Below are 57,671 nucleotides of genomic sequence, written 5' to 3' on the forward strand. Positions count from 1 at the left end.
ATGGGCGGCAGCAGTAAACCCGCGGCAAGCAGGCCCGCCACCGTTGCGGCGCGCCTAGGTGCCCAGCGTGTAAGTACCGCCAACAGCATCCGAAAGCCGCCCACCATCAGCAAAACCATGGGTGGGTACACAAAATACAGGTGGCGCCATCCGTCGTAAATGACAGAATGAAAGATTATTACAGAAATAATCGGCCCGAAAAGCCATGCCGTTATCAGCAAATCGAAACGCGCTGCCGGTGGTACGGCCCAGCGCCGGATGCAATGCCAAGCGCCACATACGGCTTGTAGCAACCCCAGCAACGCCAAGGCCACAAACGGCAGGGGCGTGGTTACTGCAATCCACACCGGGGCGTAGTGCCAAGGCAGCTGCCGCGCCGAAATCAGCTCGCCTAGGTAAAAGTTGTGCAACGTGGAGCGGTAGCGGCTAAACGAGCGAAAGGCCGCCATAAAATTGGCGAACGGTGCCTCCCAAAGAAATGGCCAGCCCACCACCGTAAAAGCAGCCATGAGCGGAAAGTAAGCTACCAACGCCACCAAAAGCGCGCGCCGGCGAGTGGGCTCTTGCCAAGCTTCGAGCAGCCCGAAACCTAGGGTTAGGGCCGGTAGCAGCACGCCCATGGTGCGCACATCGATGGCAAAGGCCGTAGCGGCCGCGTGCAAAAGCACACGTACTGCGGTAGGCCGTTGCAGCAGGCGCCACAACGTGAGGATGCTCAGGGTAAATACCGAGGCGAACACGACATCCTTGTAGTTGATAAACGCTTCGGCGAAAAAGCGGGGTGTGAGTACCAGCAACGAGGCCGCCAGCAGGCCGGCCCGCCAATCGGCAAAGCGTGCGCGCGCCAAGCCGTAGAGCCCTGCCGCGCCGGCTACGAAGAACAGGAAGTTGACTAGGTGGCGCAGCAGGTAAATGGCGCGTTGGTCGTGCGCTCCAAGCAGGCGCTCCAAGGGCAGCAAGAGCAGCTGATAAGCCACTCCGTGGTCGGCATCGGGCGCATCAGTCAAGGCGGGTATCACGCGGTAATTAGGCTCTTGCCGCGCCAACGCACCTAGGCCCAGCCGCTCGGCCACGTACTTGGCGTTGATAATGCCGTTGATGCGCTCCGTCGATTCATCCCACCCAATGCCGTAGTCGGGGTGCAACACCAGGCCTAACGCCAGCAGCGCTCCAAAAAACAACGGCACTACCCAGCGACGCGCCGAGTCGGATGAAAAATCGAGCATAGCAACCACTTAAACTGCCGCAACAGGGCCGCGCAAAGGTAGCTTAGCCGGGTGCAGTGTTACTTTGTGTTTTTCCTGCCTGTTATGCTGCGTCGTTTGCCCCGTGCCTTTTGGGTGGTTGCCCTGATGCTGTTTGCCCTACGCCTGGGGCTGCTGTGGCACAACAACCCGGGGCTTGAGCTGAACTGGGACGAAGTGCGCAACGCCCGCATTGCCGATAACTGGTTGCAGGGCAAAGGGTACGTCAGTTTCGATCAGGTACGGCAGCAACTGCGCCCCGACGCTTTTCATGCCACCTTTCCGGTGTGGGTGTACGCTGCATGGGCCTGGGTAGGGTTGCCGCGGTATTATTTGGTTGCGCTCCTGATGCTGCCCATGGCTGCGGGCGGCGTGGTTACGTGGCTGTACGCCCAGCGCATTTTGCGCTGGTACCAATTGCCACCGCGCTGGGCGTGGCTTGGCGGCGGAGCGCTAGCCTTGTACCCCTCGGTGCTGTGGTACGTGGGCGCCTGGTTTTGGTACGAAAACCTGTGTTTGCCGGCCTTGGTGTGGGTTACTCACCAACTGCTGCGCCTGCAGGCCGGCCGGCCGTTGCCAGCTGCCAAAGCATTGTTGCTGGCGTTGGTAGTAGTGGTTTCGTGTTTGCTGCGCGGTTATTTGCTGGCCTTGTATGGGCTGATGTTTGCCTGGGTGCTGTGGCGCGGCTACCGGGCCGGGCCGGCCCTGCTGCGCCGCGTGTGGCGCCCGGCGCTGCTCACGCTCGTGCTAACAGTAGGGCTGCACCTGCCCATCCTCGTAAAAAACCAACGGCTTTTCGGCGCATACATACTTAGCACCCAAGCCGGCTTCGAGTTGCTACAGGGCCACAACTCCGCTACCGAAGGCAAATTCATGTTCAACTGGGACGAAGCCGATAAGCCGTTTGGTCGGTGGGTGCAGCAATCCATTCCCAACCTGCTTGCCCTTGATCAATACCAGGAAAGCCAGGCACGAGCCCGGTTGGCCCGCCAATGGGTAGCGGCGCACCCCGCCCACGAGTTGCGGCTGTTGGGGCGCAAGCTGTTGGTATTTTTCAGCCCCGAAAACTTTGTGGCCGATGCTTACCGCACCGCTGCTAACCCCATAACCGCCGCGGTACACCTAGGCTTTCTGCTGAGCTTGTTGCTCACGGCCGTGGGCTGGCGCGGGCTGCGCTTTCGGGCGGCCGATGTTTTGTTGCTTACGCCGTTTGCCGTGGTGCTGCTGCTGAGCCTGGTGTTTTTTGTGGGCTACCGCTGGCGTTTGTTTGCCGAGCCGGCATTTGTGCTATTTCCGCTTATCACAATCTGGCGGCTCGGGCAGGCCCCTGCGGCAAAACAACCACCGAGCACCTAGGCGGCAATGGCGTGAGCGTGCCGCCAAATTTTGCATCGTTGCCGCCAACTCAACTGCTAGCCTACGCCTGCGTATGCTAGCCAAATTGTAACCATCCCCATGGCGCAACTGCTATTCCAGGCCGCAACCATCGAAATTCAGTTTGATCCGCTAAACGATTGGTTGTATGTGAATTGGCTGGGCAACCAAACCGAGGAGTCGGTACGCGCGGGTGCAACCAAAATTCTGGAGTACGTGCAGCAGGAGCGCACCCGCAAAGTGCTCAACGACAATTCCTACGTAACCGGAATGTGGGGCGGGGCTGCTGAATGGATTGGCCAAGAGCTAATGCCAGCCCTAAGCGCTGCCGGACTGGAGTACGCCGCTTGGGTGTATTCGCCGGATATCTACAGCCGTTTATCCACCGATAGCTCGTTGCAGCACGTAACGGGTGGCGTAATCGTGTTGCCCTTCGACGACGTGGCAACGGCTGGCAGCTGGTTGCGGCAAATGTAGCCGCCCACGCCAAAAGCAAATCAGCCACTCAGTTTTGCAACTAAGTGGCTGTTTACCAGTGGTGGGAGATGACGGGTTCGAACCGCCGACCCTCTGCTTGTAAGGCAGATGCTCTGAACCAGCTGAGCTAATCTCCCTTCGACTACCGGGCTTGTGTCCCGATTGCGAGTGCAAATATGGGGGGTGTTTTCGGAAACCGCAACAGTTTGCCGACATTTCGACCAAGAAAATTCTGCTTAAAAGCGCCTTTTAAGCGCAAGAAGCTAATAATCAAGCTTAAAATTTTTGGGGTGCGGGCGCTAAAATGGTTCGGGTACGGGTTGCTGAGCGTGCTGCTGGTCGGAATGGGGCTGGCTGCAACTTTGTGGCTGGGCGAAGAGCGCATCATCAACTTGTTTGTGGCGGCTGCCAATAAGCACCTGCGCACCCCGGTGCAGGTGCAAAAACTGGAGCTGTCGTGGCGCGAAGACTTTCCGCGGGTAAGTATTCTGCTCACCAACGTGCGGGTTGGGGGCTCGTTGCCGCTCGATACCGTTGCGCTGGCTCGCGTGCAGCGCCTCCACTGCTCGTTTAACGCCTGGGATGTGCTGGGCGGCCGTTACCGCATCCGCACCCTAACCGTGGAGCAAGGCGCCGTGCAGGTGCGCCTCGATCGGGAGGGCCGCCCCAACTACCTTATACTGCGGCCCGACACCGCTGCCCCTGCAGACAACGAGCCCGTGCGCTTCGACTTTGAGCGCGTGCGGGTGCGCAACGTGGCCGTAAGCTACGCCGACTCCTCGGTGCGGCAGCGCTACCGCCTGCAAGCCCATAATTTGACGGCCGCGTTACTAATTGCCGGCGACACCGTGCAGGTGCGCGCCACCGGGCCGATGCGCGTGGAGGGCCTGCGCGTGGGCACCGATACGTACTTCCGGCAGCGCGAAATTACTGTACGCACGGCCTTGGCAATTAACCGCGCTACGCGGCAAGTGCGCATTCAGCCCTCGGAGGTGCAAATTGGGCCGGCCACTTACACCGTGGCGGGCAATGTGGGCTGGCGCGGCCCCACGCAGTTGGCCTTACAGCTCGGCGGCAAAAACACCGATGTGCAAAGCTTGCTGGCGTTGTTGCCGCCTAGGTTTAGCAAGCCCTTGGCCGCATACCGCAGCGAGGGCGCGGTGTATTTTGGCGGCAGCGTGCGGGGCGAGTGGTCGGGCAAGCGCTACCCGCAGGTAGATGTTCGCTTTGGATGCCGCGACGCCTCGTTTGTACATCCCGAAACCCGGCAGCGCGTTGAGCACGTGTTTCTGGCGGGTTCGTTTCGCAACGGGCCGCAAGCCTCGGCGCGCGCGGCCGTGCTCGAGTTGCGCAACGTGCGGGGCCGCCTGGGGGGCAAGCCCTTCAGTGGCAGCCTCAGCTACCGCAACTTGCAAGACCCGTATGTGCGCCTTAGCCTGCAAGCCGAGCTGGAGGTGGCCGATGCGCTGCGCTTTTATCCGGTGGCAGCCTTGCAACAAGCCAGTGGCCAACTGCGCGTGCGGGCGCAACTGGCCGGCAACCTGCGCGCTTTTCGGCAAAACCCGGCCCGGGCAGCAGGCGAAGCCTCGGGCGAGCTGCAGCTGCGCAACGTGCGCCTGCGCCTACGCAACCCAAACCTGGGCTTAACCCAAATTAACGGTAGCTTTCTGCTGCGCCGCAACGATGTGGCCGTGAGTGATTTTACCGGGCGGGCGGGTAGTTCCGATTTCCGCCTGAATGGCTTATTCCGGAACGCGTTGGGGTGGCTTTTGCTGCCGCGGCAGCCATTACGGGTAGAGGCCGACGTGGCCGCAGGCCTGCTCAACCTCGACGAGCTTCTGCAAACCGGTTCCTTGCCAACTGCAGCGGGTGCGGCACCTAGGGTGACGCCCCGCGGCGGTAGCTACGCCCTGAAGCTGCCCGCCAACATCGACCTCGACCTGAACGCCACCGTGCAGCAACTGCGCTTCCGGCGCTTTCGGGCGCGGGCGCTAAGCGGCGCGGTGCGCCTGCACGAGCAAATGCTTACCTCGCCCGGCATTGCCCTAACCGCTGCGGCCGGGCGCCTGCAGCTGCGCGGAACCCTCGACGCCCGCCAGCCCGCGCTGCTGAAAGTAAGCGCCGTAGCCGCGTGCCAGCAGGTGCAGCTCGATAGTTTGCTTTACGTCTTCGAAGATTTCGGCCAAAACTTCATCACCAGCCGCCACCTGCGCGGGCAGCTCAGCGGCACAGCCGAAGCCGATATGTATTTCGGACCGCAGCTGCAGCCGCTCACTAACAAGCTGGAAGCCGAAGTACGGGCCACGGTGCGGCACGGCGAGCTGAACAATTTTGCGCCGGCGCAGCAGCTGAGCATGTTGGCCAGCCGCGAACAGCTGCGCCGCCTACGCTTCGACGAACTTACAAATACCATCTACATCCAAAGCCGGACGGTGTACGTGCCCGAAATGGAAATCCGCTCGAACGTACGGCGTGCCTCGCTTATTCGCGTTACGGGCACGCACACCTTCGATCAGCAGATGGATTACCACTTGAGCGTTCCGCTGCTGCCGGGCCTGCGCCGCCCTGCCCTCGACGGCGCCCTGGCCAAAGGCCCCAACCTGCTGCTGCATGTGTGGGGCAACGAAGACAAGTTTCGGGTGGCCTACGACCGCGAAAGGGCCGTGGCGCAGCGCCAAGAGGCGGGCCCACCGGCGCCGGCAGGCGCCTCCTCGGGGCCGGCGGGCGCCGGCAGCACGGGCGCAGCAACGCCCGCTGCACCGGCGGCGCCTGGCCTGCGTGGCCGCCAACCGGCGCCTGCCGCGCCCCACCAAAAAAAGCCTGCTGCCCCGCAGCCTGGCGAGTACTTCGAGCTCTGACCTAGGGCCAGCCCGTCAACATTTCAGCTAAGCATGCGTTTAGAGGCAACACCCACGCCCGGTGTGCTGCGCCAGCAGCCGCGGCGCGGTGGGCGCTTGTTTCCCACACCCAAAACCCCTAGCGTATGCAACCCGAAGAAGTATTTAACCAGTATTCCGAGCAAGAAAAAACCGCTTACCTCAGCGTAATAGCCAGCTTGGCCACCGCCGACCGCCAAGCTACCCAGCACGAGGCCGAGTTTCTGCAACAGATGGCGCAGGTGGCCGGCCTCTCGGCCCAGGGCACGCAGTACGTGCTCCACGCCGCGCAGGACTCCACCAACGAAAGCATCAAAGGCAACCTCGATGCGATGCGCAACAGCAACCTGCGCTACTCGCTGGTAACCGATCTGGTAAGCTTTGCCCGCGCCGACGGCGCTTACTCCAACGAAGAAGAAGCCATGGTAAACAAGATGGCTTCGTACCTAGGGCTGAACCAGCAGCAGGTAAGCACCATCGAAAACGTGGTAACGCAAACCCAGCAAGCACAAGCCCAAAATCCGCAGCAAGCCCCGCAGGGCCTCATGGATTCGCTCGGCGATAAGCTGCGCTCGGTGGGCATTCCGCCCCAAGCGGCGCTTACCGGCCTGCTCGCGGTAGCCGCGCCCATGGTGCTTTCGCGCGTGATGGGCGGCAACCGCGGCGGTATGGGCGGTGGCATGATGGGCGGCGGTGGCGGCACCCTGGGCGGCTTGCTGGGCGGAGCCGCAGCCTCGATGGGCGGCGCCGGTACCATGGGTGGCTTGCTAGGTGGCCTGATGAACAGCGGCGGCCTGGGCGGTATGCTGGGCGGAGCAACTGGTGGCTACGGCTCGCGCCCGGCCGGCTACGGCGTGCCCGGCGGCGGCTTGGGCGGCCTGATGTCGGTACTGGGTGGCCTGGGCGGCGGTGCCCACATGGGCCCGCGCAGCACCGGCGGCGGCGGCCTAGGTGGCCTGATGGGTGGCGGCATGGGCAGCCTGCTCGGCGGCTTGTTGGGCGGCCGCTAGGCGCGCGCCAATTATTAAAACAGAAGCGGACCGGGGCAGCTACCCCGGTCCGCTTCTGTTTTAATAATGGTTTAGATAATCGAGCCGTCTGAGGCTTGGCCGGTGCCGGAGGTAATGCCGGGGTCGGTTACCATGCGCACCACGGTGGTGTTGGTGGCAAATACGCCCTCGTGCGCTTCCACAATTTCCAGGATGCGGTAATTCACGGCTTCTTTTACCGTGAGGTATTCGTCGTATGTAGCAACCTGCACAAAGTACTGCACCGATAAGTCGCGGCCGGCTTGGGTGAGGGCAGCCAGCTTGATCTGTACTTCTTCGGGCAAAATTTGTGGGTGCTCGTGCAAAAAGATGCGCAGATCGGCGGCAATGCCCAGCAGTTGCTCGCGGGTGGTTTCGTGGCCGAAGTTGAGCGTGAAATTTACCCGGCGGGCCGTGCGCAGCGAGAGGTTATCGAGCGGCTTGTCGATCATCGATTTGTTGGGCACCGTTACGTAGCTCTTTTCGGCGGTGCGCAGGCGCGTGCTCCGGAAGCCCACCTTCTCCACCGTGCCCGTAATGCCGCCCACCGTTACTAGGTCGCCTACCTGAAAAGGCCGGTCGAGGAAGATAGTGAACGAGGCAATAAGGTTTTCGAGGCTCTCCTTGGCTGCAAAGGCCACCGCCAAGCCGCCGATACCTAGGCCGCCGATTAAGGCCGTTACGTTCACGTTGAATACCTGGCCCAGCATCACTAAAAAGGCAAAAATCAGAATCATCACCTTCGCAAAGTCCTTGGCGAAAGGAATGAATTGCGCGTCGAGGCGGGTGTTGGTGGAGGTGAGTAGCTCGGCTCGGCGGCGGTACACCAGCTCGGCAAAATCGACGAGGCGCAGCACCACCCACGCCAGCGCCGATATCACCCCGATTTGGTACACGGCAAAGGCCAGGCGCTTGGGCCAAGGCTCGGAGCGGTCCAAATCGTGCGTGAACGAGGCCGGGTAATCGAGCACGTTGAAGGCCAGAAACAACGTGAACAGAAACAGCACCACCGAGAGCGGCTGAATCAGGAAATCGTTCAGCTCCTTTTCCGAAACGCCCGCCGTGTGGCGTTTGATGATGCGGAAGAAAATGCCCGAAACAATGCGCGACAACAAGCGCCGCAGGCCAAAGCCTACCAGCAGAATGGCCCCGCACAGCAGGTACTGGCCTACGGTATTGCCCAAAAACTGCTGATCCAGAAATTGTTTGGTGTTCATGGCAGAACAGGGGTGAAAGAAACAGCGCCGCCGCACCTTTGGCAGGCGAGGCGGCGCCGGCAAAAAGCGCGGCCGTAGCTGCCGCTTATACGAGTTGGCGCAGCGCTAGCTCGAACGACGTACGCGCCACTTGGTTGGTGTGGCCTTGCGAGTGCGTGCGCTCTAGGGCCCGCAAAATGGTGCGCGAAATGTCGCCGAAAATGGCTTGGTCGGTGATTTCGGCGTTGGTTTCCATGAGGTAGGCAAATACCCGCGCCATGCCGCAGTTGGCAATAAAATCGGGCACTACGGCCGTGTGGGCATCGGCAAATTCGCCGGTTGGGCCGAAGAAGATTTCCGGGTCGGCGAAGGGCACGTTGGCTCCGCAGCTGATTACCTCGAGCCCGCCCGCCAGCAGTTGCTCCACTTGCTCGCGCGTAACAAGGCGCGAGGCCGCTGCCGGCACGAATATCTCAGCCCCCGACGACCAAATTTGCTTGTTTATTTCCTCGAACGGAAGCAGGTTGTCGGCCGAAAGCGCGTTGCCTTGGCGGTTGAGCAGCAAAGCCCGGATTTCCTCGAACGAGAAGCCCTCGGGGCGCAGCAAACCACCGGCCCGGTCGATGATGCCGGTGATAATGGCACCTTGCTGTGCCAGGTAGTAAGCGGCGGCAGCTCCTACGTTGCCCCAGCCCTGAATAATAGCGCGTTTGCCCGCTACCTCTTGCTCGGGCCATAGGCGGTAGTAGTGGCGTACGGCCTCGGCCACGCCGTAGCCGGTAATCAGGTCGGCCACGGTGTAGCGGCGGGCGCGGTCGGGCGTAAACTGCTCGTCCTCTACTACTTTAATTACGCCTTGGCGCAGTTGGCCTACTTTCTGAATCTTTTGCGGCTCGCTGGCGCGGTAGTGACCCGTAACCACGCCCTCCTGCGGGTGCCACAGGCCGTAGTCTTCGGTAATCGGAATTACCTCGTGGATTTCGTCCACGTTCAGGTCGCCGCCGGTGCCGTAGTAGTTTTTCAGCAGCGGAATAACGGCGCGGTACCAGCGCTCCAGTACGCCGCGCTTGCGCGGGTCCTGCGGATCGAAGTTGATGCCCGATTTGGCGCCGCCAATGGCCGGCCCCGATACGGTGAACTTCACCTCCATTGTTTTGGCCAGGCTCTCTACCTCGCGCTTGTCAAGGCCCTTGCGCATGCGGGTGCCGCCGCCGGCCGCGCCGCCGCGCAGCGAGTTAATTACCACCCAGCCTTCGGCCTCGGTTTCGGAGTCTTTCCACTCAAATACGATTTCGGGGCGTTTGTTCTCGAAGGTGGCGAGTAAGTCGCGCATAATCAGCGGGTAGGAGGTTGGGTGGGAGAAAGCGGTATGCCAACAGGCCAATAGCACTGGGTGCCCTGGCCGGTGCCCAAAGGTACAGCGACCTAGGCATTGGGCCGAAAAATACCTGAGCCGTAAACTCCCCTTGAAAGGCAGCATTCGCGGAAACGGCCAAAAATTTCGGCTGCGGGGCGCTTGTATAGGAACTTTAGACTATAGGAAGCACGTATTACGCGTACTGCACACCCAGAGTAATATTTCCACCTTGCAAGCCTCCATGAAACCACTGCTTTCGCGCGTAGAATCCAAGAAAGTGGATAAGGCTGCCGCGATGCTCAAAGTGCTGGCTCACCCCAAGCGTTTGGCCATCGTTGATTTGCTCGGCAAAGAAGATAAAATGACCGTGACGGAAATCTACCGCACGCTCGGATTACCCCAAGCCATAGCTTCTCAGCACCTTATTACACTCAAAGACCGCGGCATCTTATCGTCGTTCAAGGTCGGTACCAAAATCTACTACTCCCTGTCTATCCCCAAACTGCTCGACGTGATTGACACGCTCGAGGGGTGCTGCGATACGATGTAAAAGGGATTACCACCCAAGCCTAGCTTTACCAAAAGCTCGAAGGCCCTGCTTCTAACCACGAAGCGGGGCCTTCGAGCTTTTGGGTAATTGTGCCCGAACGCCGTACCGAGCTTGTCGGGGAATTTTGCGTGCTGACGCCCAATAGTATTGTCATCCTGAGCCTAAGCGAAGGACCTTATCACGCCAGAGTCTCACGAAACCCCTCCGGAGCAACGCCCCCTGCCTCGCTCTATGCGCGACATAGAAGAGAGAAAGGGTGGTTAGTATCCGGCGTCAGCACGCGAGATGTCTCGACTTCGCTCGACATGACAACGAACCTAGGTCGCCAGGCTCCTTCTTTTCCGGAGGAGAGGGAGCCTGGCGTGATAAGGTCCTTCGCTTAGGCTCAAGATGACAGGCAATATCATCCGGTAAGACGCCTAAACGACAGCGCCCCCGCGGGGAGCGGGGGCGCTACATCGAATAGGTGGCAAGTGCAGTGGTAAGGCGAGCTAGGCAGTGGCCTGTTGGCGTTCCAGGTCGAAGAGGTCGTTGAGCACGTCAATCATCTGGTCGGCGTCGTCGCGCTTGCAGGCGGCTTTCAGCTGCAGTACATGCTGCTTCAGAATCTTCTGCATCAGCGACTTGGTAACGTCGTCAAGGCGCTTCGCTTCTTCGGCCGATACCTTCTTCTGGTAGCGGTCCAGTTCCTCCTGACGCAGTTGCTCGAGCGCGCCTTTGATTTTCTGGATTACCGGTGATACCATCATCTCGCGGCTCCACTCGTCGAGGCCGGCAATGCTCTCGCCGATGATGGCGCGCACGTGCGGCACGGCCGCGAGGCGGCGCTCCAGCGCTTCGGAAGCGCGGCCCTGAATGGCGTCGATGTTGTAGAGCAGAATGCCGGGTACTTCCTCTACCTCGGGCTCGATGCTGCGCGGCACCGACAAATCGATGAAGAACTTGTAGCTGAGTACCTCGAGGCGGCTCACCATCTCGGCCGTAAAGTACGGCGTGTCGCGGGCGATGGAAGAAATAACCACGTCGGCGTCCTGCAGCGCCTCGGCCAAGTTTTCGAAGTCGATAACCTTCAGGCCTTCGCACTCTTCGGCCAGCAGCTCGGCTTTGGAGCGGGTGCGGTTGCAGATGGTGACATCGGCAAACGACTTGTTATTGGTGAGGTGGCGGCACACATCGGCACCAATTTCACCTAGGCCAACCACCAGCACGCGGGGGCTGGCAAAATCGGTGGTGAGTTCCTCCACCAGCTCCACGGCGGCGTAGGAGGTAGAGGCAGCCCCGTCGCGGAACGAGGTTTCCTGCTGCACGCGCTTGTTGGTGAAAAACACCGAGTGCATGATGCGGTGCAGGAAGGGCCCGGCCGCATCGGCATCGGCCGACCACTGGTAGGCCATCTTCACCTGGTTGGCGATTTGTAGGTCGCCAACTACTTGCGCGTCGAGGCCCATCGCTACCTCAAAAAGGTGCTGCGCGGCCTTGTCGGCGGTGTTGTAGAGGTTGAAGTACTCGTAGTAAGCCACCATGTCGGCCACGCCCTTCAAGTTGCCCAGCGCCTCAATAATGGCGGGGCTTTGGTCGCGGTCGGAGGCGTAATAGATTTCGGTACGGTTGCAGGTGCTCAGCACGAGCAGATCGGACAAGCCGAGCTCCTGATGAAGCGTGTCGAGAAAGCGACGGCAGGCCGGTTCATCCAACGCAATCAGCTCGCGAATCGCGAGCGGGGCGGTTTTATAGGATAGCCCTACGGCCTTAAACGGGTGGGTCATAGCTGGTGCTACGGGCGACGTAGAAGTGGAATGCAAAATTACGGCGCAATTCGCTAGGGAAAAACACCGAAAAATGTAAAGCGGTTCGGGCAGAGGCTGAAGTAGGCTTATTTAACGTTAAAGCGGCTTTGGCGCTCGGCGAGTTGATAAAAATCAACTTTTTGGGGCCGCCGAAACGCCTTGCCAACAACACGTTAAACGTACTACCGAAGCGCGCGTTGGTCAATCGCCTAATCATGTGATGAGCCAGAGCTTGTTGAAAAAATACCGGCGTCACCCCGGCACCGTGCACCCCTCGCGGGCCCTAGGTGTTCGGCGAGGCCCCGCTGCATTGCAGGCCAACCCGGCATCGGTAGGCCTAGGTGCTGCGTACTTTCGCAACCATGCAAGCGTTGCCGGTAGCTAACCGGTTAGCGGTTGCTGTTGTTTGTTTTTGCCTGTGCTTCCCATCTACGACCAAAAATCCCGGATTAAGCTGCTCATCGTGGTAATGGCGCTGGTAATCGGTGCCGTTACGGTGGTGTATACCAATTTGCTGGTGCGCCGCCTCTCGGAGCGCGAGCAGCAGCAAATCGACTTGTATGCCAAGGCCTTGCGCTTTGTCATCAACTCCGAGTCCGACGACACGAACATTCAGTTTGCCTCCACCGAAATCATTGAGGCCAACAAAACCATTCCGGTAATCTGGGCCGATGCCGAGGGCACGGTGCTCGATTACCGCAACCTCGATGTGCCGGCCCGCCTCAACGAAGCCGAACGCGAGCGGCTGCTGCACCGCGAAATCGACGAAATGCGTAGCCAGCACCCGCCCATTGTAGTGGAGCTGGGCGCCGGGTTGCGTAACTACATTTATTACAAAGATTCAGTGATTCTAAGCCAGTTGCGCACATATCCGCTGGTGCAGCTGGCCGTTATTGCCTCATTGGCGGTAGTGGCGTACTTCGCCTTCAGCTACTCGCGCCGGGCCGAGCAAAACCGCGTGTGGGTGGGCTTGGCCAAGGAAACCGCGCACCAGCTGGGCACCCCGCTCAGCAGCCTGATGGCCTGGCAGAGCTACATGAAGGATTCGCCTAGGTTCGAGGGCGAGCCGGTGGTGGAGGAGCTGGCCAAGGACATCCGTCGGCTCGAAATTATCACGGAGCGCTTCTCCAACATCGGCTCGGTGCCGGTGCTCAAGGACGAGGACATTTACCAAGTGGCCGAGCGCGCCGTGGATTACCTCAAGGTGCGGGTATCGCGCAAGGTGGTTTTCAAAGTTGAAAGCTTGCTGCCGCCCGGCGCTACGGCCCGCGTGAACGTGCCGCTGCTGGAGTGGGTAATCGAGAACGTGTGTAAAAACGCCGTCGATGCCATGGATGGCCGCGGCTCCATTACGCTGGTGCTGCGCCACGGCGGCCGCAACCACAAGCAAATTGCCCTCGACATTACCGACACCGGCAAAGGCATCCCTAAGAGCAAGTTCGAAACAGTGTTTTTGCCGGGCTACACCACCAAAAAGCGCGGTTGGGGCCTAGGGCTGGCCTTGGCCAAGCGCATCATCGAGAACTACCACAAAGGCCGGTTGTACGTGCGTTGGTCGGAGGTGGGCAAGGGTACTACCTTCCGGGTGCTGCTGAATGCCTAGGCGTGCTAAAGCCCGCGCTACACCGCGAGGCATTGCGCTACTGCGCAGCGCCTTCGGCAGCCGCTGCGGCAGCGCCACCAGGGCGGCGTGGCTCTTTGCGGTTGGTAATTTCTACGTAGCTGTTGCCGCTTACGGGCTTGCCGTGGTGCGTGCCAGTTACGCGGCACATGCCTTCCCAGTAGGGCAGCTTAATGCCGGCAATCAGCTTTAGCACCAGCTCTTGGTCGTTCATTACGGGCTCCACGAGCAAGTCGTAGCCTTTGCTGGGCACGCGCACGCGCCACTTGGCTGGGTAGCGCAAGCCGGTTTTGGGGCTTTTCCACCACGCCAGGGTTTCCAGCTGAAAGTCCTTCTCGCCCAGGTGCGTGTTTTCGTTGGCAGTGGAGTTGTGCGAGCCGCCTCCTAGGTACTGGCCGGTGTTTTTGTTGTACACGGTGTACAGCATCAGCTCCTCGCGCGGCTCGTCGAGCTGAATGCTAAACCAGTCCCAGCCAATGTCTTTGCGCGTAACGGAGCCGCAGTTCCACTGCCGGTCGTACCACAGCTCCCCGGCCACGGGGCGGGCCTGGCCATCTAGGGTAAGCGTGCCGCGGGTGCTGAGGCGCGGGTAGCTGTAATAGCCGGCGGTGGCAATGTTGCCGTAGTTTTCGTAGCCGGTGCCGCCGTGCAGCAGCAAGGGCTTGGCGGGCACGGTGGTCAGGTTCAGCCCGAAGCCGGGTTGGCTTACCATGTTGGCCTGCAACTGGTACTTGCCCTCTTGGCCGCGCAGCGCCCAGGTTTGGTTTTTCTTCTGCAGGCGCAGGTTCAGGGGCAGGGTAGCGGGCAGCTCATCGGCCAGGCCGCTCCACTTATAATCGTACCGGAAGCTTTTTTGCTGCGGGTCCGTCAGGGCCACGTTCACCATCAGGTGGTCCTTCTTGCCGGTGGGGTTGAAGTGGAAGAACACGTACTCCAGCCCGTAGGTGTGGCCCGAAAGCGAATCGCGCAGATGACCTGTGAAGTACCACCACTCCAGCGAGTTGCGCGGGTGCACGGCTTCTTCCTGCGGCAGTTTGGCCTGCTGGTTGAACACATCGTGCTTGGTGGTGGGCTTGAGCGAACAGGCGGGGCTGAGCAGTGTCAGCAGCAAGGCGGCCGGGAGCAGCTTATTCATCATGGCCTTGGCATAAGCTGCTGACATGCCGAAAGGTTTCAGCTGAGCTGCACCTGCCTGCAGCGGCTGGCCCCGCGGGCTGCTCTTTATTGCTGGGCCGAGCGCAGATGGCGGACTTCTTCGGGGCATAGCAAGTTCAGGGTGATGGGCCCTGGGGCAAACAAATTCTTGCCCGCCGACACTTTGGTGTAGGGTGGCAGGTTTACGCTCACCTCGTCGTGCCCCACGCGCAAGGCTTTGTCAAGCGGAATATTCAGGTGAAAACGACCGTCGGGTTGGGTGTACACGGTGAGGCGCAGGCGCTTGAAACGCACCGGAATGCGGGCGGGCCGTGGGCCCCGGTAGCCGCTTACGTAGCCCCAGCAATACACCGAGTCGGGGCTTGTTAAGTGCGCCTCAGTTGGAGCTGCAGCGCCGGAATGCGTGTAATCAAGCGGTAATAAGTGAGGGGATGATACAGCAAGTATGGAGAGAAATACGAAGTAGGTAAATGGATTTTCAATAAGCATACAATAAGGTTTGCGGATAGATGATGCTTGTTTCAAAAGCAAAGAAAGTAGCCAAAACAACGCTGAGTAGCAGCACAGCAGCATCGCGAAGCCTTGGATGCGTGCAGCCCCGGCGCATTATTTTCTATCTTTTGCCCCTTATTTCACCCAATTCGCCTTGTCAGCTCCTCTACCTCCCACGCGCTCGGCCGGTTTGTTCCGCCGCAAAGCGCTTTCCGACCTGCTGGCCAACCCTCCGGCCGACGAAGACCTGCACGGCTCGCACCCCGGCGAGCATGGCCTGGCGCGCCACCTCACCGTGCGCGACCTCACTTCCCTAGGTATCGCCGCCGTAATCGGGGCGGGCATCTTCAGTACCATAGGCAACGCCTCCTACGACGGCGGCCCGGCGGTTTCGTTGTTGTTCGTGTTCACGGCTATTGCCTGCGCGTTTTCGGCCTTGTGCTACGCGCAGTTTGCGGCTACCATACCGGTGTCGGGCTCGGCCTATACCTACGCCTACGCTTCGTTTGGCGAACTGGCCGCCTGGATTATTGGCTGGGCGCTCATCATGGAGTACGCCGTGGGCAACATCGTGGTGGCCATTAGCTGGTCCGATTACTTTACGGGTTTGCTGAGCGGCGTGGGTGTTGAGCTGCCGCTGTGGCTGACGATGGGTACGCAAAGCGCCTACAAGGGCTACCACGCGGTGCTCGAGTTGATGCAGGCCGGCAAACCGCTAACCGATGCTGCTCCCGATCAGCTAGAGGCTTACAAGGCCTGGGCCGCAGCCCCCGAGCTATTCGGAGGCCTGCGCTTTGTGGTCGATTTGCCGGCGTTCCTCATTACGGTGCTCATTACCAGCTTGGTGTACGTGGGCATTAAGGAGTCGAAAAACGCCTCGAACCTGCTGGTGCTGCTGAAGCTGGCGGTGGTGTTCGTAGTAATTGTGGTGGGCGTGTTCTACATCAAGCCCGCCAACTGGAGCCCATTTGCGCCCAACGGCATTGGCGGCGTGCTGAAGGGCGTGTCGGCGGTGTTCTTCGCCTACATCGGCTTCGACGCCATTAGCACCACGGCCGAGGAGTGCAAAAATCCGCAGCGCGATTTGCCGCGAGCCATGATTTACGCCCTGGTAATCTGCACGGTGCTCTACGTGATCATCACGCTGGTACTGACCGGTATGGTGAACTACAAAGAGCTGGCCGTGGGCGATCCGCTGGCGTACGTGTTCAACAAAGTAGGCGTGGAGTGGCTCGGCGGCATTGTGGCCGTGTCGGCCATTTTTGCCATGGCCTCGGTGTTGTTGGTATTCCAAATTGGCCAGCCACGCATCTGGATGACTATGTCGCGCGACGGGCTGCTGCCGCCGGTGTTTGCCCGCGTGCACCCCAAGTTTCGCACGCCCTCGTTTAGCACCATCGTAACGGGCTTGTTTGTGGGCGTGCCGGCCTTGTTGTTGAACATGGACTTGGTTATCGACCTGACCTCCATCGGCACGCTGTTCGCCTTCGCGCTGGTGTGCGGCGGCATCCTGGTTATCGACCCCAAGGGCCAAAGCAACGCGCGCTTCAAGGTGCCTTACATCAACGGCCGCTACCTCGTGCCGCTGATTTTGCTGGCTGCCGGCGCGCTGGTATTGGTGTACAACCGCGTGAACATCGACGACTTCCTGCGCAAAGTGAGCTTCGCCGAAGGCTACGAGGGCTTCCGCCACCAGATTCCGATGCTCGTGTTTCTGCTCGCCAGCCTGCTGATAGCCGTGGTATCGTTCCGCAAGCAGCTGTCGTTGCTGCCGGTGCTCGGCCTGCTCACCAACCTGTACCTGATGACGCAGCTGGGCATCAGCAACTGGGTGCTGTTTGGCGGCTGGCTGGTTATCGGCCTGGCCATTTACTTCAACTACGGCATCAAGCACAGCAAGCTCAACCGCGCGGCAACTGCCGCTGCCTAGGTGCTGCTGCCTCCTGCCGCCAGAAACCCCGGTTGCCACCTAGGCGGCCGGGGTTTTTGCTTGCTTGCCCGCCGCCCGGCGGGCGCTAACTTGCATAATTGGCTGCCGAGCAGCGCGGCCACCTAGGGCCTGCCACTTCGGCTATTCTACCGCATGAATTCTTCGTCTGACCCAAGTCCGCTGGAGCGCGAACGGCTGCTGGCACTGCTGAGCTTTGTTCGCGAAAGCGTACGGCTGAAAACCACGCCCGCCGCCGATGTTACCCGCCAATCGGCTTTTTGCGCCTTGGAGGCCCAATTGGCTGACTTGCCCGGCGTGACGCTCAACGTGGCCCCTGACTACGCCGACGAAGAATTGTGGCTGCGCGTGGAGCGCCTCCAGGAAACGCCCGCGCCGGCCATTGCCGATGCCGTGCTGGCCACCCTCACCGAACTCACCAACGACCCCGGCCAAGCCCCGCGGCTCCGCACCCAATTGCCCGCCCAAACGCTGGTGCGCCTAGGTCTGTTGCGCGAAGGCACCGAGCAAGAGCCCAGCTACAATCCGCTGGCGCCGGTACCGCTGGCCGAGCTGCCCCAGGCCGCCGCATACGCAGCCGCGCTGGCGCAGTATCAGCAGCAAGCGTGGCAGCCCTGGGCCCTGCACGAAACCCGCCGCCGCCGCACCATCGGGTGGTATTCGCGGCTGTACGCCCTGAAGCAGCAACTCGATGGCGGCCTAGCTGATGCCCCCTTGGAGTTGGTGTGGGGCGTGGGCGTAGGCGCGTGGCAGCTGCCCGCTGTGGAGGTGCGCCACCCCGTGCTCACGCGCCTCGTTGAGCTGACGCTGAACCCGCAAACCATGGCCCTGGAGGTGCGCCCCCGCGAGCTAACCACCCGCCTGGAGGCCGATGTGTACGCCGCGCACGAGGTACCCGGCGTGGCCGCGCTAGAGCAAGGCAGCCGCACGCTGCTGGCCGAAGCGCCCTACTTGTCACCTTTCGAGGCCGCTACCTTCGAGCCGGTGCTGCGGCTGGCCGCGGCTTTGCTCGATGCCCAGGGCCGCTACCTACCCGACGAGCCCCGCACCGTGCCCGCTGCCGCGCCGCAGCTTCAGCTAACCGACACGTGGGTGCTGTTTGCGCGGCCCCGCAGCACCAACACGTTTCTGCAAGACTTAGAGCGCCTGCATACCCGCATCCAGGCGCTTAGAGGCGCGTTGCCCGCCGCCGTGGCTGCGTTGGTGCGCGAGCCAGCCAGCTACCACGCCAACCAGCCGCTACCCGCTTTTCGGGGCCTTTCGATGGTGGGTAACCCCGCCGAGGCCAATGGTGCCGCGCCGCAGGAGCTGTACTTCCCGCTGCCTTTCAATGATGAGCAAGTGCGCATTGTGCAGTTGCTGGAGCACGCCCCCAGCGTGGTGGTGCAGGGCCCGCCCGGCACCGGCAAAACCCACACCATTGCCAACGTTATTTGCCACTACCTCGCGTTGGGCAAACGGGTGCTGGTTACCTCCATGCGCGACCCTGCGCTGGGCGTGCTGCGCGACAAGCTGCCCGCTTCGGTACGCCCATTGGCTATTAGCCTGCTGACGAGCGAGCGGGAGGGCCTGCGCCAGTTCGAGCACGCCGTGCAGCACATTGCCGAGCAAGTGCAGCGCCTCGACCGCGCCGCCGCGCAGCGCACCATTGCCCAGCTAACCGAGCAGCTCGATGGCTACCACGCCCGCCTGGCCCGCACCGACGGCCGCCTTGCCGAGTGGGGCCGGCAAAACCTCGAGGCCGTGATGCTGGACGAGGGGCGCCTCGAGCCCCGCGAAGCCGCCCGCGAAGTAGCCGAAGCCGAAGCCTTGGCCGAGTGGCTGCCCGATGCCCTAACGCCAGCGCCGACGCACAGCCCGCAGTTCGACGAGGCCGCCGTGGCCCGCCTGCGGGCCGCCCGCCTGGCGCTGGCGGCCGATTTGGATTACCGCACGGCCCACCTGCCCGCCGTGGCTGCTTTGCCTGAACTTCGCGAGTTGCTGCTCACGCATCAGCAATTGGGCCGTGCGGCGGAGCTGCAGGCGGCAGTAGCTGCCGGCGAGCTGCCACCGCTGGCCACAGTGCCCGATGCGCTTGCTCGCATCACCGCCGCCCTGCAGCAAATCAGCAACCTAGAGGCGCAGCAGATTAAGTTGGCCCAGCTTCCGTGGGCTGCTGCGCAAGCGGCTCGCCTAGGTGCCGGTACCGCCAGCGGTCTGTATGCCCTGCTCGAAGCCCTAGGTGCCGAACTGCAACAAGCCCTGGCCACCCGGCAGCAGTTTTTGCCTAGGCCCGTGCGGGTGTCGGCCGGGCTGGAGCTGGAGCCCGAACTACTGGCTGCCGTGGCGGCTCAGGCCCGCGGCGAGCGGCCGTTTGGCTTACTCGGCGTATTCGGTAAAACGGCTCAAAAGCAACGCCTTGGCGAAATCAGGGTGCTTACCAGCCCGCCGGCTTCGGCCGCCGATTGGGCCTACGTAGCCAGTTATCTGCACCTGCTCCGGCAATTGCACGAGCTGGCAGCGCGTTGGCAAGCCCTGGCGCCCGAGTTGGGCCTGCCCGCGCTTACCCAGCCCGAACCGTTGGCCGCCGCTACCGAAGCCTGGCAGCACTACGAAGCCTACGAGCAGGTGCGCGACACCCAAATTGCCGAGGCAGCGCTGCGTCAGCAAATACATCAGCTAATGCCTGCCTGGGCTTCGGCTCATCCGTCCGCAGCCCAACCGGTGACCTTGCCCGAAGCCGCGGTTGTGCTGCGCCAGCACCAACAGCGTTTGCAGCTGGAAACCGCCTGGGCTGTGCGCGAACATTACCAAACCGCCCTGCACGGCACCTCTGGCCGCATCAGCGAAGCGTTGCGTGGTTTTCTGGAGCAGGAGTTGGGCAACCCCGCCGTTACCGATGCCGATCTGCAAGCCCGCTGGGCTGCCCTCACGCAGGAGCTGCGGCGGGTACACAACCTGCAGCCGCTGCTCGGTACCGTAACCGCCGTTACCGAGCAAATAACTGCCTCCGGCGCCCTACGCTGGGCCGAGCGCTTGCAAACCCAACCCGCCCTAGGAGCCGCCGACGAATTATTGCCCGACGACTGGCGCCGCCGCTGGCGGCTGCGGCGCTTGGCTACGCACCTCGCCAGCCTCGATGGCCGCGCCGAGCTGCGGCAACTGGCCACCGAGCGCCGCGAAACCGAGAAAGGCTTGACGCTGACGTATCAGGAATTGATAAACCAGCGCACTTGGCTGCACCTCGCCGAAAACGCCACCCCGCAGGTACGCAGCGCGCTGGAAGCCTACCGCAACGCCATTACCAAAATCGGGAAGGGTACCGGCAAGCGGGCCGCGCGCTACCGCCTCGATGCCCAGCGCGCCGCGGCTCAGGCCAACGCGGCCATTCCGTGCTGGATTATGCCGCACTACCGTGTATCGGAGTCGCTGCCGGCAGAGTTGGGCGCTTTCGACCTAGTAATTGTGGACGAGGCCTCGCAGTCCGACCTCACGGCGCTACCGGCGCTGCTGCGGGCCCGCAAAATCCTGGTAGTCGGCGACGACAAGCAGGTATCGCCGGAAGGCATTGGGCTCGAAGAAGACAAAATCCGCAGCCTGATGGCACGCTTTCTCAGCACGCAAGTCGGGCTGTACGCGCCGCAACTTTCGCCGGAGCGTTCCATCTACGATCTGTTCAAGGTGGTGTTTGCCGATTCGGGCGTGATGCTGAAAGAGCATTTCCGCTGCGTAGGCCCCATTATCGAATACTCCAAGCGCGAGTTCTACAACCACGAAATCAGGCCACTACGGCTGCCCAGTGCCGCCGAGCGCCTCGATCCGCCCCTGGTTGATGTGCTGGTGGAAGACGGCGTGCGCCACCACGACACTAATCCCGGCGAGGCGCGCTTTATTGTTGAGGAAATCAAGCGCCTGGTGGCCGACCCCGCCATGGCCGGGCGCACCCTAGGTGTGGTATCGTTGCTGGCCGACAAGCAGGCCCGATTGACTTGGGATATGCTGGAACGGGAAATCGGCCTCGAGGCGATGCTGCGCCACGAGCTGGCCTGCGGCGATGCGCGCACCTTTCAAGGCAAAGAACGCGACGTGATGTTTCTGTCGCTGGTGGTGTCGGCGGGCAAGGCCGCAGCCGTGGGCCGCGACGACTTTGCCAAGCGCTTTAACGTGGCCGCTTCCAGGGCCCGCGACCGAATGTACCTGGTGCGCAGCCTCGAGGCCGACCAACTCAGCCCCAACGACCGCCTGCGCCGCGGCCTGCTGGCGCATTTTGCCACGCCCTACGGCCACGACGAAGTTCGGGTAAACAACCTGCGCGAGCGGTGCGAGTCGGCATTTGAGCAGGAGGTGTACGACGTGCTCACCGAGCGCGGCTACCGCGTGCAGCCCCAGGTGCGGGTGGGCCAGTACCGCATCGACTTGGTGGTGGAAGGGGCCGCCGACCAGCGCTTGGCCGTGGAGTGCGACGGCGACCAGTACCACGGCCCCGACCGCTGGGCCGACGACCTGCGCCGGCAGCGCGTGCTGGAGCGGGCCGGCTGGCAATTTTGGCGCTGTTTTGCCTCGGCCTGGGTGCGTTGGCGCGCCGAGAGCATTCAGGATTTGCTAAGCACGCTCACGCGCTTGGGCATCGAGCCCCTAGGTGCCCACGGGGCCGCGCCCAGCAGGCACGTGGAGGCACGCCGTTACGTAGCTTTTCCGGAGGCAACCGAGCCCGTAGCGGCGGCGCTGCCCTTGGAGGTAGAGTAGTTGTAGTGTGTCAGCAAAAGCGTTGAACCCGTTTGGCTTATGTTTTCTTCCGGCGATACCTTGCTGCTGACTTTGCGCCTGGCGGGCTCCGTTCCGGCCCGTGCCGGCCGCGAGCTGCAAGAGCAGCGCGTAGCGGCGCAGCAGGCCGCCCGCACGGTCGCCTCCGCCAACGAAGCCCTGGCCGCGCACCGCCAAGCCGAAAAACGGTTTTTCGCCGGGTTTGATGCGTTGCTGGATGCTGCCCCCACGGGCCCAGCTTACCTAGGCAAAGAGAAAATAGCTGAGGCCGTGGCCGGCGAGTTGCTGATGCTGGAAGAGCAAGGCCTACGCGTGCCCTGCTTTGTGCTGTTGCCCAACCACCTGCACGCCGTGCTGCACCAGCCTGCGGGGCACAGCCTCTCGCTCTACAAAACCGTGGAGCTGCTGCACCAACGCACCGCCGCTCTGGCCCGCCGCATGTTGCGCGGCCAACTGCCCGCGCAAGCCGATTTCTGGCACCCGGGCTTTCATGAGCTGCCGGTGCTCGATGCCGCCGAGTTGCAGCGCGTGCAAACGTACCTGCTGGGCCATGCGCAGCGCCTAAAGCTGCCCGCACGCTACGGCGAGTGGCCCTACGCTTACGCAGCGCCCAGCGCCCGCGCCACCTAGGGCCGCGCCGCTACCTGCCAGGCTCCGATGCCGCCTCAGGGTGCAGAAAAAGCAACATGGTTTCCTCGTCGAAATACCGGCCTTGCCATTTCATGGCCCGCGGCTCGATGCCCGTGCTTACGAAGCCTTCGGCGGCGTACAGGGCGCGGGCCGGGGCGTTGGTGGCTACCAGCGTCAGGAGTATTTGCTCGAGGCCCGGCAGCTGGCGGGCAAAACCGATGGCCTCGCGCAGCAACGCCCGGCCCACGCCGCGGCGGCCGGCCTTGGGGTGCACGTACATGCCCCGGAGCAGGCCTTTGTGGCGCATTTTATCGAGTGGTTCGCGCACAAAGCCCACGGTGCCCACCAGCGCAGCGCCCGCAAAAGCACCCCAAATTACTTCGTCGGCGGTGGGGTGGTAGGCCGCCCAGCGCAACGGGCGGCGGGCGTCGTCGGCGGGCGTTACCCGGAAGCACTCGGGCAGGCGCGTGAGGCCGTCGGTGCGCAGCGCCGTGTAAGCGGGCTCGTCGGCCGGAAACACAAGTGGGCGGATGGTGAACTCAGCCATAGCGTGGAGCTGCGTGGGCAAACTTGTGGTTGGCTACTTGGCGCGGTTGATGATGAACACGCTCAGCAGGATAATGCCCATGCCCAGCAGGTGCCACCCGTTGATGATTTCGCCATCGAGCAGGCCCCAGCCCAGGGCCATAATGGGCACGAGGTAGGTGTTGGAGGAAGCAAACAGCGCCGTGGATTGCTGAATCAGCTTGTTGAACAACACCATGGCCACGGCCGTGCTGAGGGTGGCCAGCAACGCAATGTAGCCGAAGGCCGTCCAGGCGCCGGGCACGTGCTGCAGCTTGTGCAGGAAATCGGTACCCAGGAGCAGGTAAACCGCGGCCGGTCCGCCAATCAGCATGAGCAGCAGCCCCGTTACGGCCAACGACGGAATGCCGTGGAAGTGATGCTTGATGACGTTGATGCTGATGCCGTAGCCCAGCGTGGCCAGCACGATGTACAGCCCATACCAGGCGTTGCCTTCGCCGGTGGGCGTAGCATCGCCGCCGCTGCCACCTAGGCCCATTAGCACAACGGTACCCAGCAAGCCTGCCCCAATGCCCGCTGCGCGCAGCCACGTAATGCGCTGCCCAAAAAACATGGCGCCCATGAGCAGGGTAAACGCTACCGTGAGGGCATTGAGCACCCCGGCCAAGCCCGAGGCCAGTTTGGTTTCGGCGTAGGCAAACAAAAAGGCCGGAATGAGCGTGCCCACCACCCCACTCAGCAACAGCCACTTAAAGCGGCTGCGCTCTACTTTGCGCACGTAGCGCAGCGCAAACGGCAGCAGCAACAGCGCCGCTACCGTGACGCGGGTAGCACCCAACTCCAACGCCGAAAACACCGCCAGTCCCTTCTTCATCAGAATAAACGACGTGCCCCAAATGGAGGCCAGCACCACCAGCAACACCCAAGCCGACAGCGGCGTGTGGTGTGGGGGCGGTCCGGCTACAACGGGCGGGGCAGGTGCGGCAGCAGCCGCGGGAGCGGGGGGAGGAGTAGAGGACATGGGCGGCAAAGGTCGGAACAAGGCGCGAGGTATGCCATGCTTGCGGCGGCCGCCCCTAGGTGCTAGCGCCGCGCCGGGTCAGTGGCACCTAGGGCATGTCCTGTCGAGCTGCTGATGCTGAATAGAAAAACTGTCATCCTTCATCTGTCATCCTTGATCTAGCGTCCGCAAAGCGAAGGACCTTACCACATTGGATAGTGCATACTACCTTGCGTGATAAGGTCCTTCGCTTTGCTCAGGATGACAAACTAGGTATTGTTTAATCCGCCAGCACGGCTTCGCTTTGGGCGATGGTGGCCAGGATGGCACGCACTTCGTCGGGGGTGTTGGCCTCTACCAACTGCGTGCGCCATTGCTTGGCACCCACCAAACCTTTGAAGTAGTGCGCGTAGTGGCGGCGCATCTCAAAAATGCCCACTTTCGGGCCCTTCCACTCAATGCTCTTCTCGAAGTGCATTTGGCAGGCGCCTACGCGCTCCTCCAGGGTGGGCGGGGCCAGCTTTTCGCCGGTGGCCAGGTAGTGCTTGATTTCGCGGAAAATCCAGGGGTAGCCGATGGAAGCGCGGCCAATCATAATGCCGTCGACGCCGTAGCGGTTTTTGTACTCCATGGCTTTCTCGGGCGAATCGATGTCGCCGTTGCCGAAAATGGGAATGCGGATGCGCGGATTCTCCTTGATCTTGGCAATCAAGGTCCAATCGGCTTCGCCTTTGTACATCTGCACGCGGGTGCGGCCATGGATGGTCAGCGCCTCAATGCCAATATCCTGCAGGCGCTCAGCTACTTCCTCTACGTTGCGGGTCGAGTCGTCCCAACCTAGGCGCGTCTTCACCGTCACGGGCAGGCGTGTGGCTTTTACCACGGCCTCGGTCATCTGCACCATCTTCGGAATATCGCGCAGCAGCGCCGCGCCAGCACCCCGGCAGGCTACCTGCTTCACGGGGCAGCCGTAGTTAATATCGATGAGGTCGGGCCCGGCTACGGTGCTGATTTTGGCGCACTCGGCCATGGTTTGCACATCGGAGCCGAAGAGCTGAATGCCGATGGGCCGCTCGTAGTCGAACACGTCGAGCTTCTTTTTGCTCTTGGCCGCGTCGCGGATCAGGCCTTCCGACGACACAAATTCGGTGTACATCAGATCGGCGCCGCCCTGCTTGCACACGGCACGGAACGGCGGGTCCGATACGTCCTCCATGGGGGCAAGCAGCAGCGGAAAATCGGGCAGGGCGAGGTCGCGGATGTAGACCATACTGTGGGGGCGCCGCGCAAGCGTCGGGCTGACGTTGAACGGCGCCGGTTAGCGTATTTTGCGCAAATTTACGACAGAAGAGTGGTCAGTAGCCGGTATGGAGTACTGAGACTCAGCCACCCGGGCAAAACGTGCCAGCCAATGCAGCCCTCGGCACGTTTATTTGTCTGACTACCGCCTACCAACTACCCAACGCGCATGAAAGGTTTCGCCCGCTCCACCGAAACGCTGCACCCCGCCCTTACGCTGCTGCTGCTCACGCTGCTGGTGGTGGCGGGCATGTGCATCGGTATGTTTCTGGCTGTATCGGTGGTTACAATTACCTACGGCGTCGATCTGCTGCGCCTGCCCGAGGTACTGGCCTCGCCCGCGCGCTACACCTACGGCTGGGCTGTGCTGATGTGGCTGCAGGGCTTGTCGCTGCTTGCTGGGTTTGGAGCTGGCGCTTACTTTTTGCCCGTGCTGCGCGGCCTCAAGCCCGCCGACTACTTTATGCCGCGCCGCCCCACGCCGGGTTGGTGGCTGCTCGCGGCCATGGTGCTGATGATCGTGAGCATGCCGGCGCTATCGGGCCTAGTAGCCTGGAACGCCGATGCTCACTTGCCCTCTTGGCTTTACGACCTAGAAAAAGGCGCCCGCGAAAAAGAAGACCAAGCTCAGGCGCTTACCACTTTCCTGACCAAGTTTGGCACCACCACGCGCTTTTTGGTGGCGCTGCTGGTAGTGGCCGTGGTGCCTGCTATTGCCGAGGAGCTAACCTTCCGGGGCGTGGTGCTGCGCCAGTTTAGCCGCTGGACGAACTCTTTGCACTGGGGCGTGTGGCTGTCGGCTATCGTGTTCAGCGCCATTCACATGCAGTTCTTCGGGTTTGTGCCGCGCATGGTGTTGGGCGTGCTGCTGGGCTACCTGTTTGCCTGGAGCGGCAACATACTGGTACCCATGGCGGCCCACTTCGCCCAAAACGGCTTTCAGTTGCTGTTGCTGTTTTTGCAGCAGCGCGGCACCATCAGCTTCGATGCCGATGCCAACGAGCCCATGCCGTGGCCGCTGATGCTGCTTTCGCTGGTGCTTACCTTGGGGCTGCTGTACTGGCTGCAGCAGCAGTTTGCAGCGCACAAAGCCGCTACCACCGAGGCGCACGTGCTTACGGGCCACGGCGTGCAGGTGCGCACCCAAGCCGACGCGCCGCTGCCTGCGCCGCCAGTAGCCGGGCACACGCTCACCTCGCACGGCATCGAAACGCCGCCCGAAGCTTCCGGCCGTATAACCACCTAGGGCCGTCGCCACTGCATTTTCCCGCCATCAGCACCTTTGCACTTTTGATTACCTCCGCAACTCCGTCGTCGCCCGCCAACTCGCCCGAAGCTGCTAAGCCGCCTGGCATGTCGAACATGTGGCAACGCATTATTTCCGGCGCCATCGGGGCCGTAGCGCTGCTGGGCTGCATTTGGTACAGCGGCTGGACGTTCGGCTTGTTTTTCGGCATCGTGCAGGCCCGCATGCTGTGGGAGTTTTACCGCATGATGCGCGTGGCCGGCTACCGGCCCGCCGCCATCATCGGCACGGGCACCAGCTTGGTGGTCTTCGGCCTGCTCTACGTACTCGGCGACGTGGATGCCCGCCCCTACGAAACCACCGAGCCGGTGCTGATCACGCTAGCCTCGCTAATTCTAATTGTGCCCTTGGTGTTTCTGCTGCGCGAAATGGTTCGCTGGAACGACACCAACGAGCACCAACCCTTCGCCAACCTAGGCGTGGCCATGGGCGGCTTGTTCTACGTGAGCCTGCCCATGAGCCTGTTGTGCCTTATCGGTTTCACGGAAGACGGCTATGACTACCGCCGCATTTTTGGCTTGCTCTTTCTGGTGTGGGCGGCCGATACCGGAGCCTACATTGCCGGCAAAAACTTTGGCAAACACAAGCTGGCACCCGGCATCTCGCCCGGCAAAACCTGGGAAGGCTGGGTGGGCGGCACGTTGCTGACCCTAGGGGTAGGTTGGGGCCTGGGCTACCTGCTGCCCGATATGCCCCTGGCGCACCGCTTGGTGGCGGCCGCGGTGGTAGCGGTGTTCGGTGTGCTCGGCGATTTGGCCGAATCGATGCTGAAGCGCAGCGTAGGCGTAAAAGATTCGGGCCGCATATTGCCCGGCCACGGCGGTTTGCTCGACCGGTTCGACGCCTTCTTGTTCATCGTGCCGGTGCTGGTGGTGCTGCTGCTGCTGTTCGATTTGTAAGCGGCACCTAGGGCCCTCGGCTCGCCAACGCTAGTCCTTTTAGCCTTTTTATGCGTATTGGGGAATCCTAGTACCTTTGGCGCGTCATTTTTCCGCCCGCTTGCTGGCTGCTCGGCCGGCCTCGGGCGGCCGCTGTTTTTTGCATTCCCCCATTCTTCAACCCCACTTACCCGACCAACAGCATGGCCACTACGGTGTATAAAGAGCCGGCCCCTAAGGTGGACCGCGAGAACCCCCTCGAATCCATGATGTCGCGTTTCAACGTTGCCGCCGATATTCTCGGCCTCGACGACGCGACGTACAACGTGCTGAAAGCGCCCGACAAGCAAGTCATCGTGCACATCCCCGTGACGATGGACAACGGCCAAGTACGCGTTTTCGAGGGCTACCGCGTGGTTCATAACACGGTGCTCGGCCCGTCGAAAGGCGGCATTCGCTACGATAAAAACGTGCACCTGGACGAGGTGAAAGCCTTGGCTGCCTGGATGACCTGGAAGTGCGCCGTGGTGGACATTCCGTACGGCGGTGCCAAAGGCGGCATCATCTGCGACCCCACCACCATGAGCCCCGGCGAAATTGAGCGCCTCACCCGCGCCTACACGCTGGCCATGAAGGACGTATTCGGCCCCGACAAGGACATTCCGGCCCCCGACATGGGCACCGGCCCGCGCGAAATGGCGTGGCTGATGGACGAATTCTCCAAGACGGTAGGCATGACGTCGCCGGCCGTGGTTACGGGCAAGCCGCTGGTAATGGGCGGTTCGCTGGGCCGCACCGAGGCTACCGGCCGCGGGGTAATGGTATCGGCGCTGGCGGCTATGCGCAAGCTGGGCATGGACCCTAAGGGGGCTTCGGCCGCTGTGCAGGGCTTTGGCAACGTGGGCTCGTGGGCAGCTAAGCTGCTTTGCGAGCAGGGCGTGAAAATCAAAGCCGTGAGCGACGTTTCGGGCGCTTACTGGAACGAGAACGGCATCAACGTGGACGAGGCCATTGCCTACAAGAACGCCCACAACGGCCGCCTCGATGGCTACACCGGCGCTACGCTGATGGAAAATGCCGAAGACCTGCTCACCTCGCCCGTGGATGTGTTGGTGCCCGCCGCCGTGGAAGACGTGATTACCGAGCACAACGCCCACGACATCAAGGCTCGCCTGATTGTGGAAGGTGCCAACGGCCCCACTTCGGCTTCGGCCGACTCCATCATCAACGAGAAGGGCATTATGGTGGTGCCCGATATTCTGGCCAACTCGGGCGGTGTAACGGTGTCGTACTTCGAGTGGGTACAAAACCGCCAAGGTTTTAAGTGGTCGGAAGAAATGGTAACCGAGCGCGCCGACCGCATCATGAACGATGCCTTCGAAAAGGTGTACGCCACGAGCCAGAAGTACAACATCCCGATGCGCATTGCTGCCTACGTGGTGGCCATCGATAAAGTAGCCCAGACCTACAAGTTCCGCGGCAGCTTCTAAGCCCCGCTCCTGACTGGCGCCGGCCCGCAGGCAACCTAGGGCTGGCCGCCAACGTCAGGGTTCTGCATAAAGTATAGCCCGGACCGCGAGGTCCGGGCTATCTTTGTAACCGCGTTCCGCCCCGCTACCGCATTCCCGCTTCGTTTGCCGCTCGGTTGTTTTGCCTGATTGCCCTCAGCATCAGCTGCATACCGCAATCAGCGCTAATCTGCGATTTATGAAAATCCACAAAGAAGGTCGCCGTATTCTCTTCTTCACGCTGCTAATCCTGCTTGCCCTCAACTTGTTGCTATACCAGTTCAACGAGCAGGCCGAAGGGTTCAACCGCGTGTTTTCGGCAGTTTCGGTTATTGCCTTCTTGCTGCTGCTGCAATTTTTCCGCAGCCCCTTTCGCAACCTGCTCACCCACGAGGACCTGGTAATTGCCCCGGCCGACGGCAAAGTGGTGGTAATTGAGGACGTGCACGAGCCCGAGTTCTTCGGCGACGTGCGCAAGCAGATCAGCATTTTCATGTCGCCGATCAACGTGCACATCACCCGCAACCCGGTGTCGGGCACGGTAAAGTACTTCAAGTATCACCCCGGCAAATACCTGGTGGCCTGGCACCCCAAGAGCAGCACCAAAAACGAGCGCACCACGGTGGTGGTAGAGTCCGAAGCCGGCCCGCTGGTATTGTTCCGGCAGATTGCCGGCGCCATGGCCCGCCGCATTGTGTGGTACGTAAACGAAGGCGACGAAGTAAGCCAGGGCGAGGAGTTCGGCTTCATCAAGTTCGGCTCGCGCGTCGACATCTTCGTGCCCGTCGACACCGAAATGAAGGTGCAGATCGGCGAAAAAGTTAAAGGCGGCCAAACGGTTATTGCCCAACTGAAAACCCAGTCGTCGGGCTTGTTCTAAGCTTGATTTACTGCATAACGAAAGGCCCGCTGCTCCCAGAGCAGCGGGCCTTTTTCTTTACCTAGGGCTTAGTAGTGTCATCCTGACGAAGGAAGGACCTTACCACGCCTGAATTTTACGTGACCTCTGCGCCCGAAGAATGTTCGATGCGCATTTACCCAAAGAGTGAAAGCGTGTATGCTACTTAACCCACGTTGCGGCGGGCCCGCGTGTAGCGCTGAGTGTTACTCGGCGCGGCGGCCCACAGCCGCCATTCGTAACCGCGCGGATTTATGCCATATGGCGCGGTGCCGGATTGGCGCCTTTGGCGCCAGCGCCGAGTAACACTCAGCGCTACACGCGGGCCCGCCGCAACTCAGCGTCAGCGCGCGTGGTAAGGTCCTTCCTGCGTCAGGATGACAATGCCATCGGACGTCAGCACGCGAGATGCCTCGACGGGGCTCGACATGACACGACCTAGCTTACCACGTGCGGCACAAACTCCGAAAGGTTGGTAATGATGCCGTTGGCCCGGCGGAAGCCTAGGGCACAGGCCTCGCCGGCCCAAAACACGCCGGCTTGGTAGCGGCGGCCTTGCGCATCGGCGGGCAGCTCGAGCCAGCGTTGGCGCACTTGCGGCTGCTGGTCGTAATCGCCCGGCTCGGCGTGCTGCACACGGCCATCCTGCACCTCTGCAAGGCTCTGGCCTTCGCGGCCAAATAGGGGCTTGCGTACGTAATGGCCGCCTAGGTCCTGCATCGAGGCCTCGGCCAGCAGGGGGTGGTGCGGAAACACTTGCCACAGCCAAGCCAGCATGGCTTTGCTCTGAAACAGCAGCGTGTACGCCGGGTTGGCAATAATCAGGTCGCGGCTTTGCAGCAGCTGGGTCAGGTCGGCAGTAAGCTCGGGTTCCTCTTCGGCCAGAATCTCCCACGGCACCAACTTGAACACAAACGGGAAGCGCTGCCACTCGCCAGCAGCTACTTCGGCCCAGGCGCCCCGCTCTTCTCCCAGCACCGAAACCTGCATCGCATCGACGGGGCACACGTGCACCGTGGCAAAGCCGGCCTCGCGGGCGGCTTCGGCAATTACCTGGCAGTTGGTTTCGTCTTCCTGGCTATCGGGCAAATGCACAAGCAGCAAATTGGGCTCCAGGTCGGCGTTCAGGCCCAGCCACTCCCGCAGTTGCAGTTCCAAGCCTTCGAAGAGCCCGTTGGCTTGCTGCTGATCGTCGGGGCGGCCAGCGGCCATGAGGCTGGCCCACTGCACCACGGCGGTTTCGGGAATGCTCGTAGCCGTATCGGCGTTAAACTCCACTAGCTTGACGCCTTCGGGGGTGCTGGCCAGGTCGAAACGGCCGTAGAGGTGCCAGTGCCGTTCGTCGTTCCAGGAGTGCCGCACGGCCTGCCACAAGTTGGTGGGTATGCCCAGCAACTGCAGAAAATCGTCGGGGATAGGGTCGGGTACGGCCTGTACCAGCATCTCGTAGAGCGTATCGGCCGCCTGCAGCAGTTCTTCGGCTTGCGGTTCGCTAAGCTCTATGGCCTCGGTAGCCAAGTAGGTAGCGCAGGCATCCTCCACGGCCCAGTCCCAACCCAAGCGCCGAATGGCCGGAGTAACATCGCCCGTTAGCGGAAGGAGACGAATCATAAGTAAGGAAGAAGGACGAATGAGGAAGGAAGATGGCAGTGAAGGAAGAGCTGAATTCGCACTTGGCGCCACGCGTCTTCCTTCCTCATTCTTCTTTCCTCCTTAATAACTATTACCCGCCAAAGCCGCGCGAGCTGCTGCGGGTGCCAAAGCCGCTGCTGCGGCCGTAGCTCGGGGCCGAGCTGCGGTACGTGCCGGTGCGGTAAGCACTGCGCGAAAACGAGGGGCTTTCCTGAATACCGGCCGTGCGCGAGCTACGGCCCCCGTAGAAGCCACGGCCATAAAAGCCGCGGCCTTGGTTTTCACGCTCGCGGGCAATGTTTTGGCGCCAGCCGTAGTTCTGTTGCATTAAGCCGGGGTTGGCATAAAATCCCGGGTTAGGCGTGAGGAAGCGGCCGGCCATGTAGCCGATGCCGCTCCACATCAGCACATCCATGAGGCCGGTGCTGCCCACGCGGTTTTCGGGGTATTGGCGGGCGTAATCCTGCATTTGCCGCTGCAAAGCCTGGCCCTGCAGGGTATCCACCTTGCCATCAAAGTGGCGCAAAATGGCGGCTACTTCTTCTTTGCCGGCGGGGCGCTCAGCCGTGATTTTCCACTGGCCGGGCTGCACTTCCGTCATTTCGGTAATTACACCCTGGCTGAAGGTTTCGCCGCTCCAGTCGCCGGTGGCTTCGGTTTCGGGGCGGCTGTTGTTGGAGGTGCAGGCCGGCAGCACCGACAGCCCGAGGCTGGTGGCCGCGGCTACAAGCAGCAGGTTGCGGCGCCAGTCGCCGAGCCGGTATAAGGGTTTGTTCATGGCAGTTAATGGCTTGAGCGGCCGGTGGGAGGAGGGGTGATGCGTACGCGAGGAAAGCGGCCCTAGGTGCGGAGGCCCGCATGGGTCTCGGCACCTAGGGCTTTGTAAAACTTAGAACCACTGCGCCATGCGCTGGCACAACTGCTCCAAGTACTGCTGGTCGGTTTCGTTGAAATCGTTGAGTTGGTCGCTGTCTACGTCGAGCACGGCTACCACGCTGCCGTTTTTGATGATGGGCACTACTATTTCGGATTTCGAAAGCGAGCTGCAGGCAATGTGCCCCGGAAACTGCTCGACATCGGGCACTAGCAAGGTGCGCGCCTGCGCCCACGAGCTGCCGCAAACGCCTTTGCCGTGGCGGATGCGCGTGCAGGCCACCGGCCCCTGAAACGGACCTAGCACCAGCTCGTCATTCTTCACCACGTACACGCCCACCCAGAAAAACCCGAACGTCTCTTTCAGGGCGGCCATGGCGTTGGCCAGGTTGGCTACTTGATCGGGTTCGCCCGTGGTCAGGGCTTCGATCTGGGGCAGGAGGGATTGGTATTGATTGGCTTTGGAAAGCGTACGGTCGATAAGAAGATCTTCGGCCATCTGTATGGAGGTGACAGGTAATACGTGACAAGTAACACGTTGGCAACGCAAAAGTAACCCGATGGGTGCAACCCCCGCTGCAAAGACCAGTTCATCCTAACTCCTAGTAAAACACAAACAGTTCGTCGGCACCTAGGGCGCGATGCTCGCGCAGACCCGTAAGGTTAAGCGACGGCGCCACCACGCCGCCTGCGCCAATGCGCACGTGCAGGCTGCGGAGCACGCGTATTTCATCCCACAGGCCAGCTTGCAACAGCAGGTTGTGCAGGGCCGGGCCGCCTTCCACCAACACCGATTGCACGCGCCGGGCATTCAGGTCGTCGAGGATAGCGGGCAGCAGGTCTTGGCTGGGCGGCACCGTCACGAAGCTCAGGTTGTCGGCATCGGGCTGCTCGCGGTTGGTGTAAACCACCGTGGGCTGCGAGCCATCGAGCAAGTGGTGCCCAGCGGGCAGCGAAAGGTTGCGGTCGATAACCAAACGCAGCGGATCGGGGCCGGGCCACTCGCGCACGTTCAGCTGGGGGTTGTCGTTCAGGGCCGTGCGCGTGCCTACCATAATGGCTTGCTCCTCGGCGCGCCACCGGTGCACCAGCATGCGCGAGGTAGGGCAGCTGATGGCTACCGGCTGCCCGCCCGCGCCGGCCACAAACCCATCTTTCGATTCGGCCCATTTCAGAATCATGTACGGTCGGCCCAACTCCTGCACCGCAAAAAAGCGGCGGTTGAGGCGGCGGCCCTCGGCCTCGAGCAAGCCCGTGCGCACCCGAATGCCGGCTTCGCGCAGCTTGGTAAAACCGCGGCCGGCTACCAGCGGGTTGGGGTCGGCGTTGCACACCACCACGTCGCGCACGCCGCGGGCAATCAGCAGGTCGGCGCAGGGCGGCGTTTTGCCGAAGTGCGAGCAGGGCTCCAGCGTTACGTACACGCGGCATTCGGCTAGGTCGGTTTCGGGCGGCACGGCAGCCAAGGCATTTACCTCGGCGTGCGGGCCGCCATACTGCCGGTGCCACCCTTCGCCCACAATGCGCCCTTGGGCATCGGCTACTACGCAGCCCACCATGGGGTTGGGGCGGGCCGTAAACTGACCCAGCAGGGCTAAGTCGAGGGCCCGGCGCATCAGCAGTTCGTCGTGGGCGGTGAAGTCGGAAGGCGCGGTCATGAGGGGCAACGAAGCGGGTGGTGTAGCTTTGCCCCGACAAGATACAGCCCTGCCCGAACGTGACCATTAGCCAGCTTACCGACCAGCTCACCCAGGCGTTGCTGCCTTTGTACCCGGCCCCCGAAGCCAGCAGCATCGCGGGCATAGTGGTAGAGCACATGTTGCATCTTTCGCCGCTGCAGCGCCGCGTGCAAGCCGCCGATGCCGTGCCGGCCGATGCGCAGGCAAGTGCCCAGGCAGCCCTAGGCCGGTTGCTGCAGCACGAGCCCGTGCAGTACGTGCTGGGCGTGGCGCCGTTCCTCGATATGGAGCTGCTGGTAACACCGGCCACGCTCATTCCTAGGTCCGAAACCGAGGAGCTGGTGCAGCTGATTGTGCAGGAACAGGCAAGTAAGCAGGGCCTGCGCGTGCTCGATGTGGGCACTGGTTCGGGCTGTATCCCAATTGGTTTGGCGCGCCAGCTACCTACAAGCCAGGTGTGGGGGCTCGATATTTCGGCCGAAGCCTTAGCGGTTGCCCAGCAAAACGGACAGCGCTACGCCCCGCAGGTGCAGTGGCTGCAAGCCGATATTTTGCAAGCCGATCCGCCCGGCCTCGAAGCCCGCAGCCTCGATGTGCTCGTGAGCAACCCGCCCTACGTGCGCGAGTCGGAGCAGGCCCTGATGCGGCCCAACGTGCTGCAGTACGAGCCGCATACTGCCCTGTTCGTGCCCGACAACGACCCTCTCGTATTCTACCGTCGCCTGACCAACCTAGGGAGGCAATTGCTCAAAGCGGGAGGAGCTATCTACTTCGAAATCAACGAGGCGCTGCCGCACGAAACCGTGGCCCTGCTCGAGCAAGCAGGCTACCAGCAAGCCCGCGCCCTGCCCGACCTCACGGGCCGCGCGCGCATGGTGCGGGCTACGTGGCTTGGCTGAAGGCGCGGCGTTTAAGCCAATGACGTCTAAGCGAAAAGGCCTACCTTTGCCCGCCGAAAACAACTGCTGCTGGCTGGCCCATGACCCAAACTGCCCCCGACTACTTTGCGCACCCCACCGCCGTTCTCGACGAGGGTTGCCGCATTGGTGCCGGTACGCGCATTTGGCATTTTTGCCACGTGAGCAGCGGCGCTGAGTTGGGCGAAGGCTGCTCGTTGGGCCAAAATGTGTTTGTGGCCGATGGAGTACGCCTGGGTAGTAACGTAAAGGTGCAGAACAATGTGAGCCTTTACTCCGGCGTGGTGTGCCACGACGACGTGTTCATCGGGCCATCGGCCGTGTTCACCAACGTGCGCAACCCTCGGGCTGCGGTGCCCCGCCGTCACCAGTATCAGGCCACTGTGTTGGAGCAGGGCGTGAGCATTGGGGCCAACAGCACCATCGTGTGCGGCGTGCACCTAGGGGCCTACGCTTTTGTGGGTGCCGGCTCAGTGGTGACCAAAAATGTGTTGCCCTACGCCTTGGTGTACGGCAACCCGGCCCGCCAGCACGGCTGGGTAAGCCAGCACGGCCACAGGCTGCAGTTTGATGCGGCCGGTGCCGGGGCCTGCCCCGAAAGCGGCTGGCAATACCAATTAACCGGCCAGCGCGTTTCGCGTATGAGCGCCGAGCAATAATCTGAATATCCAAGCTCCCGTTTCCAAGTTTCTTCGACCCGTGTACGAGCAGTTACTGAATAAAGAGGCCAAGCTGGCCGTTATCGGCCTAGGCTATGTGGGCCTGCCTATTGCCCTGGAGTTTGCCCGCAAAATCAGCGTCATCGGCTTCGATATCAACGCCCAGCGCGTGGAGATGATGCGCAACAACCAAGACCCCAGCGGCGAACTGGAGGCCGAGGCATTCGAAGGCTGCAACATCACGTTCACCGATTCGCTGGATGTGCTGCGCGAAGCGCGCTTTTTCGTGGTGGCCGTGCCTACGCCCATCGACGAGCACGCCATGCCCGACCTCAAGCCGCTGATTGGCGCCTCCACTACCGTAGGCAAAGTGCTGAAAAAGGGCGACTACGTAGTGTACGAATCGACCGTGTACCCGGGCTGCACCGAAGAGGACTGCATTCCGATTTTGGAGCGCGAGTCGGGCCTGAAGTTTCCCGCTGACTTTAAAGTAGGCTACTCGCCCGAACGCATCAACCCCGGCGACAAAGAGCACACCCTGGCCACGATCGTAAAAGTGGTATCGGGCTGCGATGCCGAGTCGCTCGAGGAAATTGCCAAAACGTACGAGCTGGTAGTAACCGCAGGCGTACACCGCGCTTCTTCGATCAAAGTGGCCGAAGCCGCTAAAATAATCGAAAACACCCAGCGCGACGTCAACATTGCGCTGATGAACGAGCTGTCGATGATTTTCGACCGTATGCGCATTAACACTTACGAAGTGCTCGAGGCTGCTGGTACAAAGTGGAACTTCCTGAAGTTTAGCCCCGGCTTGGTGGGCGGCCACTGCATCGGCGTCGATCCGTACTACCTCACCTACAAAGCTAAAGAACTCGGTTACGACGCCAAGGTCATTCTCTCGGGCCGGACCACCAACGACGGCATGGGCGCTTACATCGCGCGCAAAACCGTGCAGATGATGATCAAGCAGGGCAAGGACGTGGCCAAATCGAAGGTGCTCGTGATGGGCGCTACTTTTAAGGAAAACGTGGAGGACATCCGCAACTCCAAAGTAGCCGACGTTATCAACGAGTTGCGCAACTTCTCGGTCAACGTCGACATCGTCGATCCGCACGCCGACTCCCAAGAGCTGAACCACGAATACGGTTTCAGCCTGATTCCGGAAAGCCAGATTGGCAACGACTACGATGCCGTGGTGGTGGCCGTAAGCCACAAACCTTACACGCAACTCGACGAAGAGTACTTTAAATCGATTACGGCTCCTAAAGCTGTCCTGGTCGATATTAAGGGCTTGTTCCGCGAGAAAATCAACGAATTGCAGTACTGGAGCCTGTAATTATTGGGTGAGCAGATAAAGGGATGAATAAATGAGTAGGTAAAAGCTCGTTGTTCATCTATTCATCTGCTCATTTATTCCTTCTTTCATTATGAAAAAGATTCTTGTTACGGGCGGCGCTGGCTACATCGGTTCGCACACCGTGGTTGCGCTGAAGGAAGCAGGCTTCACGCCTATCATTGTCGATAACTTTTCCAACTCGAAAGACACGGCGCTGGAAGGTATTCGGAGCATCCTAGGTGCCGACGTAAAGTGTTACCACACCGACTGCGCCGATAAGGTGGCTTTCCGGGAAGTGTTCGAAGCTGAAACAGACCTAGCAGGCGTTATCCATTTCGCGGCCTACAAAGCTGTGGGCGAGTCGGTAGAGAAACCGCTTGCTTACTTCCAGAACAACGTGGGCTCGTTGCTGGTGCTGCTGGAACTGATGCAAGAGTTTAAGGTCAACAACCTTGTTTTCTCCTCGTCGTGCACCGTGTACGGTGTGCCTGATCAGCTGCCGGTAACCGAGCAAACGCCCACCAAAGCGGCTAGTTCGCCGTACGGCCGCACCAAGCAAATGTGCGAAGACATCCTGCGCGACTTGTCGCAGGCGCCAGGCAACGAAGTAAAAAGCATCTTGCTGCGCTATTTTAACCCCATCGGCGCGCACCCATCGGGGAAGATCGGCGAGCTGCCCCTAGGTGTACCCAACAACCTGGTGCCCTTCGTAACGCAAACCGCCGCTGGCTGGCGCGACCAGTTAACGGTGTACGGCGTGGATTACGATACACCCGACGGCTCGTGCATCCGCGACTACATCTACGTAGGCGACCTAGCCCGTGCCCACGTAGTGGCGGTGCAGCGCCAGCTCGATGGCAAAGCCGAAACCGTGGAAGTGTTCAACGTAGGTACCGGCCACGGCAACTCGGTACTAGAGGTGGTAAAAGCCTTCGAAAAAGTAACCGGGCAGCCGCTGAGATACCGCACCGGCCCGCGCCGCGTCGGCGATGTGCCTGCCATTTATGCCGACGCTACCAAGGGAGCCAACGTACTTGGTTTCCGTACCGAAGTAGGGCTGGAGGAAGCCTTGGCCACTGCTTGGCGCTGGCAGCAAAACCTAGGTGCCAAGCCCGAATAACTCTCAACACGACTTCTGCTCCCGATCATGAAAATCCTTATTACCGGCGGCGCTGGTTTCATTGGCTCGCACGTAGTGCGGTTGTTCGTAACGAAGTACCCCGAGTATCAGATCCTGAACCTGGATGCGCTAACCTACGCGGGTAACCTAGAGAACCTGCGCGACATCGAGGACCGGCCGAACTACCGTTTCATCAAAGGCGACCTGACCGACCAGGCTTTTGTTGACCAGCTGTTTGCCACCGAGCAGCCCGATTCGGTGATTCACCTGGCGGCGGAATCGCACGTCGACCGCTCGATTACCGACCCGCTGGCGTTCGTAAAGACAAACGTACTGGGTACGGTTCACTTGCTGAACGCGGCCCGGCACCTGTGGCAGCCCAACGGCTACGAGGGCCACGTGTTTTACCACGTGAGCACCGACGAGGTATACGGATCCTTGGAAATGGACGGCGGCATGTTCACCGAAGACACGCCCTACGACCCTCGCTCGCCCTACTCGGCCTCCAAGGCGTCGTCGGATCACTTCGTGCGGGCTTGGTTTCACACGTACCACATGCCGGTGAAAATCAGCAACTGCTCGAACAACTACGGTCCGAACCACTTCCCCGAGAAGCTGATTCCGTTGGCGCTGCACCGCATTCAGAAGGGCGAAGCCATTCCGGTGTACGGCCGCGGCGAAAACGTGCGCGACTGGCTGTTCGTGAAAGACCACGCCACGGCCATCGACGCGGTTTTCCACAGCGGCAAAGTTGGCGAGACCTACAACATCGGTGGTGTGAACGAATGGAAGAACATCGACCTTATTCACTTGCTCTGCGACGTGATGGACGAGAAGTTGGGCAAAGCCCAAGGTGCTTCGCGTCAGCTAATTAAGTTTGTGACCGACCGCGCCGGCCACGATTTGCGCTACGCTATCGACTCGAGCAAGATCATGAACGATCTGGGCTGGAAACCTTCGGTAACCTTCGAGCAGGGCCTGCGCCAAACGGTAGATTGGTACTTCGAAAATCAGGAGTGGCTGGAGCGCGTAACCAGCGGCGCCTACCAGGATTACTACCGCCAGCAATACGCCGCGCGCTGATACGCTTGCAATGAACAATTGTCAATGAGCAATGAACAATGCTCTTGATGCCTAAAGGCCAAAAGCAGCATTGTTCATTGCTCATTGTTCATTGATAATTGACTTTCATGTACGAACAGCCCTTTCACGAGCAGCCGCTCGATAATCTTACTTTCCTCGTCACCGGCGGGGCAGGCTTTATCGGTTCCAACATCGTAGAGTACCTGCTGAAGCACGGGGTGAAGAAGGTGCGCACCTTCGACAACTACTCCAACGGTTTCCGCAAAAACCTACGCTTATTTGAGGGCAACCCGGCGCTAGAAATTCTCGACGGCGACATTCGCGACCCGCAAGCGTGCCGCGCAGCCTGCGAAGGCGCTGATGTGGTGTTGCACCAAGCCGCCCTAGGTTCGGTACCACGTTCCATTAACGACCCCATCACCTCGAACGACGTGAACGTGGGCGGTTTCGTGAACATGCTGGTAGCCGCCAAGAATGCCGGCGTGAAGCGCTTCGTGTACGCAGCTTCCAGCAGCACTTACGGCGACTCGCCGCACTTGCCCAAGATCGAGGACCGCATCGGCAAGCCCCTGTCGCCCTATGCGGTAACGAAGTACGCCAACGAGCTATACGCCGACGTGTTTGGCAAAACGTACGGCATGGAAATCATCGGCCTGCGCTACTTCAACATCTTCGGACCGCGGCAAGACCCAAATGGGGCGTATGCGGCGGTGATTCCGCTGTTTATCGACGCGGTGCTTAAGGGCAAAGCGCCTCGCATCAACGGCGACGGCGGCCAAACGCGCGACTTCACGTTTGTGGAGAACTGCGTGCAAGCCAACATTCGGGCGGCTTTGGTGCAAAACCCCGAGGCCGTGAACCAGGTGTACAACATTGCCGTGGCCGACCGCACCTCGCTCAACGACCTGTTCAATATTCTAAAGGAAGAGGCCGGCGTGGATATTACGCCCGAGTACGGCCCCAACCGCGCCGGCGACATCCGCGATTCGTTGGCCGATATAAGCAAGGCGGAGCGTCTGCTGGGCTATAATCCGCAGGTGCGTATCCGCGAAGGCCTGAAGCGTACGCTCGAGTGGTTCCGGGCCAACGAGGCATTTATTCAAGAACGCGGTTAACAGCAAGGAGCCCAGAACGTCATGTCGAGCTTGCCGAGACATCTCGCTCGGGTGGTAATCTTCTCGTTAAACCAAGAAGTCACTCTCAGACGTCAGCACGCGAGATGTCCCGGCAAGCTCGACATGACGTTCTCATAACTCTACTCCATGAAAGGCATTATCCTCGCCGGCGGTTCCGGCACCCGTTTGCACCCGCTGACGCTGGCCGTGAGCAAGCAGCTCATGCCGGTTTACGACAAGCCGATGATCTACTATCCGTTGTCGGTGCTAATGATGGCCGGCATCCGTGATATCCTGATCATTACCACGCCTCACGACCAAGCGCAGTTCCAGCGCCTGTTGGGCGACGGCCAGAACCTCGGTTGCAACTTCCAGTACGCCGTGCAGGAGGTGCCCAACGGCCTGGCGCAGGCTTTTGTGATTGGCGAAGAGTTTATCGGCGGCGACAAAGTGGCCCTGGTGCTCGGCGACAACATTTTCTATGGCGCGGGCATGGAAGAGCTGCTGCAAAGCAACAACAACCCCGACGGCGGCGTGGTGTACGCCTACCACGTGCATGACCCCGAGCGCTACGGTGTGGTGGAGTTCGACGAGAACCTGCAGGCCCTCAGCATCGAGGAAAAGCCCAAGAAGCCCAAAAGCAACTACGCCGTGCCGGGCTTGTACTTCTACGACAACGAGGTGGTGAGCATTGCCAAAGCCCTGAAGCCCAGTGCCCGCGGCGAATACGAAATTACCGACGTGAACCAGGAATACCTGCGCCGCGGCAAGCTGAAGGTGGGCATCCTAGGTCGGGGCACGGCTTGGCTCGACACGGGCACTTTCGAGTCGCTGATGCAAGCCAGCGAGTTTGTGCGCGTAATTGAGCAGCGCCAGGGCCTGAAGGTGGGCTCGATTGAGGAAGTGGCCTACCGCCAAGGCTTCATCGACGCCGATCAGCTGCGCAAAATCGCCGAACCGCTGCGCAAAAGCGGCTACGGTGACTACCTGCTGCACTTGCCCGAGCAACTGGTATTCTAGTAATGGGGGATTAACAATGAGCAATGCCCGGTACCCCTAGGTGCCGGGCATTTGTTTTGCGCCGGGCACCTAGGCAGCACTGGCCATTGCTCATTATTAATTGTTCATTGATCATTATCAATTAACACCGGCCCCCTAGGGCAGCAACGCGCCGGCCAGCAGAGCGCCCAGCACCAGCACGTAGGAGGGAATCCGGTCCCACAGCAGCACCAGAAACGTAGCGCCCACCAACACCGGGTTTAGCGGCAGATCGACGCCGTAACGGCCCGGCCAGTGCCACACCACGCCATAGGGCAAGGGGTGGTACAGCAGAAACGTGGCCGCCACTACCAAGCCAGCACTTACAGCGTTGATGCCCTCAAGCGACGCTTTAACCACGCGGTACTGCTTGAGCTGATCCCAGAAACGGATCAAAAAAAATATTAGCAGTGTGCCGGGCATAAAAATGCCGGCCGCCGCCACCAATGCGCCCACCAGTTGCCCGCCAATGCCGTACTCGCGCATGGCCAGGGCGCCGATGTAGGAGCTGAACGCAAAATTGGGCCCGGGCAATGCCTGTGTGAGGCCGTAGCCCGACAAAAACTCGGTGCTGCTGAGGTAGCCTTTGAATTCCACAAACTCGGCGTAGAGCAGGGGCGCCAGCACTTGCCCGCCGCCAAACACCAGCGAGCCGTTGCGGTAAAAGTTCTCGAACAATCGCACCGGCAGCAAGCGCGTGTAGTGGCCCAGCAAGGCCGCCACCAGCGCCACCCCCAGCCACAGCACAAAATTCGACCACTCGATGCGGAGGGGCTCTTTTACCTCAATTTTCGGGAGCTTGCGGTAGCGGAAGGTGGTAATCAGGCCACCGCCCAAGAGCAGCAGCGGCAGTACCCAAGGCAGCTGGAAGAAATACGCAATCAGGGCCGAGGCCACCAGCAGCGCCACCGAGGTTTTGGTATGAATTACCTTCTCGGCGATTTTATAGGCCGAGTACGCCACAAACCCCACCGCCACGGGCTGCACAAAGCGCACCAGCCGCGCCACGAGGTCTTTATCCAGGTAGCTGATCGACAGACCGGCAATGGTCATGAGGCACACGGCGGGCAGCATCCAAACGAGCAGCGTAAGGTAAGCCAGATTAGGCCCGCCCAACCGAAACCCGATGGCGGTGATGGTTTGGGTGGAGGTAGGGCCGGGCAGCACCTGGCAAAGCGCCATCAGCTCGAGCAACTCGGCCGACGTGAGGTAGCGCCGCTTGTCCACCAACAAGCGCAGCATCATGGCGGTGTGGGCCTGCGGGCCCCCAAATGCTGTGAGGGCTAGCACAGCCACGTCCTTCAGGAAGATGATGCCGCGTACGCGCTTGGCGTGCATGCGCCTGGGAGGAGGCGCCAGCTTTACTTCGGCGGGTTCCGGGAGCTGCACGGGCTAAGGGGTGGGTGGCAACAGTAAAGAAGCACAATCTGGCCCGAACGGCAAGCAAAGTAATGCAGGCTTTGGCCGGGTTGCCGGGGCAAGGCAGCGGGCCCTAGGTGCCGCCAGGCCAAGCGGGCACCTAGGGCCAAAAGGCAAGGGCTACCACTCCGCGGAGTGGTAGCCCTTGCCAGCCTGCCTTTCGGCAAGCAATTACATCGTCGATTTGCCCTTTTTCAGGCCCAGCTCCACGAGGCGCTCGTCGAGGAACGCGCCGGCCGTGATGTCGGGCTGCTGCTTGGGGTTGTCGGCGGTTACGCAGTTCTCCAGGGCCGCGAGGCTCATTTCTGAGCGCGGGTGCATGAAGAACGGAATCGAGTAGCGCGAAGAGTTCATCTTCTCGCGGGGCGGGTTCACCACGCGGTGGATGGTGCTCTTGAGCACGCCGTTGGTGAGGCGCTGCAGCATGTCGCCTACGTTCACCACAATTTGGTCGGGCAGGGCCGTGATACCGATCCACTTGCCGTCGCGGCGCAGTACCTGCAGGCCATCGGCCGAGGCGCCCATCAGCAAAGTAATCAGATTGATGTCGCCGTGCTCGGCAGCGCGCACGGCATCGGCCGGTACGCTGTCGGGGTTTTCGATGGGATAGTAGTGAATGGGGCGCAGGATGGAGTTGCCGTTGCGCACCTTGTCGTCGAAGTAGTTCTCGGGCAGGCTCAGGTACAGCGCAATAGCGCGCAGCACGTCTTTGCCGGCGGCCTCCAGCGTTTTGTAAGTGCGCAGGGTGCTTTCCTGAAAGCGCGACACCTCTTCGGGGAAGATGTTGTCGGGGTACTCCTTGGCGATGGGGTCGTTGGGGTCGTCAACCTCCTGGCCCACGTGGAAGAACTCCTTCAGGTCGCCGGTGTTGCGGCCTTTTGCGTGCTCCTTGCCTTTGCCGGTGTAGCCGCGTTGGCCCGCCAGCTCGGGGTTTTCGTACTTCTGCTTCACCTCGTCGGGCAAGGCGAAGAACTCTTTAACGTCAGCGTACAGCTGTTCGGTTTGCTCGTCGGTGAGGCCGTGGTTTTTGAGGGCCACGAAGCCGATGTTCTGGTAAGCCTCGCCCAGTTGCTGCACAAATTTGGCTTTGCGCTCAGGGTCGCCCGAGCGGAAATCGGCCAGGTCAAGCGACGGAATTTCGTCCAACAATTTTTCGCTCATAGCGAATTCGCAATATACTTTTGGAAAACCTTTCGTACGCGGCAAGGTACTCAAAAAAACGTTTGCACAGGTAGTTGCCGGGCTGCCCGTGCTGGTAGCGCGGGCCCGCACCTGGGGCGCAGCGGCCGCACCTTAGGTGCGGACTTTGGTAGCGTGGCGTAAATAAGAGCGTCACCTCTTGACTGTCATGTCGAGCCCCGTCGAGACATCTGGGGTGCTGACGCCCGATAGCATACACTCCCCCTCTCTTTGTGAGAGGGGGCCGTGCCCCGCAGGGGTCCCGTGAGGTTCATATGTAATAAGGTCCTTCCTTCGTCAGGATGACAATACTCTCGGACGTCAGCACGCGAGATGTCTCGACGGGGCTCGACGTGACGACCGATTAGTTTAGGGTTACCATCTTTCGGCGCGGGAACAATACATCGGCTGCCCGCGCCGTTGCCAACCTAGGCCGGTGGGTGCGCAAGCAGCAGGGCGCAGGAGGCGTCGCATTATCGTGTGGTGGCGCCTTTGGCCAAGAGGCGGTAATTTTGGGGCGCTTTTCGTCTCAACCGAAACTCGAACCCACTTACGGACGTCTTTGGGTAACTGTCGACTTTAACGCACCGCTCGGTCGCCTTCACCTGGGCTTTCTGATTTGCTAGCAACCGTATGAGCATACGTACATTCATCCTGACGTTTGGTGCATTAATAGGAATAAGTAGCGCGGCCAGCGCGCAACACGCGGTGTGGGCCTCCAAAGTAGTGGAGGTGTCGTCGCAAAAAGCCGAAGGCAAAGAGGCCTTTTCGCCCGAAAAAGTACTCGGCGAACCCGATGCCTTGCCCCTAGGTCAGATCAGCAACAACGGCTGGATTCCGAAAAAAGAGGGGCCCAAGGAGTTTATCGAGGTGAAGTTTGCCAAGTCGGTGGTGGCCCGCCAGGTTACCATCGTCGAAAACTTCAACCCGGGCGCCATCACCAAAATCGAGCTGGTAGATACGCGCAACGAGCGGCACCAAGTGTACGAAAACCCCAACCCCGGGCCGTTGCCCGAGGTGTTCCGGACGCTGCAGGTAACCTTTGGGCCAGCCGCTTACCGCACCATTGGCGTGGTGGTAACCCTGAATACGGCCAAAGTGAACGGCGTAAACCAGATCGACGCCATTGGCGTGGCCGATGTAACGGACGTGATGGTGAAGAAGGACTTCCGGGCGGCGCCCACCGAGAGCATATCCTTCGATTCGGCTATGGTGAACCTAGGGCCCAACGTGAACACCAAGTTCACGGAGGTGCGCCCGGTAATTGCCCCCGACGGCCGCACGCTGTTTTTTGCGCGGCAAGGCAGCCCCCAAAACAACGGCGGCGCCCGCGACCCGCAAGATGTGTGGTTTGCCACGCTCAGCAACGCCAAAACCAAAGCCTGGAGCCCGGCCAAAAACATTGGCGCGCCCATCAACACGCCGTGGGGCAACGGCGTGGCTTCCGTGTCGGCCGACGGCAACACGGCGGTGCTCATCAGCATTTACAAGCCCGATGGCTCCTTCGACCCCAAAGGCGCCAGCATTACCCGCCGCACGCGCAACGGCTGGACGGCACCCGAAAAGCTGAACATTCAGGATTTTTACAACGACGACCCCGAGAACGTCGACTTTTTCCTGACTACCTCGGGCAAGCAGCTGCTGATGGCTGTGGACCGCAAAGACGGCAAGGGCCAGCAGGATTTGTACATCAGCTTCCGGCAAGACGACGGCTCGTTTAGCCGCCCCACCAACCTCGGGTCCGGCATCAACACCAAGGCCGCCGAGTTTGCCCCGTTTCTGGCCCCCGACGGCAAAACCCTCTACTTCGCCTCCGAGGGGCTGCAGGGCTACGGCAAAAGCGATATTTTTTACGCCAAGCGCCTCGATAACTCCTGGACGAACTGGAGCAAGCCGCGCAACCTAGGGCCGAGCATCAACTCGCCCGCGGCCGATGCCTACTTTACCCTTTCGGCCGCCGGCGACGACGCCTACCTGGTATCGGACCGCAACGGCACCGACAACTCGCGCGACATCTTCCGCATTAGCCTGGCTCCCAAAAACAAGCCCGAAGTGGTGGCGCTGGTACGCGGCCGCGTGCTCGATGCCGTAACGCGCAAACCCGTAACGGCCACCGTGCGCTACGAAAACCTGATTACGGGCGAGGAAATCGGCGTGGTTGAGACCAACCCCACCGATGGCTCTTACACCATTGTGCTGCCTGCAGGCTCGCACTACGGCTACCGCGCCGATGCCAAGGGCTACCTCTCCGAAGACCAGAACCTCGACGTAACGGACCGCCAGAAGTACTCCGAGCAAACCCAGGACTTATTTCTGATTCCGTTTGAAGTCGGCCAAACCATTCGCCTCAACAACATCTTCTTCGCCCAAAGCAAGTACTACCTGCGCGAAAGCTCCTACCCCGAGCTGATGCGCCTGGTGCGCATCATGAAGGATTACCCGCAGATGGAAATTCGGGTGGACGGCCACACCGACAACCAAGGCGACCCGGCCCTGAACATGAAGCTCTCCGTCGACCGTGTGAACGAGGTGAAAAAGTACCTCGTGTCGAAGGGCATACCGGGCAACCGCATTACCACCCAAGGCTACGGCGACACCAAGCCCATTGCCTCGAACGAGCAGGAAGAAACCCGCAAGCTCAATCGCCGCGTAGAGTTTGTGATTACCAAGAAGTAACGCCCATACCCCCAGCTGTCATTGCGAGCCCAGCGAAGCAATCGGTCCTGAGCAGGGAAGCACCGCCCTCCTGGCAGCAACCGAATACGCTTGGCCCAAAAACCACAACCGCCCGAACCCTGCTACCAGGGTTCGGGCGGTTGTGGTTTTGTTGGTGCGGTAACTTTAGCGCATTGCTAGGTGAATGCTGGTGCCCAACCTAGGATTGGTTAACGCCGCTCGATGCGCGGCATGTCGTGCCTCCTCTTAATGGCCGCGGCTGCGGGCACCTAGGGGCGTTACACGTTCGGGCTGGGCTTGGTGTTGCTGCTGCCGCCGGGGTTGGCTATGGAGTCGCGCATATCGGTGTCGGCCTGGATGTTGCGCATCTTGTAGTAGTCCATAATCCCTAGGTTGCCGCTGCGGAAAGCTTCCGCAATGGCCTTCGGAATTTCGGCTTCGGCTTCTACCACGCGGGCTTTGGCTTCTTGGGTTTTGGCGCGGTTTTCCTGCTCCATGGCCACGGCCATGGCGCGGCGCTCTTCGGCGCGGGCTTCGGCCACGCGCAAGTCGGCCGAGGCTTGGTCGGTTTGCAGCTTGGCGCCGATGTTTTCTCCGATGTCTACGTCGGCAATGTCGATGGACAAAATTTGGAAAGCCGTACCGGCGTCGAGGCCTTTTTGCAGCACCAGCTTCGAAATCTTGTCGGGGTTTTCGAGCACCTCTTTATGCGAGATGGACGAGCCGATGCTGGTTACGATGCCTTCGCCCACGCGGGCCAGAATGGTTTCCTCGCCGGCGCCGCCCACCAGTTGCGAGATGTTGGCGCGCACCGTTACGCGGGCTTTGGCGATGAGCTGGATGCCATCTTGCGCAACGGCCGCCACGTTGGGCGTGTTGATGACCTTGGGATTTACGGACGTGGTAACGGCCTCGAACACATCACGTCCGGCCAGGTCGATGGCGGTGGCTTGCTTGAAATCGAGCGGGATGTTGGCTTTGTCGGCCGAAATCAGCGCCTTGATTACCGTGGGCACGTTGCCGCCGGCGAGGTAGTGCGTTTCGAGGTCGTTGGCCGTGATGTTGAGGCCGGCTTTGGTGGCCGTGATCAGCGAGTTCACGATCAGCGAAGGCGGTACTTTGCGCACGCGCATCAGCACCAGTTGAAACAGCCCTACCCGCACGCCCGAGAAGATGGCCGTAATCCAGAGGCTAATCGGGAAGAAGTACAGGAACACCAGCAGCACAACGGCCGCCAGCACAATCGGAATAATCGGAAACTCGTTCATGGCCAGAAAAATTGCTGGCCGTAGTTAGCGCATTTCCCTGACAAACCAGCTACGCCGCCGCTACCACAATGCGGTTTTGCTCGATGCCCAGCACGCGCACGGCTGCGCCCGCCGCCAAAAACTCGCCGCGCGTGGTGGCTTCGCGGCGCTCGTCGCCGAACAGCACCGTGCCGGCCGGCCGCATGGCCGATAGCGCCCGGCCTACTTGCCCCGGCTCAACACCCGCGGCGCGGCGCACATCATCCACGCGGGCGGTGTTGCGCTCGGTAAGCGCGAACTTATTGACGGACTGCGGCCTGAGCCCGTACCACACCACCACCACCGTAAGCACCAACGAAGCGCCAAGGATGATGTGGCCCGTAGTGGAACCTAGGTCGCGGTAGCTCAGCCAGATGCCTACCGTGAGCAGAATGAACCCGGCCAACCCCACGATGGTGGTGCCCGGAATGAGCAACACTTCGGCGGCCAGAAATGCAGCGCCGAACACAAGCAAAACAACGATCAGAAACCAATCCATGGGAGCGGGGTGAGATGCCTACCGGAAGATACGCACAAAGCACCTAGGCAGGCCTAGTTAGCTATTCTTCCGTAGCTTTTCGCGCAGCTCAGCGTGTTTTTATGTTAGCCGAAGCCCTAGGTCAAGTCCCGTATTTTGGTGCCCGCGAGGTAGAGGCGCTGGTGGCGGCTTGGAACAAGCCCATTACGCTGCGCCGCGGCGAGAACCTGGTGCAGCACGGGCAGGTAGAGCGCAACCTGTACTTCGTGAAAAGCGGCTTGCTGCGCATTTACTACCCTACCGAAACCGAGGAAATTTGCGTGGGCTTTGCCTACGCGCCCAATGTGGTATGCTCGTTCCCGTCTTTTGTGCACGGCACGCCTTCGGAGTATTGCATTCAGGCGCTGCGGCAAAGCGAGCTGCTGGGCATCAGCAAAAACGACTTTACGGCCCTATTGGAGCTGCTGCCCAACATTGCCCGCTTTTGGCGCGAAGAGCTGGAGAAGGTGCTCGTGGGCCGCATCGATCGGGAAATTGATTTACTGCTGGCCGAGCCCGAACGCCGCCTGGAAAGATTGCTGCGCCGCAGCCCGCACCTCTTTCAGTTGGTGCCTAAAAAGTACATTGCCTCGTACCTGCGCATGACACCCGAAACGCTCAGCCGGCTGCGCTAAATCTTGCGTTCAATCAAGGTTTTGGGGCAGGAGGGAAGGCCACCTTTGCACAAACGCAAAAGCCATGAACGCCAACACCTTTCTTCAGCAACTGCAAGCCGCGGTGCGCCGCCTGCAGCAAACCACCGAAGCCGAACTAGCGCCGCTTTCGAGCGAAGCGCTTAACCACAAGAGCAACGCCCAAAGTTGGAGCGTGCTCGAGTGCTTGGAGCACCTCAACCGCTACAGCCGCTACTACCTGCCGGCTTTCGAGCAGGCCATGCAGCACCCGCGGCGGCCCGGCGCCACTGCCGAAGTGGGCTACAGCTGGCTGGGCAAGAAGTCGCTGGAAGTGGTGCGGCCCGGCAACGGCAAAGCCAGCAAAACCGTGAAGCACATGAACCCCGCGGGCAGCCAACTAAGCCGCGGCGTGCTCGAGGAGTTTTTGCAGCATCAATCGCGCCTGCTGGCCGTGCTGGCCGCCGCCCACACCGCCGACCTCAACCGCAAAGCCGTGCCCGTGGAGTTTTTCCGGCTGTTGAAGCTGCGTTTGGGTGAGGCGTTGGAGTTTGTAGTGCTGCACGAGGAGCGCCACGTGCAGCAAGCCCAGCGTGCTGCCAAGCAAGCCCAAGCCGCCGCACCAGCCTTGGTGGTGTAGGTGCTGGCACCACGTGGCCAACCCAGCACCTAGGGCCCTGCGTAAGCGGCAGCATGATGCAACAACGCGAAGTAACCGACCAAGACAACACCACCTGGACGTGCGTGCAAGCTTACGCCGGCGTGGATAGCCAAGCCGCCGCCGAAGCTACCGAGCGCTCCGCAACCGATGAGGGCGCCGTGCCCGTGGTGTGCACGCCTAGCGGCGGCGCCCAAACCGTGCGCCTCGAGCTGCAAAAAGACTGGCTCGAAAACCTTTCCGACGAAGAACTGGTAGCGGCCATTGCTGCCGAACGCTAAGCCACCCTCGAGTACCTAGGGAAAAACAGAACGGCGCCCCTGCTACCGAAGCAGGAGCGCCGTTGCCGTTGGTAAGCACATAGGGCTAGTACGCGCGGGCAAAGTGGGCGCGGCGCGTCGAGGGCTTGCCGGTTACAATGCACACGCCTTCTTCGTCGGGCTCGGCCAGGGCCAGGCACCGGATGGTGGCCTTGGTTTCTTCCTTGATGCGCTCTTCGGTTTCGGAGGTGCCGTCGTAGTGGGCCAGTACGAAGCCGCCTTTGCCGTCGAGCACCTGCTTGAACTCCTCGTAGCTTTCCACACGGGTGGTGTGCTCTTCGCGGAAGCGCAAGGCCCGGCGGTAAATGTTCTGCTGAATGTCCTGCAGCAGCTGGTCGATGCTGCTCACGATGTCGGCCAGCGGCAGGTTCATCTTCTCCTTGGTGTCGCGGCGAGCTACCTCCACGGTGCCGTTGTCCAAGTCGCGGGCACCTACGGCCAGGCGCACGGGTACGCCTTTCAGCTCCCACTCGGCAAACTTAAAGCCCGGGCGCTCGGTGTCGCGGTCGTCTACTTTCACCGAGATGCCGCGCGCAATCAGGCCCATCTGAATGGGGCGGATGCGCTCCAGCAGCTCGTCGAGTTGGCCGGTTTTGTAAATCGGCACAATCACTACCTGAATCGGCGCCAGCTTGGGCGGCAGCACCAGGCCTTCGTCGTCGGAGTGCGCCATTACCAGGGCACCCATCAGGCGCGTGCTCACGCCCCACGACGTACCCCACACGTGCTCGAGGCCGCCTTCTTTCGTCTGAAACTTCACGTCGAACGCCTTCGCGAAGTTCTGACCCAAGAAGTGCGAAGTGCCGGCTTGCAGTGCCTTGCCATCCTGCATCAACCCCTCGATGCAGTAGGTTTCTACGGCACCGGCGAAGCGTTCATTCTCTGTCTTCACGCCCTTTACCACGGGCAGCGCCAGGTGCTCTTCGGCAAACTCGGCGTACACGTCCAGCATTTGGCGGGTTTCGGCCAGGGCTTCGGCGTCGGTGGCGTGGGCGGTGTGGCCTTCCTGCCACAGGAACTCGGCCGTGCGCAGAAACAGGCGCGTGCGCATTTCCCAGCGTACCACGTTGGCCCACTGGTTGATGAGCAGCGGCAGGTCGCGGTAGCTCTGAATCCAGCCTTTGTACGTGCTCCAGATGATGGCCTCCGAGGTGGGGCGCACCACCAGCTCTTCCTCCAGCTTGGCGTTCGGGTCGACGCGCAGTTTACCCGCGTTGTCGGGGTCGGTTTGCAGGCGGTAGTGCGTCACTACGGCGCACTCTTTGGCAAAACCCTCGGCGTTTTTCTCCTCGGCTTCAAACAAGCTTTTGGGTACGAAGAGCGGGAAGTAAGCATTCTGGTGGCCGGTGCGCTTGAACATGTCGTCCAGGGTGCGCTGCATTTTTTCCCAGATGGCGTAGCCGTAGGGCTTGATGACCATGCATCCCCGCACGGCGGAGTTTTCGGCAAGGCCGGCGCGCTTCACCAACTCGTTGTACCACAGGGAATAATCTTCGCTGCGCTTGGGCAACTGTTTGCTCATATCGGAGTATCTTAGAGAAGGAGAATAGTTACCGGTTTTGGTACAAGATTTGAGAGTAAAAACCGGGCACCGTTTCGGCCCAAAAATACGTTATTAAAACGGAGCATTCCGCTCTCCCACGGGCGCGTCGGCGCAAACAAGCCAACCCCACGCTCGTTCTTTTACTTACCGGTCCTTACCTTTTCTGCGCACGCTGCCATGAAACATATTCCTGCAAACCTAGTGCCCGCCTTGGCTCTGCTTACGCTAGGTGGCTGCACGGTCGTACGAACGACCACTACCACCGAGCCGGACGGGGTATATTATTCATCGAAGGACCGGACCACCGAAATCGTTACTGCCTCGACGGAAACCGGGCCTGCCGACCTAGGAGCTGCAACCTCCTCCGACGACCCCAACGCTATAGCCAACCCGGAGTACCGCGACGGCACCGCCCGCCCCCGCGGCGGCGCCTCCAGCGAGTATTACGCCGATGACTACGACTATTCGTACTCGGCCCGCATCCGGCGCTTTCATCAGCCCAGCTACCGCGGCCTGGGCTTGGGTTATTACGATTACGCTTATACCGATTATTACTGGTACAACCCCAGCCCGTTTTACTATGGCTACGACATTTACGGCCGGCCTTGGGGCTACGACCCCTTTTGGGGGCCTAGCTGGTCGGCGTGGGGCGGGCCCGCCGTCAGCATCAACCTAGGGTGGGGCAACCCTTGGGGCGGCTACTACAACCCGTACCGCCCGTGGGGCTGGGGCGGAGGCTACAACCGCGGTTTCTACGACGGCTATTACTCCGGCTACTACGGCAACAACTGGGGCTGGCGCAACTACCGCAACAGCCGAAACTGGGGCGGCTTCGACAACGACGACCGCAACGTAAACCGCGGCCCGCGCCGCGACCGGGCCGTGGAAGCTATTAACGCGGGCAACTCGGGCACGGGTCGGCCGCGGGTAGATGGCCCCACCGGCGGCCGCATGGCCAACACCGGCACCGTTGCCTCGCCCAGCGTTACGCCGCGGGCACGGGGCCGCGTGGAAGATGCCCCCGAAACCGGCAACGCGCCTACCGGCACCACCAATACCACCACCGTTCCGCAGCCGGGCCGTGGCCGCTTGTACCGCATTGTGGAGGGCGGCTCGGTGCCGACCGATGGCAGTGGCCGCACCGCACCGGGCACCACCGCCGACCAGCCTGCTAACACCGGGTACGATCGGCGCCGGAACCGCATCGACGAAGGCGGCAGCCCCGCCAGCGAGCCGCAGCGCGATGCTGATTACGCCCCGCAGCCGCGCCCGCGCCGCGAACGGGCCGCCGACTACAGCTCGCCCGCACCCGAGCGCCCACGCAGCTACGACGCGCCCCAACGTTCGTACGAGGCGCCGCAGCGTTCTTACGAAGCACCCACGCGCTCGTACGACCGGGGCAACAGCAGCAGTGGCGGTTCTAACAGCGGCAGCAGCGGGGGCGGCCGTAGCCGCGGCCGGGTAGAGTAACCAACGCCTCCTGCCTTTTTGCACACGCTCTCGGAGTTCTTCCTTCAGCTATGAAACAATACTTTGTGGGGCTGGCCTTGCTGGGCTTGGCCAGCCCTCTTTTTGCCCAATCCGAAGCCGACGCCCTGCGCTACTCGCGGCTGCAATTTGGCGGCACGGCCCGTACGCAGGCCATTGGCGGAGCCAACGTGGCCGTGGGCGCCGATCTGAACAGCCTCAGCAGCAACCCGGCCGGCCTGGGGTTGTACCAACGCTCGGAGTTTACTTTTTCGCCCGGCTTGGGCATTGGCAACGCCAACGCACAGGTTACCAACGCCCAGGGCGCACCTAGCCTTTCCGACGGGCGCAACAGCGTGCACGTGGCCAACGCTGGCCTGGCCTTTGTAAACCGCCGGCCCGACAGCGACAACAACGACTGGCGCGGCGGTACGCTGGCCTTCGGCTTCACACGCATCAACGATTTCAACGCCAGTTTCCGCTACCGCAGCAACGTGGCCGACAACCGCTCTTTGTTTCAGCGCTTCCGCGAACCTAGGGCCGGCGCGGGCCAGAGCTTGGGCGATGTGTACGACGATGTGGATCAGCAGTTTGCCGACAACCAATACGCCACCTTGGATGGCTTGGCCTACGGCGCGTACCTGGTAAACTACGACCGCACCGCCAACGGCAACTACGTGGTGAGCACGCCTTCGGACCTGCGCCGCTCGGTGGTGCGGCAAGAGGAGACCGTGCTGAACACCGGCTCGCAAACCCAGTTCGACGTGGGCTACGGCGGCAGTTACCGCGACAAGCTGTACGTGGGCGGTGCGCTGGGCATCGTGAGCACGCGCTTTAACTCAGTGCGCGAGCTGCGCGAAGTCGATGAAGTAGGCGGCAGCCGCTCGTTTGGCTCGTTGCTGCTGCGCAACGAACTGGAAACGCGGGGCAGCGGGTTCAACGTGCGCTTGGGGGTAATTTACCGCCCCCTCGGCTGGTTGCGCGTGGGCGCTTCGGCGCAGTCGCCCACGGCTTTTCAGCTCGACGATACCGACGAAACCTCCCTCGACGTGCAGTTTAAGCAACCCATCCGCGTCGATGGCCAGAACATCAGCTCCGTATCGGTGGCTACCGAGCCCGACCTAGGGCGCTACAGCTACCGTCTTAGCACGCCGTGGCGCCTGAACACCGGCGCGGCGGCAATCATCGGCAAGTACGGCTTTGTATCAGCCGACGTGGAAATGGTGGACTACGGCCAGGCGCGCCTGCGCAGCGACACCAGCTTGGAGTACGGTTTCAACTACAGCTTCGGGCCCGAAAACGACGCCATTCGCAACGATTACCAGCGCACCTTCAACGTGCGCGTGGGCGGCGAGGCCCGCCTCGATGCCTTCCGGCTGCGCCTCGGCTACGCCAACTACGGCGACCCGTACCGCCGCAGTGACTTTGACCGCACCCAGCAGTTTTTTACCGGCGGTGTGGGCTTGCGGCAGAAAAACCTAAGCCTCGACTTGGCCGGTGTGTACAGCCTTGCCGACCGCTACTACTCGCCCTACACCCTCTCCGATAGCTCGCAGCCGGTGGTGCAGGTGGAGGGCAACCGCCTCAGCACCACGCTCACCCTAGGTTTGCAATTTTAGTTTGTACCTAGGGGCCAAACAAATGCACAAGGGGCAGCGCCACTGCGGCGCTGCCCCTTGTGCATTTGTTCCTGATTTTCAGCGAATCACTTTCACATCCAGCACCAGCGCAACGGGGCTGGTGGTGCCTACGTCGCGCACGAGCAACAGGCCGTCTTTGTTGTCGGCGGTCCGGAAAGCCAGCACTTGGTCTTTTTGCACGCGCAAGGAGCCCACGCGGTTGCCGGCGGCGGCCACGGCGGCGGTAATGGCCACATCGGAGTTGATTTGGCCAAAGCCCGTGGGCGTGAGGGCCGTAAGCTGCAAGCCTGTGTTGCGGCGCGTGGCCCAGCCGCGCACCTTTAAATTGGGAGCCGTTTCGGCTGCGGCCGCGCCGGGCGCGGCCAGCGTGGGGCCGGTTCCGTTGGGTACGTACACTAGGTCAATGAGCTCCTGAAACCCGCGGGCATCGGCGGCGTGGGCGGGCAGTACCAAGCCGCGCGGGGTAGCCAAGGCTGCGAGGCTGGTGCGCCGCACCGAGGGCTCGAGGCGGGCCGAGTAGCTAAGCCACGTCCGGATGGAGTCGGGCTGGCGCACGGTAAGCACATAGCTACGCCGGGTGGTTTGGCCATCGGCGTCCTCCACGGCATACGTCCAAGTTTCGCGGCCCGATATGTTGCTTGCTTTGAGGCGGTTGGTAAACAAAAAGAAGTCGCGGCCGCTGATGAGTGTATCGAGGTACAGGCGCTCGGGTTCTTCTACGCGTGCCTCCTGGTTGTTCAGCCGAACCGAGTACTGCACCCCAATGGTGAAGCGCCGCAACTTGGGGCTGCGCGCCGCGTCGCGCACTTCGCTGAAGGCGCGCGTGCGAAACGTGTCGCTGGGGGTGGCGGCGCGGGTGTTCGTCAGCAGCGCGCCTTCCGACAAGAAATCGAGGTAAGGCGCCGGCGACGGATCGGCCCCGCAACTGCCGAGCAGGGCGGGGGCAAGCAGAAGCAAAAGGGAAACGAGGCGAAAACGCATAGCTGAAACCAAAGGTCGGGGAAAGCGGCCAATTTGCGCACCTAGGGCCGTAAGCCGGCCGCCGGCAAGCCCAACGGTGGCACGCTGGGCGGAGGGCGGTGTTTGTGTACCTTTAACGCTGCTACTGAGTTTTCTTACATGACCCACCGATTCAAGACCTTCGGCCTCGCGGCTGGCCTGCTGCTAAGCAGCGCGCCCGTGGCTGTGCTGGTGCCCGCGGCACCAGCGGTGGCGCAGCAGCGCCAGTCCATTACCCTCGAGGATATCTGGGCCAAGGGCACCTTTGCTGCCAAGCAGGTGCAGGGCTTCAACTGGATGCGCGACGGCCGCTACTACTCCTCGCTCGACAAAGGCGAAGTAGTGCAGCACGACGTAACTACCGGCCAGGCCACGCAAACCCTGGTATCGGCCCAGCAACTGCGCCCGGCCGGCTCGCAGCAACCCATTGCCGTGGAGGGCTACGAGTTCAACGCCGACGAGCAGAAGATGCTCTTCAGCACCGATGTGGAGCCGATTTACCGCCGCTCCAGCAAGGCCAACTACTACGTGTACGACCGCGCCGGCCAAAAGCTGGTGCCGCTAAGTGCCGGAGGCAAGCAAAGCTACGCCACCTTCTCGCCCGATGGCCGCCGCGTGGCTTTCATGCGCAACAACAACCTGTTTGTGGTTGACCTGCAAACCATGCAGGAAACCCCCATCACCACCGATGGGCAAGTGAACAAGCTCATTCACGGCGGCGGCGACTGGGTGTACGAGGAAGAGTTTGAGGTGTCAAAGGCCTTTCAATGGTCGCCTGACTCCAAGCAGGTAGCCTTCATCAGCTTCGATGAAAGCCGCGTGCCCGAGTACAACATGCAGGAGTGGGGCCCGCTCTACCCCAAAGATTACCGCTACAAGTACCCCAAAGCCGGCGAGCCGAACTCGGTGGTTTCGGTTTCGGTGTACGACGTAGCCGCCGGCCGCACGGCCAAAATGGACATCGGCCCGGAAACCGATCAGTACATTCCGCGCATCCTCTGGACGCAGACGCCCAACCTGCTGAGCATCCAGCGCATGAACCGCCTGCAGAACAAGCTCGAGATTCTGCACGCCGATGCCACCACAGGCAAAAGCTCGGTAGCTTGGGCGGACACCGACAAGGCCTACGTGGAAGTAACCGACGATTTGCGCTACCTGAAAAACGGCAAGCAGTTCATCATCAGCTCGGAGCGCAACGGCTACCGCCACCTTTACCTTTTCGATATGAAGGGCAAGCTGGTGAAGCAGCTAACCCAAGGCAACTGGGATGTATCGGAGTTTTTGGGCATCGATGAAGCCAAAGGACTGGCTTATTACCTCTCGGCCGAGGCCTCGCCCTTCGAGCGCCACCTCTACCGCGTAGACCTGAAAGGCAAAGGCAAGCAGCGCCTAGGCGAATCGGGCGGCGGCACCGATGTGGTGAACATGAGCCCCGACTTCCGCTACTACCTCAACTACCACACCGCCGCCAACGAGCCCGTAACCGTAAGCCTGCGCACCGCCCAGGACGGCAAAGCCGTGAAGGTGCTCGAAGACAACGCCGCCCTGAAGCAGCGCATGAAGGACTATGGATTTGTGCCGCAGGAGTTCTTCTCGTTCAAGACCTCGGAGGGTGTGCAGCTGAACGGCACCACCATTAAGCCCGCCAACATGGAGGCCGGCAAAAAGTACCCGGTGCTGATGTTCCTGTACGGTGGCCCCGGTTCGCAGAAGGTGCTCGATAAGTGGAACAGCGTCGACTACTACACCTGGTTCCAGATGCTGGCGCAGCAAGGCTACGTGGTGGCCATTGTAGATAACCGCGGCACTGGTGGCCGCGGCGCGGCTTTCAAGAAGGCTACCTACGGTCAGTTGGGCAAGCTCGAAACCATCGACCAGGGCGAGGCCGCCAAGTACCTGGGTGCCCAGCCCTGGGCCGACAAGGCGCGCATTGGCATCTTCGGCTGGAGCTTCGGCGGCTACCTCTCGGCTTTGGCCGTCACCAAAAACGC

Annotated in this window: 46 protein-coding genes and 1 tRNA gene (2 of these 47 only partly in view); 27 read left to right on the forward strand and 20 right to left on the reverse strand. The window is 61.2% G+C overall.

The window, feature by feature from the left end; genetic code table 11:
- On the reverse strand, positions 1-1,226 hold the 5' portion of the coding sequence (locus D3Y59_RS13990; protein ID WP_119445603.1) for an ArnT family glycosyltransferase. 370 nt of this gene lie to the left of the window's left edge; 1,226 of the gene's 1,596 nt are visible here — the first part of the coding sequence; the start codon lies at positions 1,224-1,226; the stop codon falls past the left edge of the window.
- 84 nt (positions 1,227-1,310) lie between these two features.
- Here D3Y59_RS13990 and D3Y59_RS13995 point away from each other — a divergent pair, with 84 nt between their 5' ends.
- On the forward strand, positions 1,311-2,600 hold the full coding sequence (locus D3Y59_RS13995; RefSeq protein ID WP_119445604.1) for a hypothetical protein: 1,290 nt from the start codon (positions 1,311-1,313) through the stop codon (positions 2,598-2,600).
- A 99-nt stretch (positions 2,601-2,699) separates the two neighbouring features.
- A complete protein-coding gene (locus D3Y59_RS14000) occupies positions 2,700-3,095 on the forward strand; it encodes a hypothetical protein (protein ID WP_119445605.1) in 396 nt (131 codons plus the stop codon).
- Between the two features lie 59 nt (positions 3,096-3,154).
- On the opposite strand, the gene D3Y59_RS14005 is transcribed toward D3Y59_RS14000, so the two are convergent.
- Positions 3,155-3,232, reverse strand: a tRNA-Val gene (locus D3Y59_RS14005).
- Between the two features lie 192 nt (positions 3,233-3,424).
- On the opposite strand from D3Y59_RS14005, the gene D3Y59_RS14010 reads away from it, so the two are divergent.
- Together D3Y59_RS14010 and D3Y59_RS14015 are read left to right on the forward strand one after the other, a co-directional pair.
- Positions 3,425-5,953: an AsmA-like C-terminal region-containing protein gene (locus D3Y59_RS14010; protein WP_162910794.1), complete on the forward strand. Its 2,529-nt coding sequence runs from the start codon at positions 3,425-3,427 to the stop codon at positions 5,951-5,953.
- A gap of 125 nt (positions 5,954-6,078) precedes the next feature.
- Entirely contained in the window at positions 6,079-6,981 is a 903-nt protein-coding gene (locus tag D3Y59_RS14015; RefSeq protein ID WP_119445607.1) for a TerB family tellurite resistance protein, read from the forward strand.
- A gap of 71 nt (positions 6,982-7,052) precedes the next feature.
- Here the strand turns inward: D3Y59_RS14015 and D3Y59_RS14020 are convergent, their stop codons facing one another.
- Positions 7,053-8,216: a mechanosensitive ion channel family protein gene (locus tag D3Y59_RS14020; protein WP_119445608.1), complete on the reverse strand. Its 1,164-nt coding sequence runs from the start codon at positions 8,214-8,216 to the stop codon at positions 7,053-7,055.
- 85 nt (positions 8,217-8,301) lie between these two features.
- A complete protein-coding gene (locus D3Y59_RS14025) occupies positions 8,302-9,528 on the reverse strand; it encodes a Glu/Leu/Phe/Val dehydrogenase dimerization domain-containing protein (protein WP_119445609.1) in 1,227 nt (408 codons plus the stop codon).
- Positions 9,529-9,793: 265 nt separating this feature from the next.
- On the opposite strand from D3Y59_RS14025, the gene D3Y59_RS14030 reads away from it, so the two are divergent.
- Entirely contained in the window at positions 9,794-10,102 is a 309-nt protein-coding gene (locus D3Y59_RS14030) for an ArsR/SmtB family transcription factor (protein ID WP_059071745.1), read from the forward strand.
- Positions 10,103-10,593: 491 nt separating this feature from the next.
- Here the strand turns inward: D3Y59_RS14030 and hemA are convergent, their stop codons facing one another.
- Positions 10,594-11,868, reverse strand: a complete 1,275-nt coding sequence (gene hemA / locus D3Y59_RS14035; protein ID WP_119445610.1) for a glutamyl-tRNA reductase — start codon at positions 11,866-11,868, stop codon at positions 10,594-10,596.
- Between the two features lie 439 nt (positions 11,869-12,307).
- Here hemA and D3Y59_RS14040 point away from each other — a divergent pair, with 439 nt between their 5' ends.
- A complete protein-coding gene (locus D3Y59_RS14040) occupies positions 12,308-13,492 on the forward strand; it encodes an ATP-binding protein (RefSeq protein WP_240410378.1) in 1,185 nt (394 codons plus the stop codon).
- A 37-nt stretch (positions 13,493-13,529) separates the two neighbouring features.
- On the opposite strand, the gene D3Y59_RS14045 is transcribed toward D3Y59_RS14040, so the two are convergent.
- Positions 13,530-14,672, reverse strand: a complete 1,143-nt coding sequence (locus tag D3Y59_RS14045; protein ID WP_162910795.1) for a lipocalin family protein — start codon at positions 14,670-14,672, stop codon at positions 13,530-13,532.
- Positions 14,673-14,731: 59 nt separating this feature from the next.
- On the reverse strand, positions 14,732-15,154 hold the full coding sequence (locus tag D3Y59_RS14050) for a hypothetical protein (RefSeq protein ID WP_162910796.1): 423 nt from the start codon (positions 15,152-15,154) through the stop codon (positions 14,732-14,734).
- Between the two features lie 157 nt (positions 15,155-15,311).
- On the opposite strand from D3Y59_RS14050, the gene D3Y59_RS14055 reads away from it, so the two are divergent.
- The 3 genes from D3Y59_RS14055 to D3Y59_RS14065 all read left to right on the forward strand — a co-directional run bounded on the left by D3Y59_RS14055 (position 15,312) and on the right by D3Y59_RS14065 (position 22,478).
- A complete protein-coding gene (locus D3Y59_RS14055; protein WP_394340465.1) occupies positions 15,312-17,087 on the forward strand; it encodes an amino acid permease in 1,776 nt (591 codons plus the stop codon).
- Positions 17,088-17,240: 153 nt separating this feature from the next.
- A complete protein-coding gene (locus D3Y59_RS14060; protein ID WP_119445614.1) occupies positions 17,241-21,830 on the forward strand; it encodes an AAA domain-containing protein in 4,590 nt (1,529 codons plus the stop codon).
- 39 nt (positions 21,831-21,869) lie between these two features.
- Positions 21,870-22,478 carry a hypothetical protein gene (locus D3Y59_RS14065; RefSeq protein ID WP_119445615.1) on the forward strand — a complete coding sequence of 203 codons (609 nt, stop codon included), beginning with the start codon at positions 21,870-21,872 and terminating at the stop codon, positions 22,476-22,478.
- A 10-nt stretch (positions 22,479-22,488) separates the two neighbouring features.
- Here the strand turns inward: D3Y59_RS14065 and D3Y59_RS14070 are convergent, their stop codons facing one another.
- The 3 genes from D3Y59_RS14070 to dusB all read right to left on the reverse strand — a co-directional run bounded on the left by D3Y59_RS14070 (position 22,489) and on the right by dusB (position 25,273).
- On the reverse strand, positions 22,489-23,025 hold the full coding sequence (locus D3Y59_RS14070; RefSeq protein ID WP_119445616.1) for a GNAT family N-acetyltransferase: 537 nt from the start codon (positions 23,023-23,025) through the stop codon (positions 22,489-22,491).
- Between the two features lie 33 nt (positions 23,026-23,058).
- Positions 23,059-24,024: a DMT family transporter gene (locus tag D3Y59_RS14075; RefSeq protein ID WP_119445617.1), complete on the reverse strand. Its 966-nt coding sequence runs from the start codon at positions 24,022-24,024 to the stop codon at positions 23,059-23,061.
- A gap of 259 nt (positions 24,025-24,283) precedes the next feature.
- A complete protein-coding gene (gene dusB / locus D3Y59_RS14080) occupies positions 24,284-25,273 on the reverse strand; it encodes a tRNA dihydrouridine synthase DusB (RefSeq protein ID WP_119445618.1) in 990 nt (329 codons plus the stop codon).
- A 198-nt stretch (positions 25,274-25,471) separates the two neighbouring features.
- On the opposite strand from dusB, the gene D3Y59_RS14085 reads away from it, so the two are divergent.
- The 4 genes from D3Y59_RS14085 (at position 25,472) to D3Y59_RS14100 (ending at position 29,874) form a co-directional block, all read left to right on the forward strand.
- Positions 25,472-26,548, forward strand: a complete 1,077-nt coding sequence (locus tag D3Y59_RS14085; RefSeq protein ID WP_119445619.1) for a CPBP family intramembrane glutamic endopeptidase — start codon at positions 25,472-25,474, stop codon at positions 26,546-26,548.
- A gap of 44 nt (positions 26,549-26,592) precedes the next feature.
- The gene (locus D3Y59_RS14090; RefSeq protein WP_119445620.1) at positions 26,593-27,507 is read left to right on the forward strand and encodes a phosphatidate cytidylyltransferase; all 915 of its coding nucleotides are present in this window, start codon (positions 26,593-26,595) and stop codon (positions 27,505-27,507) included.
- A gap of 182 nt (positions 27,508-27,689) precedes the next feature.
- Positions 27,690-28,976, forward strand: a complete 1,287-nt coding sequence (locus D3Y59_RS14095; protein ID WP_119445621.1) for a Glu/Leu/Phe/Val family dehydrogenase — start codon at positions 27,690-27,692, stop codon at positions 28,974-28,976.
- Positions 28,977-29,193: 217 nt separating this feature from the next.
- Positions 29,194-29,874, forward strand: a complete 681-nt coding sequence (locus D3Y59_RS14100; RefSeq protein ID WP_119445622.1) for a phosphatidylserine decarboxylase family protein — start codon at positions 29,194-29,196, stop codon at positions 29,872-29,874.
- Between the two features lie 456 nt (positions 29,875-30,330).
- Here the strand turns inward: D3Y59_RS14100 and D3Y59_RS14105 are convergent, their stop codons facing one another.
- From D3Y59_RS14105 to ribD, 4 genes are all read right to left on the reverse strand, one after another.
- Positions 30,331-31,503, reverse strand: coding sequence for a glutathionylspermidine synthase family protein (locus tag D3Y59_RS14105; RefSeq protein WP_119445623.1), 1,173 nt, complete (start codon positions 31,501-31,503; stop codon positions 30,331-30,333).
- 112 nt (positions 31,504-31,615) lie between these two features.
- Entirely contained in the window at positions 31,616-32,302 is a 687-nt protein-coding gene (locus tag D3Y59_RS14110) for a hypothetical protein (RefSeq protein ID WP_119445624.1), read from the reverse strand.
- Positions 32,303-32,413: 111 nt separating this feature from the next.
- A complete protein-coding gene (locus D3Y59_RS14115; RefSeq protein ID WP_119445625.1) occupies positions 32,414-32,896 on the reverse strand; it encodes a GAF domain-containing protein in 483 nt (160 codons plus the stop codon).
- Between the two features lie 103 nt (positions 32,897-32,999).
- On the reverse strand, positions 33,000-34,055 hold the full coding sequence (ribD, locus tag D3Y59_RS14120) for a bifunctional diaminohydroxyphosphoribosylaminopyrimidine deaminase/5-amino-6-(5-phosphoribosylamino)uracil reductase RibD (RefSeq protein WP_119445626.1): 1,056 nt from the start codon (positions 34,053-34,055) through the stop codon (positions 33,000-33,002).
- Positions 34,056-34,114: 59 nt separating this feature from the next.
- Here ribD and prmC point away from each other — a divergent pair, with 59 nt between their 5' ends.
- The 7 genes from prmC to rfbA all read left to right on the forward strand — a co-directional run bounded on the left by prmC (position 34,115) and on the right by rfbA (position 41,326).
- Positions 34,115-34,975, forward strand: a complete 861-nt coding sequence (prmC, locus tag D3Y59_RS14125; RefSeq protein ID WP_162910797.1) for a peptide chain release factor N(5)-glutamine methyltransferase — start codon at positions 34,115-34,117, stop codon at positions 34,973-34,975.
- 80 nt (positions 34,976-35,055) lie between these two features.
- Positions 35,056-35,652, forward strand: a complete 597-nt coding sequence (locus D3Y59_RS14130) for an acyltransferase (RefSeq protein WP_119445627.1) — start codon at positions 35,056-35,058, stop codon at positions 35,650-35,652.
- 40 nt (positions 35,653-35,692) lie between these two features.
- The gene (locus D3Y59_RS14135; RefSeq protein ID WP_119445628.1) at positions 35,693-36,988 is read left to right on the forward strand and encodes a nucleotide sugar dehydrogenase; all 1,296 of its coding nucleotides are present in this window, start codon (positions 35,693-35,695) and stop codon (positions 36,986-36,988) included.
- Positions 36,989-37,079: 91 nt separating this feature from the next.
- Complete coding sequence (galE, locus tag D3Y59_RS14140) at positions 37,080-38,108, forward strand: UDP-glucose 4-epimerase GalE (RefSeq protein WP_119445629.1); 1,029 nt, start codon at positions 37,080-37,082, stop codon at positions 38,106-38,108.
- Between the two features lie 27 nt (positions 38,109-38,135).
- A complete protein-coding gene (rfbB, locus tag D3Y59_RS14145; RefSeq protein ID WP_119445630.1) occupies positions 38,136-39,191 on the forward strand; it encodes a dTDP-glucose 4,6-dehydratase in 1,056 nt (351 codons plus the stop codon).
- Between the two features lie 107 nt (positions 39,192-39,298).
- Positions 39,299-40,306: an SDR family oxidoreductase gene (locus tag D3Y59_RS14150; protein ID WP_119445631.1), complete on the forward strand. Its 1,008-nt coding sequence runs from the start codon at positions 39,299-39,301 to the stop codon at positions 40,304-40,306.
- A gap of 147 nt (positions 40,307-40,453) precedes the next feature.
- Positions 40,454-41,326: a glucose-1-phosphate thymidylyltransferase RfbA gene (gene rfbA / locus D3Y59_RS14155; protein WP_119445632.1), complete on the forward strand. Its 873-nt coding sequence runs from the start codon at positions 40,454-40,456 to the stop codon at positions 41,324-41,326.
- A gap of 135 nt (positions 41,327-41,461) precedes the next feature.
- On the opposite strand, the gene chrA is transcribed toward rfbA, so the two are convergent.
- Positions 41,462-42,682 carry a chromate efflux transporter gene (gene chrA / locus D3Y59_RS14160; protein WP_119446488.1) on the reverse strand — a complete coding sequence of 407 codons (1,221 nt, stop codon included), beginning with the start codon at positions 42,680-42,682 and terminating at the stop codon, positions 41,462-41,464.
- A 252-nt stretch (positions 42,683-42,934) separates the two neighbouring features.
- Positions 42,935-43,924, reverse strand: coding sequence for an isopenicillin N synthase family dioxygenase (locus D3Y59_RS14165; protein WP_119445633.1), 990 nt, complete (start codon positions 43,922-43,924; stop codon positions 42,935-42,937).
- 651 nt (positions 43,925-44,575) lie between these two features.
- Between D3Y59_RS14165 and D3Y59_RS14170 the strand changes: the two genes are divergently transcribed.
- Positions 44,576-46,618, forward strand: a complete 2,043-nt coding sequence (locus tag D3Y59_RS14170; protein WP_119445634.1) for an OmpA family protein — start codon at positions 44,576-44,578, stop codon at positions 46,616-46,618.
- A 278-nt stretch (positions 46,619-46,896) separates the two neighbouring features.
- On the opposite strand, the gene floA is transcribed toward D3Y59_RS14170, so the two are convergent.
- Together floA and D3Y59_RS14180 are read right to left on the reverse strand one after the other, a co-directional pair.
- Positions 46,897-47,886 carry a flotillin-like protein FloA gene (floA, locus tag D3Y59_RS14175; RefSeq protein WP_119445635.1) on the reverse strand — a complete coding sequence of 330 codons (990 nt, stop codon included), beginning with the start codon at positions 47,884-47,886 and terminating at the stop codon, positions 46,897-46,899.
- A gap of 49 nt (positions 47,887-47,935) precedes the next feature.
- A complete protein-coding gene (locus D3Y59_RS14180) occupies positions 47,936-48,403 on the reverse strand; it encodes an NfeD family protein (RefSeq protein ID WP_119445636.1) in 468 nt (155 codons plus the stop codon).
- A 101-nt stretch (positions 48,404-48,504) separates the two neighbouring features.
- On the opposite strand from D3Y59_RS14180, the gene D3Y59_RS14185 reads away from it, so the two are divergent.
- The 3 genes from D3Y59_RS14185 to D3Y59_RS14195 all read left to right on the forward strand — a co-directional run bounded on the left by D3Y59_RS14185 (position 48,505) and on the right by D3Y59_RS14195 (position 49,992).
- Positions 48,505-49,056, forward strand: coding sequence for a Crp/Fnr family transcriptional regulator (locus tag D3Y59_RS14185; RefSeq protein ID WP_119445637.1), 552 nt, complete (start codon positions 48,505-48,507; stop codon positions 49,054-49,056).
- A gap of 64 nt (positions 49,057-49,120) precedes the next feature.
- Positions 49,121-49,693 (forward strand): DinB family protein, encoded by a 573-nt coding sequence (locus tag D3Y59_RS14190; RefSeq protein WP_119445638.1) that lies wholly within the window; start codon positions 49,121-49,123, stop codon positions 49,691-49,693.
- Between the two features lie 53 nt (positions 49,694-49,746).
- Entirely contained in the window at positions 49,747-49,992 is a 246-nt protein-coding gene (locus tag D3Y59_RS14195; protein ID WP_240410379.1) for a hypothetical protein, read from the forward strand.
- An 85-nt stretch (positions 49,993-50,077) separates the two neighbouring features.
- On the opposite strand, the gene proS is transcribed toward D3Y59_RS14195, so the two are convergent.
- The gene (gene proS, locus D3Y59_RS14200) at positions 50,078-51,553 is read right to left on the reverse strand and encodes a proline--tRNA ligase (RefSeq protein ID WP_119445639.1); all 1,476 of its coding nucleotides are present in this window, start codon (positions 51,551-51,553) and stop codon (positions 50,078-50,080) included.
- Between the two features lie 198 nt (positions 51,554-51,751).
- Between proS and D3Y59_RS14205 the strand changes: the two genes are divergently transcribed.
- Together D3Y59_RS14205 and D3Y59_RS14210 are read left to right on the forward strand one after the other, a co-directional pair.
- Entirely contained in the window at positions 51,752-53,044 is a 1,293-nt protein-coding gene (locus tag D3Y59_RS14205; RefSeq protein ID WP_119445640.1) for a hypothetical protein, read from the forward strand.
- Between the two features lie 50 nt (positions 53,045-53,094).
- Complete coding sequence (locus tag D3Y59_RS14210) at positions 53,095-54,660, forward strand: OmpP1/FadL family transporter (protein ID WP_119445641.1); 1,566 nt, start codon at positions 53,095-53,097, stop codon at positions 54,658-54,660.
- Between the two features lie 78 nt (positions 54,661-54,738).
- Here D3Y59_RS14210 and D3Y59_RS14215 read toward each other — a convergent pair whose 3' ends face one another.
- Positions 54,739-55,638, reverse strand: coding sequence for a hypothetical protein (locus tag D3Y59_RS14215; RefSeq protein ID WP_162910798.1), 900 nt, complete (start codon positions 55,636-55,638; stop codon positions 54,739-54,741).
- A gap of 162 nt (positions 55,639-55,800) precedes the next feature.
- On the opposite strand from D3Y59_RS14215, the gene D3Y59_RS14220 reads away from it, so the two are divergent.
- Positions 55,801-57,671: the 5' portion of a S9 family peptidase gene (locus D3Y59_RS14220; RefSeq protein ID WP_119445643.1), read on the forward strand. Its footprint extends 352 nt past the window's final position; 1,871 of the gene's 2,223 nt are visible here — the first part of the coding sequence; its start codon is at positions 55,801-55,803; its stop codon lies off the right edge, out of view.

Source organism: Hymenobacter oligotrophus, from assembly GCF_003574965.1.
Taxonomy (GTDB): domain Bacteria; phylum Bacteroidota; class Bacteroidia; order Cytophagales; family Hymenobacteraceae; genus Solirubrum; species Solirubrum oligotrophum.

Excerpts from the sequence above, each read along its gene's own strand:
- D3Y59_RS13995 (WP_119445604.1), top strand. The coding sequence starts at position 1,311 with ATGCTGCGTCGTTTGCCCCGTGCCTTTTGGGTGGTTGCCCTGATGCTG.
- D3Y59_RS14000 (WP_119445605.1), top strand. The coding sequence starts at position 2,700 with ATGGCGCAACTGCTATTCCAGGCCGCAACCATCGAAATTCAGTTTGAT.
- D3Y59_RS14015 (WP_119445607.1), top strand. The coding sequence starts at position 6,079 with ATGCAACCCGAAGAAGTATTTAACCAGTATTCCGAGCAAGAAAAAACC.
- D3Y59_RS14020 (WP_119445608.1), bottom strand. The coding sequence starts at position 8,216 with ATGAACACCAAACAATTTCTGGATCAGCAGTTTTTGGGCAATACCGTA.
- D3Y59_RS14025 (WP_119445609.1), bottom strand. The coding sequence starts at position 9,528 with ATGCGCGACTTACTCGCCACCTTCGAGAACAAACGCCCCGAAATCGTA.
- D3Y59_RS14030 (WP_059071745.1), top strand. The coding sequence starts at position 9,794 with ATGAAACCACTGCTTTCGCGCGTAGAATCCAAGAAAGTGGATAAGGCT.
- hemA (WP_119445610.1), bottom strand. The coding sequence starts at position 11,868 with ATGACCCACCCGTTTAAGGCCGTAGGGCTATCCTATAAAACCGCCCCG.
- D3Y59_RS14045 (WP_162910795.1), bottom strand. The coding sequence starts at position 14,672 with ATGTCAGCAGCTTATGCCAAGGCCATGATGAATAAGCTGCTCCCGGCC.
- D3Y59_RS14050 (WP_162910796.1), bottom strand. The coding sequence starts at position 15,154 with ATGCTTATTGAAAATCCATTTACCTACTTCGTATTTCTCTCCATACTT.
- D3Y59_RS14060 (WP_119445614.1), top strand. The coding sequence starts at position 17,241 with ATGAATTCTTCGTCTGACCCAAGTCCGCTGGAGCGCGAACGGCTGCTG.
- D3Y59_RS14065 (WP_119445615.1), top strand. The coding sequence starts at position 21,870 with ATGTTTTCTTCCGGCGATACCTTGCTGCTGACTTTGCGCCTGGCGGGC.
- D3Y59_RS14070 (WP_119445616.1), bottom strand. The coding sequence starts at position 23,025 with ATGGCTGAGTTCACCATCCGCCCACTTGTGTTTCCGGCCGACGAGCCC.
- D3Y59_RS14075 (WP_119445617.1), bottom strand. The coding sequence starts at position 24,024 with ATGTCCTCTACTCCTCCCCCCGCTCCCGCGGCTGCTGCCGCACCTGCC.
- dusB (WP_119445618.1), bottom strand. The coding sequence starts at position 25,273 with ATGGTCTACATCCGCGACCTCGCCCTGCCCGATTTTCCGCTGCTGCTT.
- D3Y59_RS14085 (WP_119445619.1), top strand. The coding sequence starts at position 25,472 with ATGAAAGGTTTCGCCCGCTCCACCGAAACGCTGCACCCCGCCCTTACG.
- D3Y59_RS14095 (WP_119445621.1), top strand. The coding sequence starts at position 27,690 with ATGGCCACTACGGTGTATAAAGAGCCGGCCCCTAAGGTGGACCGCGAG.
- D3Y59_RS14100 (WP_119445622.1), top strand. The coding sequence starts at position 29,194 with ATGAAAATCCACAAAGAAGGTCGCCGTATTCTCTTCTTCACGCTGCTA.
- D3Y59_RS14105 (WP_119445623.1), bottom strand. The coding sequence starts at position 31,503 with ATGATTCGTCTCCTTCCGCTAACGGGCGATGTTACTCCGGCCATTCGG.
- D3Y59_RS14110 (WP_119445624.1), bottom strand. The coding sequence starts at position 32,302 with ATGAACAAACCCTTATACCGGCTCGGCGACTGGCGCCGCAACCTGCTG.
- D3Y59_RS14115 (WP_119445625.1), bottom strand. The coding sequence starts at position 32,896 with ATGGCCGAAGATCTTCTTATCGACCGTACGCTTTCCAAAGCCAATCAA.
- ribD (WP_119445626.1), bottom strand. The coding sequence starts at position 34,055 with ATGACCGCGCCTTCCGACTTCACCGCCCACGACGAACTGCTGATGCGC.
- D3Y59_RS14130 (WP_119445627.1), top strand. The coding sequence starts at position 35,056 with ATGACCCAAACTGCCCCCGACTACTTTGCGCACCCCACCGCCGTTCTC.
- galE (WP_119445629.1), top strand. The coding sequence starts at position 37,080 with ATGAAAAAGATTCTTGTTACGGGCGGCGCTGGCTACATCGGTTCGCAC.
- rfbB (WP_119445630.1), top strand. The coding sequence starts at position 38,136 with ATGAAAATCCTTATTACCGGCGGCGCTGGTTTCATTGGCTCGCACGTA.
- D3Y59_RS14150 (WP_119445631.1), top strand. The coding sequence starts at position 39,299 with ATGTACGAACAGCCCTTTCACGAGCAGCCGCTCGATAATCTTACTTTC.
- rfbA (WP_119445632.1), top strand. The coding sequence starts at position 40,454 with ATGAAAGGCATTATCCTCGCCGGCGGTTCCGGCACCCGTTTGCACCCG.
- chrA (WP_119446488.1), bottom strand. The coding sequence starts at position 42,682 with ATGCACGCCAAGCGCGTACGCGGCATCATCTTCCTGAAGGACGTGGCT.
- D3Y59_RS14165 (WP_119445633.1), bottom strand. The coding sequence starts at position 43,924 with ATGAGCGAAAAATTGTTGGACGAAATTCCGTCGCTTGACCTGGCCGAT.
- D3Y59_RS14170 (WP_119445634.1), top strand. The coding sequence starts at position 44,576 with ATGAGCATACGTACATTCATCCTGACGTTTGGTGCATTAATAGGAATA.
- floA (WP_119445635.1), bottom strand. The coding sequence starts at position 47,886 with ATGAACGAGTTTCCGATTATTCCGATTGTGCTGGCGGCCGTTGTGCTG.
- D3Y59_RS14180 (WP_119445636.1), bottom strand. The coding sequence starts at position 48,403 with ATGGATTGGTTTCTGATCGTTGTTTTGCTTGTGTTCGGCGCTGCATTT.
- D3Y59_RS14185 (WP_119445637.1), top strand. The coding sequence starts at position 48,505 with ATGTTAGCCGAAGCCCTAGGTCAAGTCCCGTATTTTGGTGCCCGCGAG.
- D3Y59_RS14190 (WP_119445638.1), top strand. The coding sequence starts at position 49,121 with ATGAACGCCAACACCTTTCTTCAGCAACTGCAAGCCGCGGTGCGCCGC.
- D3Y59_RS14195 (WP_240410379.1), top strand. The coding sequence starts at position 49,747 with ATGATGCAACAACGCGAAGTAACCGACCAAGACAACACCACCTGGACG.
- proS (WP_119445639.1), bottom strand. The coding sequence starts at position 51,553 with ATGAGCAAACAGTTGCCCAAGCGCAGCGAAGATTATTCCCTGTGGTAC.
- D3Y59_RS14205 (WP_119445640.1), top strand. The coding sequence starts at position 51,752 with ATGAAACATATTCCTGCAAACCTAGTGCCCGCCTTGGCTCTGCTTACG.
- D3Y59_RS14210 (WP_119445641.1), top strand. The coding sequence starts at position 53,095 with ATGAAACAATACTTTGTGGGGCTGGCCTTGCTGGGCTTGGCCAGCCCT.